Genomic DNA, 54,566 nt, shown 5'->3' on the forward strand with positions numbered 1-54,566 from the left:
GAGCGGTAGTTCAGCTGGTTAGAATGCTGGCCTGTCACGCCGGAGGTCGCGGGTTCGAGTCCCGTCCGCTCCGCCAGCAGAGTTTGAAGTGTCAACGAAGATGCCCGTCGGTCCTGGACCTGCGGGCATTTTGCTTTTTCGGGGTCGATCTACGCCGGGCGTGGCCCGGCGCTACCACTCGAGCGATGCGACGCGGTCGAGCACCGCTTCCGCGCCCAGATGCCGCTGCACCGACGCCTGCAGGGCCGCCAGCCCCGGGAACGCATCGGCCTGCAACGCGCGCGCGAACAGCGCCGGCAGCTGGTCCAGATCACGTAGCCACAACCCCGCGCCTGCGGCCTGCAGGCGAGCGGCGTGGTCGAACTGGTCGTAATCCAGCGGAAATACCAGCGACGGCACGCCCGCGCGCAGTGCGTGGTACATCACGCCGGCGCCACCGTGGTGCAGCACCCGGTCATAGCGGTGCAGGTGGCGCGCGTAATCGACGAAGGGCAGCCGGTGCAGGTTCGGCAGCGTCTGCAGCGCGCTGCGCGTTTCATCCGCGTGCCCATCACTGACGTGGATCTGCCACTGCGGATGCAGCGCTGCCAGCGTCGCCGCCGCCTCGGCCAGGCGCTGTTTGATCCAGTCCTGGTGGGTGCCGGCGGTGACCAGCAGATGCCGCGCACCCTGCACGAATGGCGGCGGCGCATGGGTGCCGGGTGGGGTGTGCAGCATCGGCCCGATGAACTGCAGCGCCCGTGGCCAGGTGCGGGGGAATTCCAGTTCCGGTACGCCCAGCGCGAGGATGCAGTCATCTGAATAGACCCGCTCGCTGCCATCGGCGCGATAGATCGAGGGCACCCCCAGCCGCTGCATGGCCGAGCGCTGCCACGCGTGCACGCCGCGCTTGAACACGCGGGTCAGCTGCCGGCCGCAGGCATGCTGCAGCGCCTGCCAGCCAGTGCGCGCGGGGCTGAGGCCGCCCAGGTACGGCGGCGGACCGTCACTGCAGTCCAGCACGCAGGGCGAGGGCAGGCTGGTCCACCAGCGGATGCCGAGCTCGGCTGCCAGCAGGCCTGCCGGTGGCAGGGTGAAATCAACAATGACCAGGTCCGGGCGCGCGTGCTGCCAGCGCTCCTGCAGCGCCTGCCGCATCTGTTCCATCAGGCGCAGCGCCTGGGTCAGCTGGGCGTGCAGCCGCAGCGGGTTGGCCTTGACCGGCGTGGGCGGGTTGGCGATCTGCCACAGCGCCGCTTCCTGGTCCGCCGACAGCAACACGCCACCGTTGAGTCCGCTGGCGGAGATCGCGGCCTGCGCGCCCGGCGTACTCAGCACCGTCACCTCATGCTGCGGCTGCAGTTGGCGGGCGATGGCGAGGATCGGGTGCAGGTGGCCGCTGTAGGGCGGGGCGAGCAGTTCGATCTTCATGCCGGTTCCTGCTGCAGGCGCGCAGCAAGTCCGCGGGCGATGGCGAGCACTGCGGGCTGCTGCAGGTAGTCCAGGTGGCCGCTGTCGATCCACTGCCGCGCGCCGCGCCAGCCCAGCCGCGAGACCCAGTCCTGCCGCCCGACCAGCACCTGCAGCTGCGCCACCTGCGGTGCACGGCGCGCCACCGGCCCGTAGGCCAGCACGCTGCAGCGCTGCGCCAGGGCCGGCGGCAGCTCCAGGTTGGCCAGCAGCTCCAGCCCGCAGCTGCCGGCCAGCAGCAGGGTGTGCGGTGCGGCCTGCAGCAGCTGGGCCAGCGCGGGGCCGTGGGTCGCTGCGAAGCCTGGGTGGCGCGAGCGCAGGTAATGGCGGGTGTTGTGCCAGCTGGCGGCCAGTAGTGCGGCCGGTTGGTGATCGGGCGTGGCGGCGTCGTAAGGAAAATTGCAGGGGTGCAGCACCCGCCCCGGCGCCAGCAGGGCCTGGCCGAAGGCGCGCTGCTGCGGGCTGAGCGCGCAGCGGGCCGGATCGCTCTGCCCGGTCAGGAAGGCCAGCTGCAGCGGCGTGCGGGCGCCCGGCATCGACTCAGCCCCCTTGGAAATCATCGTTGGCGCGCACCTGGTACAGCCGGGTGCGCCAGCGGATGCGACGTACGCAGGCGGCGTGCAGCAGGTGCAGGGGCTGCAGCAGTTCGGCCAGCAGCGAGGCCAGCGGGCGATGCCGGGCGCGCCCACCGGCGCGGCGCTGCAGTTGCAACAGGAGGCAGGTGCGCAGCAGCACGACCAGCGCGGCCACGAGGGCCGGCAGTCCGATCGGCGGCACTGCGGCCAGTACCAGCAGCGCCCACAGCAGCAGCGGCGGAAGACCATGCAGTACGCCGATCAGCAGGCGCAGGCGTGGTGATTCATCGCGCAGCAGCAGCACGGCGAACAGCATCCAGCGGTGCATCTGCTGGCGATAGCGCTGCAGGGTGGGCACATGCGTCTGCACCTCCACCGGCGCGGTGGACTGGAACAGGCGCGCACCCTGCCGGCGCAGGGCGCGGGCCAGCGCCAGATCGTCGGCCAGCATCCGCAGCAACAGGGTGAATCCGCCCAGCGCGCGCAGTCGCTCGCTGCGCAGCGCGTAGCACATGCCGTTGATCGACAGCGGTGCCAGCCACGGCAGCAGGCCGAGGTAGGTCAGCACGGCATTGTTGTTGACGAACTGCGCCATCAAGCGCGCACCGGCGGCGCCGTCGTCGCGGTAGCACGGCAGGGCGGTGACCAGATCGGCGTCGGCCGCGCCCAGCTCATCGACCAGCTGCGCCAGCGCCGCCGCTGACAGGCGCGCGTCGTCGTCCAGCACCAGCAGCACCGGCTCGCGCACCTGCGGCAGCACGGCATCCAGCTTGAAGGTCTTCGGGTTGGTGCCCTCCGGCGCGGCCGGGCAGCGCAGGCAGGTGATGTGGTGGCCGGGATGCGCCGCGCACAGCGCCGCGGCGGTGGCCAGCCCGATGCTGTCGGCGTCGTCCAGCAGCCAATGGAAATGTGCGCCGGGCAGGGCCCGCAGGTTGTGCTGCAACACCTGCGCCAGCAGCGGGTCGCCGCCGAGGATGGGCTGCAGGATGGCCACGCCGCTGCCGTCGTACCCGGCCGGTGCCTGCGGCCGGGGCGGGCGCTGGCCGAGGATGCGCAGCGCGCCGGCTGCCTTCAGGCCCATCAGCAGCAGGTACAGGGCCGCCAGTACCAGGCTGGCCAGCGGCACCCCGTTCAGGCTCAGGCCGCCCATTGCGCACGCTGCTCGTCGATGAAACGTTCGATACCCTCTTCCATCGACACCCGTGGCGGCCCGAGGTCGGCCAGCATGCGCTGCGGATTGAAGGTCTTTGAATAGGCGAAGGCGGCCACCCCGAAGCGGGTGATCGGCGGCTCGCTGCGCAGGCGCAGGGCGCGCCAACCGGCTTCGACCACGCTGGCGGCGCGCAGGGCCAGGGCGGTCGGTACGCGGCGGTGCGGCGGTGGCAGCTGCAGGGCGGCCAGCAATCGCTGCAGCAGGGCATGCAGGTCCACCGGCTGCGCGCTGGTCAGGTTGTAGGCCGGGCCCAGCTGCGGTGCCTGGGCGGCGCGCAGCAGGTACTCCACCAGGGTGTCGATGTGGATCAGGTCCATCTGCGGTGGACCGCCGGGGCTGACCAGCAGCGGCACGCCGCCGCGACGCGCAGCCGCCAGCAGGCGCGGCAGCAGCACCGTATCGCCCGGGCCGAAGACGGCGCGCGGGCGCAGGATGCACGACGGGCCCTCGTAGCCGGCCAGCAGGCGTTCGGCGGCTGCCTTGCTGCGCGCGTATTCATTCAGGAAGGCGGGGCCGATCGGGCTGTCTTCGTCCAGATCGTACTGGTGCGCCTCGCGGTAGAACACGGCCGTGCTGGACACCAGCAACAGGCGCGGATGGCCGGCGCGGCGGCAGAAGTCGATCACCTGCGCGGTGGTGTCCATGTTCTGCTGCCGGAACTGCGCGGGGCTGCCCCAGGGGGCGACCCGCGCGGCGGCATGGACCACCACGTCAGGCCGGAACGGCAGCTCGAACGGCTGCGACAGGTCCAGCGCGGCGTAGTGGGGCAGGGGCAGCGGCCGGCGGGCGACACCCAGCGCCTCCACCCCGGGCACGTCGGCGAGGCGGCGCAGCAGGGCGCCCCCCACGAAGCCGGAGGCGCCGGTGACCAGGATGCGCATGGACGTATTCCTCCTTGTGCCTGTGACGCGCCGCAGCCGGGGCGGGCCGCCCAGATGACCGCCCAGTATGCGCCGGCTGCTGCGCGTGCGGCCATCGCAGGCGCGGCGTGGACCGCGCGCATGGGGCGCAGATCCTTGCCCTGCCTGCCTCCGCGCCGTTTTTGGTGCGGGCCGCGAAGCGGGTTACACTGCCGGGCTCGCCAATCAGGCCATGTGATTCCTCACCATGCTGCAGAAACTCCGCGACAAGACCTCAGGCTGGATCGTCACCGTGATCCTGGGGCTGCTGATGATTCCGTTCCTGTTCGTGATCGACAACAGCTACCTCGGTGGTGTCGGCGCACAGAACGTGGCCAAGGTTTCGGCACCGCCGACCTGGTGGCGCTCGGCGCCGTCGTGGTGGCCGGTGCGCATGCTGTGGCAGCACCACGAGATCAGCGCGCAGGATTTCCGTACCCGCTTCGAGCAGGAGCGCATGCGTGAGCGCCAGCAGCAGGGCGAGAACTTCGACCCGCGCGCGTTCGAGAGCACCGAGAACAAGCTGGCCGTGCTTGACCAGCTTGTCGACGAGCAGGTCGTGCGCCTGGTGGGCGAACAGGCCGGCGTGGTTGTCGGCGACGGTGCCGTGCGCGATTACATCCTGACCATCCCGGCCTTCCTCGGCAGCGATGGCAAGTTCAATGAAAACAACTACCGGCTGGCGCTGGGCGGTGGCAATCCGCCGCGTACCCCGGCGCAGTTCCAGGAAGAAGTGCGTGCCAGCCTGCAGCAGTCGGTGATCCCGGCCGGCCTGCAGAACTCCGGCTTCGTCACCCAGGCCGAGACCGAGCGCCTGCTGAAGCTGCTGGGCGAAACCCGTGACGTCGAGCTGGTCGCGCTGCCGGAAGTGCCGGCCGATACCGCGCCGGTCACCGATGCGCAGATCAAGCAGTGGTATGACAGCCACGGCAAGGATTTCCGCCAGGCCGAGTCGGTCACGCTGGAATACGTCGAGCTCAACGGTGCCAACCTGCCGGCGCCGGTGCCGGCCGATGAGGCGACCCTGCGCAAGCGCTACGAGGAAGAGAAGGCGAAGTTCGCGACCCCGGAACAGCGCCAGGCCGCGCACATCCTGATCACCGGCGACGGTGCCGAAGCCAAGGCCGCCAAGCTGGCGACCGAAGCCAAGGCGGCCGGTGCCGACTTCGCCGCGCTGGCCAAGGCCAACTCGGAAGATCCGGGTTCCAAGGACCAGGGTGGTGACCTGGGCTGGGTCGAGCGTGGCGCGATGGTCAAGCCGTTCGAAGACGCGCTGTTCGCTGCCAAGGCGGGTGACGTGATCGGCCCGGTCAAGACCGACTTCGGCTACCACATCATCAAGGTCGCGGCCGTGCGCGGTGGCGAAGGCAAGTCGTTCGAGGAAGTGCGTGACACGCTGGCCGCCGAACAGCTGAAGGCCGACGGCGAGCGTGGCTTCAACGATCTGGCCGGCCGTCTGGTCGACGCCATCAACAAGAGCCCGAGCGACCTGGTTGCCGCGGCCAAGTCGGTGGACCTGCCGGTGCAGACCCTGGGCCCGATCACCCGTGCCACCGCCAGCGGCATCGCTGCTGACCCGGCGGTGCTGCGTTCGGCCTTCTCCGACGTGATGGTGCAGGACGGTACGTCCAGCGATCCGATCGCCCTGGGTGGCAGCACCAACCACAGTGTCGTGATCCGCGTGGCCGCGCACACCCCGGAACAGGCGCTGCCGCTGGACAAGGCCCGCGAGCAGGTCATCGCCGCGATCCGTGCCGACCGCCAGCGCCAGGCCAGCGACAAGGCCGCTGATGCCCTGCTGGCCAAGCTGAAGGGCGGTGCCAGCCTGCAGTCGCTGGTGGCCAGCGACAAGCTGCAGGTCAGCCCGATGCCGGGCCTGCCGCGCAGCCAGCCGGTGCCGACCCCGGAAATCAACCGCGCCATCTTCGGTGCGCCGGTGCCGGCCGAAGGCAAGCCGAGCTACGGCAAGGTTGACGTCAACGGCCACGCACTGGTCTTCGTGGTGAACAAGGTCACCCCGGGCAACATCAAGGAAGTGACGCCGGAACAGCAGAAGCAGCTGAAGGACCAGCTGAGCCAGATCGACGGCATGGCTGCGGCCAAGGCCTACATCGATGCGATGCGCAAGAAGTTCCTGGTGCAGACCACCGAAGCGAACCTGTAAGCCACACGGCGGGCAGGACGAAAAAGGCCCGGCAATGCCGGGCCTTTTTTGTTGGCGCGTCCGCTGTATGTAGAGTCGAGCTTGCTCGACTGTTTTTGTAGAGTCGTGCAGAAGAGCGGTCGAGCAAGCTCGACTCTACAAAGAGCGGAAGGGCAGAAGAGCGGTCGAGCAGGCTCGACCTCTACAGAGAGCGGAGTGCCGCGATCAGTCTTCGATGCGCAGCACGGCGCCCGGCTTCAGCACGGCGCTGCCGCTCAGGCCGTTCAGCGACAGCAGCGCCTTGACCGGCATGCCGTAGCGGCGGGCGATGGTCCACGCCGATTCGCCGTTGCGCACGGTGTGGCGGCGGTTGCGCGGGCGGTCAGCGGCGCTGGCCACGACCTTGGCGACCTGCGGGGCCGGCTGCAGGCTTGCACTGGGGGCGACGGCGCCCGCAGCGGAAGCCACCGAGGCCACATCGGCCACCGGCGCGGAGGCCGCGGCGACCGGGGCCAGTACGCGGGTGGTGCCCGACGGGCGCCCGTTGCCGGCCAGGGCCGGGTTCAGGCGGGCGATGCGTGCCGGGTCCAGCGCGCGCTGCGCGGCCCACTGCTGCACGCTGGTGCCGGCCGGCAGGGTGTGGTCCTTCAGCACCGGCACCGTGCGGTCCAGCGAGGCCATCACGCTGGGCTTGTCTTCCACGTCTTCCAGCACGCAGGCCAGGGCATGCAGCTTCTCGACGTAGGCATGGGTGACCGGCGACAGGCCGGGCAGGGCGGCCGGCTTGGCGTTCTGCGCGTTCATCCCCGCCTTGCGCATCGACTGCAGCACGCGGTACTCGCCGGCGTTGTAGGCCATGGTCGCCAGGCGCCAATCGCCGCCGAACATGCCGTGCAGGGTCTTCAGGTAGCGCACCGCGGCCTGGGTGGAATCGACCGCCGAGAGGCGGCCGTCGTAGCCGTTGGCCATCGGCACGCGGTGGTTGCGCGCGGTGGTGGCGATGAACTGCCACAGGCCGGTCGGGCCGCTGCCGTTGCGGGCGTTGGGGCGGTAGCCGCTCTCCACGAACGGGATGAGCGCGAATTCGGTGGGCAGGCTGGCCTTGCGCAGTTCTTCGACCACATAGCCGAACAGCACCAGCGCATCGTCATCCTGGTTGGCCAGGCGCGAGGGGGCGTGGGCAAACTGCTTCTGCCAGCGCGGGCTGGTTGCGTCAGCGTCACAGGTCGGTTCGGCCAGGCCCTCGCGGAAGCTGGCGAAGATCTCCTGGCCGTTGCGGACCGACGCGGCCGGCAGCAGGGCCGGGTCCATCGGCACGGCCGACGCGGCGGTCAGGTTCTGGCTGATGCCGGCGCCCAGCGACTGCGCGCCCGCGTTTCCGGCCAGCCCCAGGACAAGGCCCAGGGCCAGCGGCAGACTTCGGCGCATCATGCGCGGAAGCCGTCTTTCCAGTGCCGGAGACCGGCCATGACATCGACGTCGTCAACGACATCGCGCCCCAGGTGCGCCGACACCGCCGCGCGGATCGGCGCGGTATGCACACGCAGGAACGGATTGCAGTCCAGTTCGTTGGCCAGGGTTACCGGCAGGGTGGAACGGTCATCGCGGCGCATGGCCAAAGCCTCCTCTTGGCGCTGCCACAGGGCAGCGTTGGCGGGGTCGACATGCCGCGCGAAGACGGCATTTGACACGGTGTACTCATGGGCGCAACAAAGCAGCAGTTGCACAGGCAAGGTACCCAGCTTGCGCATCGACGCCAGCAGCTGGGACGGCGTACCTTCGAACAGGCGTCCACAGCCCAGGCTGAACAACGAATCTCCGCTGAAAAGATGTTCAGCGGTGTGAAACGCGATGTGGCTGCGGGTATGCCCGGGCACGGATAGTACGTGGAACATCCGGCCTAGTGCCTGAACGCGTTCACCTTCGCCCACCCGCTCGGTGGCCGTCGGAATCCGCTCCTCGACCGGAGCGATGACCCGCGCGCTGGGAAAACGCGCCTGCAGCGCGGGTACGCCGCCGATGTGGTCGTCGTGGTGGTGGGTCAGCAGGATGGTGTCCACGCGCAGGCCTTGGTCGGCCAGGGCAAGCACGGGCGCGGCATCGCCGGGGTCGACGACCACGGCGGCGCCATCGTCGGCGATCAGCATCCAGATGTAGTTATCCGCAAATGCGGGCAGGGCAGTCAGTCGCATAGAATTGGACCATGCCCCTGCTGCAGAGCCACCGTCAAGCGAGCCTGGTGCCGTGGTTCGACAGCGAGCCGGCGGCGGCCCTGCGCGTGCTCGAGCGCCAGCTGCTGCTGCCACGGCTGGCCACCCTGCCGTCCCAGCCTTGGCTGTGGATCGCCCCCACGGCATCCTGGCTGGAGGATGCGCAGCTGGGTGGTCGCGGCCTGCGCCTGTACCGCGACGGCGCCGGCTATGCCGGTGATACCCGCTGCGCGCTGCCGCTGCCGCTGGCCAACGAGAGCATCAACGCCATCGTGCTGCAGCACGTGACCGCCGCCGATGCCGATTACCTGCTGGATGAGTGCTCGCGCGTGCTGATGCCCGGCGGCCAGCTGTGGCTGAGCAGCCTCAACCCGTTCAGCCCGTACCGCACCCGCTGGCGCCAGCATGGGCTGGTGGTGCGCACGCCGCAGCGGCTGCGCCTGCTGCTGGCCCGCCATGGGCTGGAATGCGATGACACCCGCTACCTGGGCCCGCTGTGGCAGGGGGCTGGCAGCCGCCGTCGCGCGGGCTGGGCGCCGCTGCGCGCGGCCTGCCTGTTCCATGCCGAAAAACGTACGCTGGCCCTGCCCGGGCCGACCCCGCTGCCGGTGCGCTGGCACGGCACCGTTGCTACCTGATCTGGAGTTGTATTGAAAACCATTGAAATCCACACCGACGGTTCCTGCCTCGGCAATCCCGGCCCCGGTGGCTGGGCCGCTCTGCTGCGCTACAAGGGCCACGAGCGCGAGCTGAGCGGCGGCGAAGCGCACACCACCAACAACCGGATGGAGCTGATGGCAGCCATTTCCGGGCTGGAGACGCTGACCGAGCCGTGCGACATCGTGCTCTACACCGATTCGCAGTACGTGCGGCAGGGCCTGACCCAGTGGATGCCGGGCTGGATCCGCAAGAACTGGAAGACGGCCGGCGGCGACCCGGTGAAGAACCGCGAGCTGTGGGAGCGCCTGCATGCGGCCACGCTGCGGCACCAGATCGACTGGCGCTGGGTGAAGGGCCACTCCGGCGACCCGGACAATGAGCGGGTCGACACCCTGGCGCGCAATGCCGCGATCCAGATCCGCGACGGCAGCCCGGTAAACTGAGCCCATGCGTCAGATCATCCTCGATACCGAAACCACCGGCCTGGAATGGAAGAAGGGCAACCGCATCGTTGAAATCGGCTGCGTGGAGCTGTTCAAGCGCCGCCCGACCAACAACAACTACCACCAGTACATCAGGCCCGACGTCGACTTCGAGCAGGGCGCGCAGGAAGTCACCGGCCTGAGCCTGGATTTCCTGGCCGACAAGCCCGAGTTCGCGCAGATCGCCGATGAGTTCCTGGCGTTCATCGATGGCGCCGAGCTGATCATCCACAACGCGGCGTTCGACCTGGGCTTCCTGGATTACGAGCTGTCCCTGCTGGGGCCGCAGTACGGCAAGATCACCGACCGCTGCACCGTGATCGATACCCTGGCGATGGCGCGCGAGCGCTTCCCCGGCCAGCGCAATTCGCTGGACGCCCTGTGCCGGCGCCTGGGCGTGGACAACTCGCACCGTGCGCTGCACGGCGGCCTGCTCGATGCGCAGATCCTGGGCGATGTCTACATCGCGCTGACCTCGGGGCAGGAAGAGATCGGCTTCGGCCTGGAAGACGACAGCGGTGCCGACGGTGCCGCGCTGCTGGCCTTCGATACCAGCACGCTGCTGCCGCGCCCGCGCGTGGTGGCCACGGCATCGGAGCTGGAGGCGCACACCGCGCGCCTGGAGCGCCTGCGCAAGAAGGCCGGCCACGCGTTGTGGGATGGCCCGAAGGTGGAAGAGGCCGCAAGCGCGTAAGTAGTGGTAGTGCCGGCCGCTGGCCGGCTTCCACGGCGCGTCATCCACGCATGGCGTGGATCTACTGTAGAGCCGAGCCCATGCTCGGCTCCAGGATCAGTGGCAGCGCACCAGGATCACCGTGATGTTGTCCGATGACGCGCCAGCGCATTCGCGCTGACGCCCCACAATTTGCGCTGCAAATCGCGGGCCCCGTCTCATCACCACCCACACCCCCGCCGCTTCGCGTCCGCCCCCTGACTCAGGGGGCTCTCCTCCAGATGCCCTGTGCGAGCGTCAGGATCAGTGGCAGCGCACCAGGATCACCGTGATGTTGTCCGACCCGCCGCCGTCCAGGGCCGAGGCGACCAGGCTGTCCACGCATTCCTGGGCGCTGGCGTCGTCGTAGGCCAGGGTACGGGCGATGTCGCGGTCGTCGACGTCTTCGGTCAGGCCGTCGCTGCACAGCAGCAGCTGCATGCCCGGGCGCAGTTCGCCGCTGGTGGTGGCCACGTTCAGATGGTTCGGGTCGGTCACGCCCAGGGCCTGGGTGACCACGTTGCGGTGCGGGTGGGCGCGCGCCTGTTCGGCGGTCAGGTTGCCCTGCGCCACCAGTTCCTGCACCACGCTGTGGTCCTGGCTGAGCTGGGCCAGCTGGCCGTCGCGCCACAGGTAGGCGCGGCTGTCGCCCACCCAGGCCACTTCATAACGGTTGCCCTGCACGCGTGCGGCGACCACGGTGGTGCCCATCGGCAGGGTGTCGTTGCGCCGCCGCGACGCGCGGATGATCTCTTCATCGGCGGTGCGGATGGCGTGCGCCAGCGGCGCGCCGCGGCGGATCTCGCGGACGATGGTCTCGCGTGCCAGGGCGCTGGCCACCTCGCCGCAGGCGTGCCCGCCCATGCCGTCGGCCACCAGCCACAGGGCCAGCTCGCTGTCACCGTAATAGGTGTCCTCGTTGAGCTCGCGGCGCAGGCCAGGGTGGGTGAGGTGTCCGAATTCAATCATGGTGGTTGCTGGGCGGGGTCATGCCGGGGAGAACGGCATCATCACGGCCAAGCGGACATCCGGCAAGGCGTTCAGTCAGAAAATTTTCACATGATGGGCCGCAATGGCTTGTGGTCTGCCGCGCTTCCTCGTATGATGCGCGTCCCCGGTTCGCCGGGGAACACCTGGAGAGGTGGCAGAGCGGTTGAATGTACCTGACTCGAAATCAGGCAGGCGTTTATAGCGCCTCGGGGGTTCGAATCCCCCCCTCTCCGCCAGATTAAAGAAACGGGCTGCCTCAGGGCAGCCCGTTTTTTTTGATCTGGCGCGGGACAGCCCTCCGGCAGGTCAGTAGATCCACGCCGTGCGTGGATGCCGTTCGCACACTGCGGGTTACCATGTGCCATTACCTGCTGGAGCGCTGCCATGACCGCTGAAATCCTTGTGCCTGTTTCCTTCGGCGAGCTGCTGGACAAGATCTCGATCCTGCAGATCAAGTCCGAGCGCATCAGCGATGAAGGCAAGCTGGCCAACGTGCGCCGCGAACTGTCCGCGCTGGATACCACCTGGATGGGCCACCCGGCCGCGGTGAAGGACATCGCCAAGCTGCGTGCCGATCTGAAGGCGGTCAACGAGCAGCTGTGGGACATCGAGGACCAGGTCCGCCTGAAGGAAAAGGCGCAGGCCTTCGACCAGGCGTTTGTCGACCTGGCCCGCAGCGTCTACCTGCGCAACGACGAGCGCGCGCGCATCAAGAAGGCGATCAACCTCGCGCTGGGCTCGGCGTACGTGGAAGAGAAGTCCTACAAGTAATCCCACGCCCTGCGTGGAGGGTGCGGGCCACGGGCGGCCCGCACCGGTCGCTCAGCCGAGGTGATCGGACACGTAGCGCTCGAAGGCGGCGATGCCGTCCTCGACGGTGATCAGTTCCATCACATCGTCGAACTCGATCTTGGTGCCCCACTTGAGATCGGCGGCGGTCTTGCCCAGGTACTTGCGCGCGGCATCGTCGTAACGGTCCACGCAGTAGCGCCGGTCGGAATAGGGGCCGCTGCGGTGCGGGTTGCTGGCCGCATGCAGGCCCAGCACCTTGGCGCCCATCGCGTTGGCGATATGCATCGGGCCCGAATCAGGCGTCATCACCAGATTGGCGCGGGCCAGCAGGGCCGGCAGCTGCTTCAGCGTATCCCTGCCCACCAGGTCCAGCGCCGGCGTCGTCAGCTGGGTGAGGATGGCATCGGCCATGCTGCGCTCCAGTTCGCTGCGGCCGCCACACAGCACCACCTGCCAGCCACGCGCGCTGGCATGGTTGGCCACGGCGGCATAGCGGTCGGCGTACCAGTTGCGCATGACGTGGCTGGAGCACGGCGAGATCATCAGCACCGGGCGGCCATCATCGGCCCACTGCGCTGCCGCCCATTCGTAGGCCGACGGCGGAATGGCCAGATCCCAGCTCACTTCGGTCTGGCGCAGGCCCAGCGGTTCGCAGAAGCTGCCGATGGCATCGAGCACGTGGATGCCCGGGCGGTCGGGAATACGTTCGTTGATGAACAGTCCGTGCAGGTCCTTGGAACGGCTGCGGTCGTAGCCGATGCGGCGCTCGGCCGGAATGAAGGCCGACAGCAGGTTCGCGCGGAAGGCGACCTGCATCTGCAGCAGCGCTTCGAAGCGGCCCGGCGGCAGCTGCGTGCGCAGCTCCTTGACTCCGGCCATGCCGGTCTTCTTGTCGTACGCATGGAACACCACGCCGGGCAGGCCATCCAGCAGCTTGTGGCCGACCTTGTCGATGATCCAGTGGATCGGCGTGTCCGGGCGCGCGGCCTGCAGGGTGCGCACCAGGGGAACAACGTGGGTGACATCCCCCAGGGCAGACAGGCGCAGGAGGCACAAGGATGAGGACGCTGATGCCATGTGTTGTTAGACTCAATGGAATGGTCGTATTTGACGCCAATGAAGCGCTGACGCCATGCCGCGAGGGTCGCGGCATCGGGGCCATTCTGTTCGACCGCGAGCGGCTGCGGCAAGCCGACGTCGGCCTGTTCTCGCCCCAGCACTGGGGCAGCAAGGCCCGGCCGGTGGGTGAAGGCGGGCGGGGCAGTGCCTGGTTCGTCGATGCCTCCTTTGGTCCCGGGGTGCTGCGCCACTACCTGCGCGGCGGCCTGGCAGCCAAGCTCAGCCGGGACCAGTACATCTGGCGCGGCGCCGACCGTACCCGCAGTTTTGCCGAATTCCGGCTGATGCGCGCCCTGCGCGCGCAGAAGCTGCCGGTGCCCCGGCCAGTAGCGGCCTTCTACATGCGTGAAGGCATGCGCTACCGCGCGGCCATCCTGATGGAACGCATCGAGGGCGTGCGCTCGCTGGCCGACCGCGCGCTGGTGGCCGGCCGTGGCGCGCCATGGGAAGAGGCGGGCCGGCTGATCGCGCGCTTCCATCGCGCCGGCCTGGACCATGCCGACCTCAACGCCCACAACATCCTGTTCGATGGCAATGGCCACGGCTGGCTGATCGACTTCGACCGCGGGGTCATCCGCATCCCGGCCACGGCCTGGCGCGAGCGCAACCTCAAGCGCCTGCTGCGTTCGCTGGTCAAGCTGCGTGGCGAGCGCAGCGTGGAAGACGTGCAGAAGGACTACGCGCGGCTGCGTCGCGCCTATGACATGGCCTGGAACCGGGGCACCTGATGGACTGGTCGTTGCGTTTTCTCGGCGTCGGCAATGCGTCGGCGGTCGAGCTGGGTTCCCCCATGTCGGTCATCGAGCGTGATGGCCGCCCGTGGCTGACCATCGATTGCGGTGGCGAGGGCCTGACCGCCTTCAAGGCGCACTACGGGCACCTGCCGCAGGCGCTGTTCGTCACCCACGTGCACCTGGACCACGTGGCCGGCTTCGAGCGGCTGTTCGTGGATACCTTCTTCAACACGCACCGGCGCGGCAAAGTGCGCCTGTACGTGCCGGCCACCGTGGTGCCGCTGCTGCACAAGCGCGTGGGCGATTACCCCAACGTGCTGGCCGAAGGCGGCGCCAACTTCTGGGATGCCTTCCAGCTGGTCGTGGTGGGCGATGCGTTCTGGCATGAGGGCGTGCGCCTGGAAGTGTTCCCGGCACGCCACCACTGGCCGGAGACTGCCTATGGCTTGCGCCTGCAGGGCGCGTTGACCTGGAGCGGCGATACCCGGCCGATTCCGGAGATGCTGGCGCGCTTTGCCAACGACAACGAACTGATCGCCCACGACTGCGGACTGCATGGCAATCCTTCGCACACCGGCGTGGATGACCTGGAGCGCGAGTACAGCGCCGAGCTGCAGTCGCGGATGATGCTCTACCACTACGCCAGCGCGGCCGATGGCCAGGCGTTGGCCGCGCGTGGGCACCGCGTGGCGCAGCCGGGGCAGTGCGTGCCGCTGGCGACCCCGACGGCGCCGCACGTGCTGGCGCAGGATCCGCCGTGACGGCCATGGGCCAGTCCACCTGCCTGGAATGCATCAGAACGAGTGCCCGGTAGCGCCGGGCCATGCATGGCGAGGCGCGCCAACCAAGGTTGGCATCTACCAGAGTCTGAGCGATGAGCGTCGGTAGCGCCGGGCCATGCCCGGCGAAGCGCGGGCGGGCCGGGCATCGCCCAAAAAGGCGGTGGCCCCGCCGGCTGACCTCGGCGCCCGCGTCGATCGATACCGTTGCTGCCTTCCGGCCCTGGCGGGATTTTCGACCTAGCGTCGCGAGGGGCCGACGGGGCCACCATAGAGACGTTGGCCGCCCAAGGGCGGCCGGTTCACGGATCAGGGGAAGCAGCGCGTCGCGCGCCGGAGACCACAGCCGGACTGCACATCGGCTGGCCGATGGCAGGCGCGCATTCTAGCGCAGGCGGGCAGGTACGCGCCAGCGTCACGCGCGGTTTTCAATCCCCGCGTTGCCACAGCAGGTGCAGGTCGCCGTCCACGAAGCCCAGGCCGACGCCCTGGGCCATGCGCAGTGGCGCACCGGGCGTGCCTTCCTGCACCAGCGGCAACAGCAGCCCGCGCATGTTTTCCAGGCAGCTTTCCCAGTCCAGCCCGGTGAACGCGGTGGCGATTTCCAGTGGCGGATGGCTGGGGCGCCAGCACTCGTCGCATGGCCAGTCCGGGTCATTGGCATCGAAGCGCTCGCAGCCGACCAGTTCAAGGGTAAAGCTGGCTTCGCCGGCGGCCGCACCGTCCGCCAGGTTGAAGCAGTAGCCGCGCAGCGATGCCGGGCGTGGTTCGCGCAACGTTACGGCCAGCCACGTCGTCAGATCCTCTTCAACGCTCATGCAGCACCCCGGACGAAAGCGCCATCATGGCATGGCCGCTCCGCCTGAACCCTGTGTAATCACGGTGCGTGCAGCACGGCCCCGCGCATCCGGCGTTGCTAGAATGCGGCCGCAGGAGGAACGACCTCCCCCGCATCGGGAATCAATGACCAGGACGGCCTGGCCCTACCAAGAGGAGGGCCGTCATGGCCTGGATCTATCTGTTGTTTGCCGGCCTGCTTGAAATTGTCTGGGCCGTGGCGATGAAGCAGTCCGAGGGCTTCACCCGTCTTGCTCCCAGCGTGATCACCCTCGTCGGCATGATCGCCAGCTTCTGGCTGCTGGCCGTGGCCATGCGCACGCTGCCACTGGGTACCGCCTACACGATCTGGACGGGCATCGGCGCGGTCGGTGCCTTTGTGGTCGGCATCGTGTTCCTCGGCGAACAGGTCAGTGCGATGCGCATCGGCGCGGCCGTGCTGATTGTTTCCGGCCTGGTGCTGATGAAGCTCTCCAGTAGTTGAAGCTGCGGCGGTCAGGCGGAAATGCCTGCCAGTGCCGCATACATCACCACTACGTTGACCAGGAAGAAGTAGACGCCGCCGATGAGGGCGTAGCGCAGCAGGGTCAGCAGCTTGTTGCCGCCATAGACGCGCTGCTGCATCCACAGCAGGTAGACCGGCACCGACAGCCACAACAGCGCGAGCAGCCATGGGCTGAGCGTGGTGATCAGGGGCGAGGCCAGCGCGTTGCTCATGCTGGCGACCAGGAAGGTCGCCAGCACCACCATCATCAGCCAGCAGTGGCTGTACAGCGCCACCACCAGGTGTTCGAGGTAGCCCATCGGGCGCGGGATGTAGGCGATGCGCAGGACCAGCGCGAACACCGGCATCAGGAAGAACAGCGCACCGGGCAGTGCGGTGAGGATCGCCTGCATGTACAGATCGGTCTTGCCGCCCATGCGCTGGATGTTGGCGTTGCCGTTCTGCAGGCGCCGGTTGAGCCAGTTGTTGGCGAACTGCGGCAGGCCGGCCAGCACGATGGGGTTGCTGTCTGCATCCCAGGGCTTGCCGTTGATGCTGTAGTTGAAGAACGTGCCGGAGTCGTCGCCGGGGGCGGTGGCGTCAGCGGGCGTGCCGAGTTCGGCCTTGCGCTGCGCCGCGGCTGCATTCACCGCAGCCCTGGCAATGGCCAGGCCGGGGTTGCCGGCATTGGCCGTGCCGGCCTGCTGGTCGATCAGTGCCATCTGCTGCGCGCGCACCGCCTCGACCTGCTCGGCGGTGGTGGCTTTGCCGAACAGCGAATTGCCGCTGGCGCCCACGCTGAAATCGTCAACGTGCACGAACATCTTGCCGATGAAGAACGTAAACAGCGTGAGGATGACGAACAGCCGCAACGGCTGCACGTAGCCCACCCGACGGCCCTTGAGATAGTTCAGTGCAATGCGGCCGGGCACCCACAGGTCGCGCAGCGTGCGGAAGATGCGCCCGTCCAGGTGCCAGAACGATTCGAAAACTTCCTCGATGGCGTGGCCGACATGCTTGAGCGGGTTGTGCGCGGACTGCCCGCACTGGTGGCAGTAGTGGCCATGCAGGGCGGTGTCGCAGTTCCCGCAGGTGCCATGTGCCGGGGAACCGGCGTCGGGCAGGGCGGCGTGCACGCTGTCGGTCGAGTTCATCGGGCGAAGGGCCGGGTATTGGTTGAAGGCGCCTACGATAGCGATTTTTCAGGTTTCGTTCAGCTTTTGGATCAGGGGTGTTTGTGGGTGCGCCATCCACGCATGGCGTGGATCTACCGCAGGCGTGCTTCCATGTGGACTGCGTGGATTCCTGGGCCGTGGCCGTTCGTCACCCGCTGGGTAACGCGAAAGCCCAGTGCGGCGTAGAAGCCTTCGGTGTGCTGGCTGGTACTCAACGCAACGCGCTCCACGCGGGGATCAGTGGCGGCCTGCTGCAGGCGCATCCGTGCAAGGTGGCGGCCGAGTCCTTGTCTGTGCCGGGATTTCTGGACCATCCCCCAGCAGAACCCAGCGGTGCCGTTTGCGGGCGACGACAGGCCCCCGCAGGCGACGACGCTGCCGTCGAGCTCGATGACCTGATAGGTGTGTTCGTCCGCCAGGTCGCGCAGGAACGACTCGAAGTCCGGGCGTTCCTCCGGGGCGAAATAGGTCGGCAGATTGCTGTCAAAGATCGCCAGGCAGGCGGCCAGATCGTTGCGTTGGTAGGGGCGGATCCTCATGGGGTGACCATAGCGCGTAGGGCCGGGTGGGGAAGGGCTGCCGGGTGGCGCGCCATCCACGCATGGCGTGGATCTACTGCCTTCGGGGGAGAGGCAGGCAAAGGGAGGGGCCCATTCGTTGCGCAGCAACGCATGGGGCGAAGCGCGCGCAGCGCACTTCGCGTCCCGCGCCAGACAAACGCAAAAGGGCCACCCTATGGGCGGCCCTTTTGCGTTTGTCTGGCGGAGAGAGGGGGATTGTCGGGTGCATCCATGCACCCGATCCCGATGCGCGTTGCGCCTCGGGACCAGCCTGCGGCTGTCCGGTTCTGCTCCTGCAGAACCGTCGAACCCCGGCGGGGCTTCTCACCACCCATCCCATCCGCCAGACAAACGCAAAAGGGCCACCCTATGGGCGGCCCTTTTGCGTTTGTCTGGCGGAGAGAGGGGGATTCGAACCCCCGAAGCGCGGTTTAGACGCTTACACACTTTCCAGGCGTGCTCCTTCAACCACTCGGACACCTCTCCGGATCCCTGCCATCGGCAAACGCCTCAGCAGGGGCGCAGATTCTAGCGGGCGGCGCGGCCATACACAAGCACCCCCAGTCATCGATGTGCAGTGGGCGTGCCGGAGGCGAGGGGGCTGGACAGGCATGGCACAATGGAACATCCGATGGAAGACGGTGGCCTGATGTCCTATCTCGTGCTTGCCCGCAAGTGGCGTCCGAAGCGTTTTGCCGAGCTGGTGGGCCAGGAACACGTGGTCCGTGCGCTCAGCAATGCGCTGGACAGCGGCCGGGTCCACCACGCGTTCCTGTTCACCGGTACCCGCGGCGTGGGCAAGACCACCATCGCGCGCATCTTCGCCAAGTCGCTGAACTGCGAACAGGGCACCAGCGCCGATCCGTGCGGCCAGTGTGCGGCCTGCCTGGACATCGACGCTGGCCGCTACATCGACCTGCTGGAAATCGATGCCGCGTCCAACACCGGCGTGGATGACGTGCGCGAGGTGATCGAGAACGCCCAGTACATGCCCTCCCGCGGCAAGTACAAGGTCTACCTGATCGACGAAGTGCACATGCTTTCCAAGGCAGCGTTCAACGCGCTGCTGAAGACGCTGGAAGAGCCGCCGGAGCACGTGAAGTTCCTGCTGGCCACCACCGACCCGCAGAAGCTGCCGGTCACCGTGCTCAGCCGCTGCCTGCAGTTCAACCTCAAGCGCCTGGACGAGGACCAGATCCAGGGCCAGATGACCCGCATCCTTGCCGCCGAGGAGATCGAGGCCGACGGCAGCGCCATCGTGCAGTTGGCCAAGGCCGCCGATGGCAGCCTGCGCGACGGCCTGTCGCTGCTGGACCAGGCGATCGCCTACGCCGGCGGCGCGCTGCGCGAGGACGTGGTGCGCACCATGCTGGGCACGGTCGACCGTACCCAGGTGGCCGCCATGCTCGATGCACTGGCCGAGGGCGATGGCCCGCGCCTGCTGCAGGTGGTGGCCGCGCTGGCCGAATTCTCGCCGGACTGGAGTGGCGTGCTGGAAGCGCTGGCCGAAGGCCTGCACCGCATCCAGGTGCAGCAGCTGGTGCCCGGCGCCGGCGCCCCGGCCGAAGGCCTGGATGCCGCCGCCTTCGCCGAGCGCCTGCGCCCGGAAGTGGTGCAGCTCTGGTACCAGATGGCCCTGAACGGTCGTCGTGACCTGCCGCTGGCCCCCAGCCCGCGTGCCGGCTTCGAGATGGCGGTGCTGCGCATGCTGGCGTTCCGCCCGGCTGCTGCGGTGCCGCCGGTACCGAAGACGGTCGAAGGGGCTGTTGGTGGCGGCGCCAGCGGCGGCAATGCCGGCGGTGGCCATGCCGGTGCCGGCAGCCAGGGTGCCGCGCCTGTGGCTGCGGCCGCCGCGGCGGGTCCTGTGGCCGTGGCCGAGGTGACCGCGCCGGTGCAGGCCGCGCCGCGCGAGCCTGACCCCGAACCTGAGCCGGTTCCGCAACCTGAGCCTGAGCCGGACCCGACGCCGGAGCCTGAACCGGTCCCGGTGCAGGAACCCGAGTCGCCGCCGCCGGTAAAGGCCGAAGCGGCGCCGCAGGTGGCCGCCGACGATCTGCCGCCGTGGGCCACGGATGAGGCCGAGGCGCGCGATCAGGCGCTGGCGGAGGAGATCGACGTGCCGGTCGTGATGGCCACCCCGGAAGCGGCCATGGTCGCGCCGTGGCAGGAGCCGCCGGCCCCGGCACCGGTTGCTGTGGCGGCCGAGCCGGAACGCACGTTCCAGGCCGAAGGCATCGCGATCGCCCCGGCCGCACCGAAAGCCGCACCCGCCCCGCTGGCGCAGGAGGGCGTGTCCGATCTGGCCAGCGCCGAGGACTGGCTCGATCTGGTGGCCAACAGTGGCCTGAGCGGCCCCTCGCGGCAGCTGGCGGCCAATGCCGCCTTCATCAGCTGCCAGGGCGGTACCTTGAAACTGGGCCTTTCGCCCGGATTTGAATACCTGCGTTCCGAACGCGCGCTGTCCGCCCTGGGCGAAATGCTGGAAAAGGCTCTGGGCCAGGCGCCGAGGATCGTGGTCGAGACCGTGGAAACCGAACACGTACCGGCCGAGACCCTGCACCAGCGTGCCGACCGCCAGCGTGGCGAGCGGCAACAGGCCGCCGAGGCCATTTTCATGGACGATCCGGAAGTGCAGCTGCTGATCCAGCAGCATGGCGCCCGGGTTGTTTCCGATTCCATCCGTTCTTTTGACGAGTAAGACACTATGCGCGGCAACATCGCCCAACTGATGCAGCAGGCCCAGAAGATGCAGGAAAACCTGCAGAAGGCCCAAGAAGAAATCGCCAAGATCGAAGTGACCGGCAGCGCCGGTGGCGGCATGGTCAGCGTGACCCTGACCGGCGCCAAGGAATGCCGCAAGGTGCGCATCGACCCGTCGCTGGCCAGCGATCCGGAAATGCTGGAAGACCTGATCGCCGCCGCCTTCAACGATGCGTCCAACAAGATCGACGCCGAATCGAAGTCGAAGATGGGTTCGGCCACCGCCGGCATGCAGCTGCCGCCGGGCATGAAGCTGCCGTTCTGATGTTCAGCGTGGCACCCGTGCAAGCGGGTGCCATCGACCAAGCAAATCAGTCGAGCATGGCTCGACTCTACAAAGCCTGTCGCCGTGTCCGCACCCCTGCTTGAACAACTGATCGATGCACTGCGGGTGCTGCCTGGCGTCGGCCAGAAGACCGCGCAGCGCATGGCCTACCACCTGCTCGAGCGCGAACGCGAAGGCGGGCAGCGCCTGGCCGAAGCGCTGGCGCTGGCGGTCGAACGCATCGGCCATTGCGCGCAGTGCCGCGATTTCAGCGAAACCGAGCTGTGCCCGACCTGCGCCAACAACAGTCGCGAACGCAGCCAGTTGTGCGTGGTCGAATCCCCGGCCGATCGCCTGGCCATCGAGAATGCCACCGGCTTCCGTGGCGTCTACTTCGTGCTGCAGGGCCGGCTGTCGCCACTCGATGGCGTCGGCCCGCGCGAGCTGGGCCTGGAGCAGCTGGAACAGCGGCTGGTGCAGGGCGAAGTGCAGGAACTGATCATCGCCACCAGCGCCACCGTTGAAGGCGAAGCCACCGCGCATTACCTCGCCCAGCTGGCGCGTGCGCGCCAGGTGCAGCCGAGCCGCCTGGCGCAGGGCCTGCCATTGGGTGGCGAACTGGAATACGTTGATCGCGGCACGCTGTCGCATGCGTTCGGGACGCGCAGCGAATTCCGCGATTGACCGCGGCCGCGCGTGGCGTGGCCGGCCTACAATGCGGAAGACATCCCGCCGAGGCCGACCATGAGCACCGAAACCCTCTTCAGCAAGATCATCCGTCGCGAGATCCCGGCCACCATCGTCTACGAGGATGACGAGGTGCTGGGCTTCAAGGACATCGCGCCGCAGGCGCCGGTGCACGTGCTGTTCATTCCGAAGAACGAGATCATCCCGACCCTGGACGACCTGCAGCCCTCGCAGGCACACCTGATCGGCAAGCTGGCCCTGGCCGCCGCCGCGTATGCGCGCAGCGAAGGCTTCGCCGAAGAGGGCTACCGCATCGTGATGAACTGCCGCGAGGATGCCGGGCAGACCGTGTTCCATATCCACATGCACCTGCTGGCCGGTGCGCCGCTGGGCCATTTCGGTACGCCGGGGCGTTGAGGCAGCCTTCCGTGCCGACCCACGGTTGGCACCCACCGTGGATGGCGCCAACAAAAAAGGCCGCCCGAGGGCGGCCTTCTGCATCACGTCAGCCGTCGCGGGCTTACCACCAGCCCCAGCCACGGTAGCCGCCCCAGTACGGGCCCCACGGACCCGGGCCCCACGGGCTGTACGGGTAGGGCACCACATCGACCTGGCGCTGTTCCGGCCACAGGTAGATGACGTCGGCCGAGAGCTTGGGCAGGCGGTAGTCGTACTCGCCGATGCGGGTGTTGGCGTAACCATCGATCTTGCCGATGAAGGTCACGTCACGGCCTTCCTCGAAGACGGCCGGGTCGTAGAAGCCGGCGCGGCAGGCGATGAAGCGGCCGTCGCTGGCGTCGGACGAGGTGGTGTTCGGGCGGCCACTGCCATTGAGCGGGCGCGAGATGATCTGGAAGCAGGTCTCGCCCTGGCCGGGCTGGGTTTCAATGATGCGGCCACCCCAGCGAACGGGGGTGCCGACCTGCTGGGTGGCAACCGAGTCGCGCGGGGAAACCACGCTGAACTGGCCCTGCAGCGGCTTGGGGGCCGTGGCGCAGGCCGACAGGGCCAGGGCGGCCACGGCGGTGAGAAGGAACTTGGTGTTCATGAAGTAGCTCCGGAAGTCGGGCGATGCCTGCGCAGGTCCCGCAATAATGGGGCGAGCTCGGTTCGAGTGCCAGCGTAGCGCGCTTCGACGAAACGCTGGCTGAGTGCGATGAGGCCCGGATCGGGGCGCTGGGCGTGCACCCGCTGGGCCCAGGCCAGGGCCGGTTCGTGCGCCTCGCGGGCCAGCCCCAGCCGTGCGTAGCGACGGCCCAGCCGGTGCCAGGCGCGCAGCAAGGGGTCGCGCTCGCGTTCGCCACGGGCCAGCAGCCAGGCCATCCAGCCCAGCGCCAGCATGGCGGCCGCCACGAACCCGGCCAGCAGCTGGCCCGGGCCCAGGTCATCCAGGCCCAGCGGCTGCAGCAGCTGCTGCTGGCGGCGCGCGTCGAAGGACAGCACCAGGTCGTTCCAGCCCCGGCGCAGCCAGTCGCCGAGCTGGCCAGCCTGCAGCCAGCGCTGCTGCAGATTGAGGTCGCCGCCTTCGGGAAGGCGGTCTTCCAGCGTATCGAGGATGCGCTCGGGCGCCACCGCTGCGGTCGGGTCCACCCGCACCCAGCCACGCTGGGGCAGCCAGACCTCGGCCCAGGCATGGGCATCCATGCGCCGCACCACCCAGTAGTCACCCACCCGGTTGCGGGTGCCGCCGGCGAAGCCGGTCACCACGCGCGCGGGAACGCCGGCATTGCGCATCAGCACCACGAAGGCCGAACTGAAGTGCTGGCAGAAGCCGGCCTTGTAGCCGAACAGGAACTCATCCACCGGGTCGCGCCCGGGCGGCGGCGTCACCAGCGTGTAGGAGAAATCAGCCTTGATCCAGTCCAGCGCACGGCGGACCACGGCAGCATCGTCGGTGCCGGCTTCCTGCCGCCACTGCTGGGCCAGCGCCGCGGTGCGCGGGTTGAAGTTGGCCGGCAGCTGCAGCGCCGCCCGCCGCTGGTTGTCCGGCAGGTCGGCATCGAAGCGTGCTGCGGGTGCCGAGTGCAGGCGCCAGCGGCTCAGCGCCGACAGCGTGCGCTGGCTGGCCAGGCTCATCTCGGCATTGAGCATCGCGCCTTCCGGCGCTGCCGTGGGCAGGTCCAGCGCAACCAGCAGGCGGCGGTCCGTGGGCTCGTAGTCGATCTGGTAGTCCCAGCCCTGGCCTTCGTGCGCCACCTGCGGCATGGGCCGGTAATCGGCGTTGCGGTCGCGCGTCCAGACGTGGCCATCGAACCGGCTCAGCACCGGTCCGCGCCAGTAGCGCTGCTCCGGTTGGGGCGCGGCACCGAAGAACTGCACGCGCAGCGCCGGGGTGTCGTCGGCCATCAGGTCCAGCCACTGGTCCGGCTCCATCGATTCGGACAGGCCCGGCGTGCCGACCGCGCGCTCGGGCACGCCCCACAGCGGCGAGGTCAGCCGCGGGAACAGCCAGAAGCAGGCCAACGCCAGCGGCAGGCCGATCAGCAGCAGGCGGCCGACGCCGCGCACCTGGCCAGTGAGCGGCAGCGGCGCGCTGCGGCCTTCGTTGTGGGCCAGCCGCTGCAGGGCGAGCAGGGCGGTGACGCCGGCCAGCGCGGCCAGCAGGGTGGTCAGCGGCCCCTGGTCGAGCAGGAAGGCGGCAAACGGCGCGAACAGGGCGAAGCCGAGCAGGCTGCGTGCATCGCGTACGCTGCGCAGCTCGCTGGATTTGATCGCCAGCATCGCTGCCAGCAGCGCGCAGCCGGTGTCGCGCCCCGGGCGCACCGCGCCCATCTGCCAGACGATGGCACCCAGCATGGCCAGCACCAGCAGCAGGCGCACCGGTATGGGCAGTACCCCTCGCAGCGACAGCGCAGCGGTGGCCACGCCCGCCACCGCGATCAGTGCCGCCAGCGGCCCGGGCAGCTGCAGCAGCAGGGGCAGCAGTGCCAGCGCAGCGCTGGCCAGGGTCCAGCCGCGTGCATTGCGATCCAGCAGGAGGGCGGGCTCAGTCATGGGGCATCAGTGCCAGTGCGCGCAGGCACGCTTGATGGTGGCTCGCGCCTTGGCCGGGGCCGAGCGCGGGCTGGCCGGGCAGCAGCAGCGTGTAGCGGCGCCCCTCGCGTTCGGCGCTGTCGACCCAGCGCGCCAGGCGCGAAATGCGCACTTCCGTCGGCAGCGTGGCCAGTGCACGCCAGTCCAGCACCACTTCGATGCCGACCGGCTTTTCGTATTCGCGTACCAGCAGGGTGTCGCGCCGTGCCGAGTGTTTCCAGGCGATGCTGCGCGGCGGGTCGCCGGCGCGGTACGGGCGCAGCTGGTGCAGTTCTTCGCCGCTGGCATGGGCGCGGGTGTGCAGCGGGTCGCTGCCCTGTTCGGGCAGGGGCTGCGCCACCGCTTCGGCCACCGGGTGCACCAGCAGCGGTTGTTCCGGCCACACCCAGGACCATGCGCGCACCAGGCCCAGCGGCTGCGTGCTGGACAGGCGGATGCGTGGCAGGTCGAGCCAGCCACGGCGTTCGGTGGGTACGTCCAGTTCCACTTCGCCCCGGCCGTGTGCGGGAAGGTCGGTCCAGGCCTGGCTGTCGCCGACCTGCAGTTCCAGGCCGTGCCGCGGCCGCGGATCGCGCAGCGACAGGTCCACGCGCAGGCGCAGTGGCTGGCCGGCAGGCACCGGTTCGGCCGAGATCGCATCGACCTGCACGCCCGACAGCTGCAGGTGGGCGGCGATGGTGCTGGCGATGGCGGCTGCCGCCAACAGCAACGCCAGCAGCAGGGCCGGGTTGTTGTTGTAGTTCAGTGCGCCCAGCAGCATGGCCGACAGCAACACGGCCACGAACAGCCCGAAGCGCGTGGGCAGCACATAGATGCGCCGGCGGTGGAGCCGCTGCGGCAATGCTTCGGGCGTGCGCGGGCGCGCCAGGCGCATCAGGCGTGAGCCGCGTGCAGGCATCCTCAATCCACCGCGACGGTCTGCAGGATCGCGCGCGCCAGCGCCGGCCCCGTGTTCGATTCGGACTCGCCGACCAGGCGGTGGCCGGCCACGGCGACGAACAGGGTCTGCACGTCTTCAGGCACCACGTGGCCGCGGCCGAGCAGCAGCGCGTGCGCCTTGGCGGCGCGCAGCAGGGCCAGGCCGGCACGTGGCGACAGGCCCACGCGCACGCCGGCATGCTGGCGGCTGCGGGTCAGCAGGGCCTGCACGTAATCCACCAGGGCGTCGCTGACATGGATCTGGCTGACTGCAGCACGCAGTTCGCGCACCTGGTTGTCATCCAGCTGCGGCACGGCACGCGCGATCAGGTCGCGGCGGTCGGTGCCGCGCAGTAGTTCGCGCTCGGCCTGCGGGCTGGGGTAGCCCATGGCCAGCCGCAGCAGGAAGCGGTCCAGCTGCGAATCGGGCAGCGGGAACGTGCCGGAGAGATCGACCGGATTCTGCGTGGCGATCACGAAGAACGGATCGGGCAGCGGATGGGTCTGCCCGTCCAGGGTTACCTGCTGTTCGGCCATCGCCTCCAGCAATGCGCTCTGCGTGCGCGGCGGCGCGCGGTTGATCTCGTCGGCCAGCAGCACGTGCGAGAACACCGGGCCGGGGTGGAACTGGAACTGGCGCGTACCGGCGTCGTAGACCGATACGCCCAGCACATCGGCCGGCAGCAGGTCTGAAGTGAACTGCACGCGCTGGAAGCTCAAGCCCAGGCTGCTGGCCAGTGCATGGGCCAGCGTTGTCTTGCCCAGGCCGGGCAGATCTTCGATGAGCAGATGGCCACCGGACAGCAGGGCGACGAAAGCCAGCCTGACTTCCGGCACCTTGCCGAGCACCAGTGCATTGACCTGATCCTGTGCCTCCCGCAGGGCCTGGCGCAGTTGATCGGTTAGCATGCTGGGCATGGGGGACGGAGCTGGCATGGTCGTCTCACGTTCGGGAACCATTCGATTCTATCCATAGAGCAATGCAGGGCGAACAACGCGCACGCACGATTTTTCTCTGGTTGTGGACGCTGGTCACAGCGGCCAAGCTGCTTGTGGCCGCACGTCTGCCTTTGTTCGTGGACGAAGCGTTCTACTGGCAGGAAGGCCAGCACCTGGCCGCCGCGTACTCCGACCTGCCCGGGCTGACCGCGTGGCTGGCGCGCCTGGGCGTGGAGATCGGCGGCCATCACGTACTGGCACTGCGTCTTCCGTTCCTGGCCATCGGCGCCCTGTTGCCACTGCTGGTCATGCGCATCGCCACGCGCTGGTTCGGGAACGTGGCCGGCTGGCAGGCGGGCAGCCTGACCCTGCTGATGCCGTTGTCGGCCACGCTGGGCCTGCTGGCCGTGCCCGATGTGCCGATGGCACTGGCCGCGGTGCTGTGCCTGGATGCCGGCGCGCGCCTGCTGCGCAACGTCGATGCGTCCTCGGCCATCATGCTGGGCCTGGGCCTGCTGATCGGCGCGCTCAGCCATTACCGCTTCATCGGCGTGATCGGCGTCGGCTTCATCGCGCTGCTGGCACTGCCGCAGGGCCGGCGGATGCTGACCGACCCGCGCGTGTGGGTGGCGCTGGCGGTGGGCGTGCTGGCCTGGTTGCCGCTGCTGGCCTGGAATGCCGACAACCATGATGCCGGCCTGAAATTCCAGGTGGTCGAGCGCCATCCCTGGGCGTTCGAGTGGCGGGGTCTGTGGTTCCTGGTCATCCAGCCGATGCTGGTCACGCCCATCCTGTGCATCGCGATGTGGAAAGTGGCGCTGGCCGGTACGCGCAGTGGTGGTGGCGCGCGCGTGCAGTGGCGCTACTTCGGCCTGGTCGGTGGCGTGTCCACCCTGGGCATCTTCCTGCTGGGCTTCTTCACCGATGTCGAGCGCATCAGCTTCCACTGGCCGCTGCCCGGCTACCTGGCGCTGCTGGTGGCGGTGCCGGTGGTGCTCAACGGCTGGCCGCGCTGGCTGCGCCGTACCGGCTGGTGGCTGGCCGGCATCGGCATGGCGCTGTCCTTCGGCTATTACCTGATGGCATCCACGCCCTCGCTGCGCGAGCAGCTGGCCGGTGACAAGTACTACCCGCGCAACTTCGCCGGCTGGGAGCCGCTGGCGGCCGCCGTGCGCGACGAACTGGCACAGATGCCGGAAGGCACGCGCGTGCTGGCCGGCAACTTCAAGGTGGGTGCCGAGCTCGGCTTCCAGCTGGGCGACGCCGACATCCTGGTGCTGCCGCACCCGCTGAATGACAAGCACGGGCGCACCGCGCAGCTGGCGCAGTGGGGCCAGGTGCACGAAGGCGAGCGCAGTGGGCCGATGCTGCTGGTGCTGTCGCCCAGCGACCAGCGCTTCCGCGATCTGGTGCCGCGCTACCACGCGGTCTGCGCACAGGTCGGGCCGCTGCCGCCGCCGCGGGTGGTCAGCAACGATCACGGCTTTCAGCGCTTCCTGTTGTTCCGCCTGCCTGCGCAGCGTGCCGAGGGCGAGTGCGTGACGCCGGCGGTGGCCTATCTCGATTCGCCGGGCAATGGCGAAGCGGTGTCGGGCACGTTGGCGGTGAAGGGGTGGGCGTTCAAGGACGGCGTCGGCCTGGCGCGCGTGGAAGTGCTGGTGGACGGGCAGTCGGTGGGCGATGCCCAGTACGGCCGCGAGCTCGACATCCGGCCGATGTGGCCGATGTCCAACGACCCGCAGCACCCGAATGCCGGCTTCGATGCCAGCGTGGAGACGCTGGGGCTGTCACCCGGCCGGCATTGGCTGGGCCTGCGCCTGCATGGCCGCGATGGCAGCGTGGAGGACTGGCAGGAACAGCCGTTCGAGGTGGGTCGGTAGCTCTTGTAGAGTCGAGCTTGCTCGACTGCCTTGAACATCCAGTCGAGCAAGCTCGACTCTACGAAGAGGTAGCCGAGCATGGGCTCGGCTCTACGGCACTGCGAACCCGGCCCGGCGCAGCAGTGCACACAGGGCAATCAGCGGCAGGCCGATCAGGGCGGTGGGATCGCGGTTGTCGATCGCTTCGAACAGGCTGATGCCCAGGCCTTCGCACTTGAAGCTGCCGGCGCAGTCCAGCGGTTGTTCGGCGGCCACGTAGCGGGCAATTTCCCCGGCCTGCAGCGGGCGGAAGCGCACTTCGGTCAGGTCCATCGCCGCAAACGATTCTCCATCGCGCGTGAGACTGATGGCCGTATGGAAGCGCACCGTCTGCCCGGCCATCGCCGCCAGCTGCGCGCAGGCGGCCTCGACCGTGCCGGGCTTGCCCAGCGGCTGTCCATTCAGGTCCGCCACCTGGTCCGAGCCAATCACCCACGCGCCGGGGTGCCGTGCGGCGACCTCGGCGGCCTTCGCGGCCGCCAACCGTCCGGCCAGGGCCAGTGGCGCCTCGCCGGCCTGCGGGGTCTCGTCCACCTCCGGGCGTGCGCAGTCGAAGGGCAGGCCGAGGCGCTGCAGCAGCTCGCGGCGGTAGCGGGAGGTGGAGGCCAGGAGCAGGGCAGACATGCGACAATTCCGGGGCAGGGCGCGGCAGTCTGGCCCGGCATCGGCGCTGCCAGCAAGACCCTGTATGGCGGGCATTTGACAGCGGCGCTCCCGATCCTTAGTATTCAGCGGCTTATGTCCGCGAACGTGCCCGAAACGCTGGATGCTTGGCGGATGGTCGTAGCGCGAAGGCGCTTCGACGGCCAGGTCTCTTTGGCTGATTTGACTCGCCTGCAAGGGTTGGTCGCCGATACCGACGGTGAGTGCAATTACTCGCTTGAATTCGGTCGCGACGACATCTTGCGGGTATCCTATGTGGAACTGACCATCGATACCGCGTTGCCGCTGACCTGTCAGCGCAGCATGCAGCGATTCCTGTTGCCGGTGAAGATGACCCAGAGGCTTGGCCTGATCCGCGACGAGGACGAGGAATCGTCCCTGCCCGAGGAGTACGAGGCGTTGCTGGTGCCGGAAGATGGGCAGCTGCGTCCGCTGGACCTGGTCGAAGATGAATTGGTGCTGGCAGTACCGGTGGTACCGCTGTCGCCGGACGGTGAGGCAGTCAACAAGGACTGGGCACCGACCGAAGAAGAAACAAAGCAGGCCAACCCGTTTGCGGCGTTGGCGGCACTGAAGAAAGAGTAGAAGCATTAGCAGCCGGATTGTCGTCGGCGGCTGCGGCGAAAGCGAAAGTGTGCTGGGCGCTGGCGTCCTGCGCGACGATACGACGAAGCAAATCGAACCGAGTTTGGAGCAATCCCATGGCTGTCCAGAAATCCCGTGTCACCCCGTCCCGCCGCGGTATGCGCCGTGCGCATGACGCCCTGAGCGCCAAGCAGCTGTCGACCGACCCGACCACCGGCGAAGTGCACCTGCGTCACCACATCACTGCTGACGGTTTCTACCGCGGCAAGAAGGTCATCCAGACCAAGACCTCGGCCGTCGAAGAAGATTGATGTGCCGGAAGGCCGCTGCCCCAGGGCAGCGGCCTTTGCCTTCTTCCCCGGGCATGCCGGTGATCGGCAGCCTGCGCAACAGGAAACATGATGAGCAAGCGGATCTACTCGAGGATCGCGGGCACCGGTAGCTATTTGCCGGAAAAAGTCCTGACCAACGCCGACCTGGAAAAAATGGTCGAAACCTCGGATGAGTGGATCCAGTCGCGCACCGGTATTCGTGAACGGCACATCGCGGCCGAAGGCGAAACCACCAGCGACCTCGGCTACCACGCCGCGGTGCGTGCGCTTGAAGCGGCCGGTATCGACGCTTCCCAGCTCGACATGATCGTGGTCGGTACGACCACCCCTGACCTTATTTTCCCGTCCACCGCGTGCCTGATCCAGGCCAAGCTCGGTGCGTCGGGCTGCCCCGCCTTCGACGTCAACGCGGCCTGTTCGGGCTTCGTGTTCGCGCTCAGCGTGGCCGACAAGTTCATCCGTTCCGGTGACGCCCGCCATGTGCTGGTGATCGGCGCCGAAACGCTGACCCGCATCGTCGACTGGGAAGACCGCACCACCTGCGTGCTGTTCGGCGACGGTGCCGGCGCGGTCGTGCTCAAGGCCGACGAAGAAACCGGCATCCTCAGCACCCACCTGCATTCCGATGGCAGCAAGAAAGAGCTGCTGTGGAACCCGGTCGGCGTGTCGGTCGGTTTCAAGGATGGCAGCGGCAACGGCGGCGGCACCATCAACATGAAGGGCAACGACGTGTTCAAGTACGCCGTCAAGGCGCTGGACTCGGTCGTGGACGAAACCCTGGAGGCCAATGGCCTGGGCAAGTCTGATCTGGATTGGCTGATCCCGCACCAGGCCAACCTGCGCATCATCGAAGCCACCGCCAAGCGGCTGGACATGTCGATGGACCAGGTCGTGGTCACCGTCGACCGCCATGGCAACACCTCCTCCGGCTCGGTGCCGCTGGCGCTGGACGCCGCGGTGCGTTCGGGCAAGGTCGAGCGCGGCCAGCTGCTGCTGCTGGAAGCCTTCGGTGGCGGCTTCACGTGGGGTTCGGCCCTGCTGCGCTATTGATAGCGTAGTTACGACAACGTGAAGTCTGTCGTTACGGCCCCTCTGGGGCCGTAACGCGTTTCAGGAGATCCGTCATGGTTGAGCCCATCGTCATCGAAGGGCAGCGCGCCTGGCTGAAGCAGTACGGCAAGGGAAGCCGCGCATTCGCCTTGGGCCTGCTCAATTTCATCGCCCGCCGCTTCCACCTCGATGCCCTGCGTCCGCCGCCGCACCGCGGGGGAGATGCTGCGTGCAAAACCGAGGCGCGCCGCCTGGGCGAGCTGCACGCGCAGGGCGTCAACGTGCCTGAAGTGATCGGCAGCGGCCACGCCGCGCTGGTGATCGGCGACAACGGCGGGTCCTTCAATACCTGCCTGCGCGAAGCCGATGATGCCGGTCGTGACCGGCTGGTGGCGGCGGCCATGAAGGCGCTCGCCGAGGCCCATGGCCGTGGCGCGTATTTCGGCCAGCCGGTGCCGCGCAACCTCACCTGGGACGGGCAGAACGTGGGCTTCATCGATTTCGAGGAAGACCCGCTGGAAGTGATGGACCTGGCCGAGGCGCAGGCGCGCGACTGGCTGATGTTCGGCTATGGCGTGGCCAAGTACTACGCCGACCGGCCGCAGCACCTGCAGGCGATGATGGCCGAGGCCATGAATGGCGTGCAGGCGCCGGTGCGCGCGCACGTGCATTCGGTCAGTGGCCGGCTGCAGGGCCTGGCCCGGGTCTGCATGAAGCTGGGCCGCTCGGCGCGCGCGCTGGCGCAGTCGATCTTCATCACCCATGGCGCCACCACGCTGGGCCTGATCATGGTGGTGGGCCTGTGCGTGGACTGGTTCGCCGATGGCGAGCTGGACGTCCTGCAGCTGTTCTGCTGATTGCATCCGCCGGGCATGGCCCGGCGCTACCCCAAACCGTTCGCCGGGCATGGCCCGGCGGACTCCATACGCCCTGCATACGCGCACGTACAGACGACACGGGGGATTCGCCCTTATCATGGCCCGCTTCGATTGCAACAAGCGGATGACCGCGTGACCGTATCCACCCTCGCATTTGTCTTCCCCGGTCAGGGCTCGCAGTCCGTGGGCATGCTGGCCGAGCTGGCCGAGCTGCACCCGCAGGTGCGTGAAGCCTTCACCGAAGCATCCGATGGTGCCGGCGTCGACCTGTGGGCGCTGTCCCAGGGTGGCCCGGAGGAAATGCTCAACCGTACCGAATACACCCAGCCGGCCCTGCTGGCCGCAAGCATCGGCGCATGGCGCGCCTGGAACGCCGCAGGCGGTCCGCGCCCGTCGGTCCTGGCTGGCCACAGCCTGGGCGAATACACCGCGCTGGTCGCTGCCGGCGCACTCAGCCTGCATGACGGTGCGCACCTGGTGCGTCTGCGCGGCCAGCTGATGCAGGAAGCCGCGCCGGCCGGCGTCGGTGCCATGGCCGCTGTGCTCGGTGCCGAGGACCAGCTGGTGCTGGACGTCTGCGCCGAAGCGGCGGGCAGCCAGATCGTGGTGCCGGCCAACTTCAACTCGCCGGGCCAGATCGTCATCGGTGGCGACGCTGCCGCGGTCGACCGCGCGCTGGCGCTGCTGGCTGAAAAGGGCGTGCGCAAGGCGGTGAAGCTGGCCGTCAGCGTGCCCTCGCACACCCCGCTGATGCGCGAAGCCGCCAACCGCCTGGCCGAAGTGATGGCCGGCCTGTCCTGGCAGGCACCGCAGCTGCCGGTGGTGCAGAACGTCGATGCCAAGGTGCATGACGGCGTCGATGCCATCCGTACCGCGCTGGTGCAGCAGCTGTACCAGCCGGTGCAGTGGACTGGTTGCGTGCAGGCCCTGGCGGCCCGTGGCATCACCCAGATCGCCGAGTGTGGCCCGGGCAAGGTGCTCACCGGTCTGGTCAAGCGCATCGACAAGTCCATCGACGGCCGTTCCCTGGCGACCCCGGGCGACTTCGAAGGCGCCCGCGAGGCGTGGTCGGCCTGATCCCCCTGTTCCTGCCGACCGTGCCGGTGGCCGCTGCAAGCGGCACGGGCGCGGTCGCTGCCCACGTTTGAGGACAACATCATGAGCAAGCCCCTGCAGGGTGAAATCGCACTGGTCACTGGCGCCAGCCGTGGCATTGGTGCCGCCATCGCCGATCTGCTGGCCGCCCAGGGCGCCACCGTCATCGGCACCGCCACCACCGAATCCGGCGCTGCCGCGATCGGCGAGCGCCTGGCGGCCCACGGCGGCCACGGCCGCGCGCTGAACGTCACCGACGCTGCCGCGCTGGACAGCGTGCTGGACGGCATCGCCAAGGAATTCGGCGCCATCTCGATCCTGGTCAACAACGCGGGCATCACCCGCGACAACCTGCTGATGCGCATGAAGGAAGACGATTGGGCGTCGATCATCGACACCAACCTGACCAGCGTGTTCCGCACCAGCAAGGCGGTCATGCGCGGCATGATGAAGGCGCGCAAGGGCCGCATCATCAACATCGCATCGGTGGTGGGCGTGACCGGCAATGCCGGCCAGGCCAACTACGCTGCGGCCAAGGCCGGCATCATCGGTTTCAGCAAGTCGCTGGCCAAGGAAATCGGCTCGCGCGGCGTCACCGTCAATGTCGTCGCCCCCGGCTTCATCGACACCGACATGACCAAGGCGCTGCCGGAAGAAGCCCGCACCGCCCTGATCAACGACATCGCCCTCGAACGCCTCGGTTCGCCGGAAGACATCGCCCATGCGGTGGCCTTCCTGGCCAGCCCGGCGGCCGGCTACATCACCGGCGAAACCCTCCATGTGAACGGCGGCATGTACATGCCGTAAGCAAGGGGCGCACGGATTGCGCCGCAAGTGGTTGATCTGCTGGGTTTTTTGCACCTATGCAAGGCCCCGCCGGTTTCCACTACACTATCCCACGGCCATCGCCATCCGATGGCGACCACTTTTGAACCACTACTCCATCTGGAGCGATACCCCATGAGCACCATCGAAGAACGCGTCAAGAAAATCGTCGTCGAACAGCTTGGCGTCAAGGAAGAAGAAGTCACCAACAGCGCATCGTTCGTCGATGACCTGGGCGCTGACTCGCTGGACACCGTTGAGCTGGTGATGGCCCTGGAAGAAGAGTTCGAGTGCGAGATCCCGGACGAAGAAGCCGAGAAGATCAGCACCGTGCAGGCCGCCATCGACTACATCAAGGCCCACGTCAAGGCCTGATGTCAGACGGCAGTGCGCGCGCGGGTTCCGCTCGCCGCGCACCGCACCCCATGGGGCCGCAGTTGCGGCCCCGTGTGTTTGAGCATCACACCGCAGTAGAACCGAGTTGCCCGTTGACATCATCGGGTCAGGAGAATCAGCAATGAAGCGTCGCGTCGTCGTAACCGGCCTGGGTATCGTCTCGCCGTTGGGCAATGATCTGGCCAGCAGCTGGGAAGGCATCACCCAGGGTCGTTCGGGCATCGGTCCGCTGACCAACGTTTCTGATGCCTACCTGGATCGGTTCACCACCAAGATTGCAGGTGAGGTCAAAGGCTTTGACATCACCGCCGACAACGAACTGTTCGGCAAGTACCGGGTCAGCGGCAAGGATGCCAAGAAGATGGACCCGTTCATCCATTACGGCCTCGGTGCCTCCTTCATGGCCCTGCATGATGCGGGCCTGGAGATCACCGAAGCCAATGCCGAGCGCATCGGCGCCATCGTCGGCGCCGGCATCGGCGGCCTGCTGGGCATCGAAGAGCAGACCATCGATTTCCACGAGGGCAAGAAGATCTCGCCCTTCTACGTGCCCAAGACCATCATCAACATGCTGCCGGGCCAGCTGAGCATCATCACCGGCCTGAAGGGCCCGTCGTTCTCGGCGGTCTCGGCGTGCGCGACCTCGAACCATTCGATCGGTACCGCGATGCGCATGATCCAGTACGGCGATGCCGACGTGATGGTGGCCGGTGGCGCCGAGCGCGGTTCCTCGCCGACCGCCCTGGGCGGCTTCTGCGCGATGAAGGCCATGAGCACCCGCAACGATGCCCCGGAACAGGCCTCGCGCCCGTGGGACAAGGACCGCGACGGCTTCGTGCTGGGTGACGGCGCCGGCATCCTGGTGCTGGAAGAGTACGAGCACGCCAAGGCCCGTGGCGCGAAGATCTACTGCGAACTGGCCGGCTTCGGTGCCAGCTCGGACGCGTACCACATGACCGCCCCGAGCGAGAACGGCGAAGGCGCTGCCCGCTGCATGGCCATGGCCATGCGCGACGCCGGCGTGACCCCGGAACAGGTCGGTTACCTCAACGCACACGGCACCTCCACGCCGCTGGGCGACCTGGGCGAAACCATGGCCATGAAGGCCGCCTTCGGCGACCACGCCTACAAGATGATGGTCAGCTCCACCAAGTCGATGACCGGCCACCTGCTGGGTGCTGCTGGCGGCGTGGAAGCGATCTTCTCGGTGATGGCGCTGCAGGACAACGTCATCCCGCCGACCATCAATCTGGAACAGCCGGGCGAAGGCTGCGATCTGGACTACGTGCCCAACGAAGCACGCCAGGCCAAGGTCGACGTGGTGATGTCCAATGGCTTCGGCTTCGGCGGCACCAACGGCACGCTGATCTTCAAGCGCGTCTGACCAAGGTGTGGCGCCGGGCCATTGCCCGGCACCGCCTTGGTAGAGTCGACTGTCAGTCGACTGCCTTTCGATCCGCCGCGCTGATCGTTGATGGGAAAGCAGTCGACTGACAGTCGACTCTACCTATCGGCAATCCGGCAAACGGATCAACGCCGTGCACCACGGAGCCGCCGCAAGGCGGCTTCCGTGCATCTGAACCCCGAACTGGCCGCCATGACCCACGCCCCGCTGATCCACCCGCTGCCGCACCCGATCGACCTGCTGGCCCTGCAGCAGCACGACCCGGCGCGCTTCCCGCTGCTGATGGAATCCACCGCCTCGGGCACCGCCCAGGGCCGCTGGAGCCTGCTGCTGGCCGCGCAGGGCGACAGCCTGCGGCTGGACGCTGACGGCCAGGTGCGCGACCAGCACGACGCCATACACGCCGGCACCTTCCTGCAGGTGCTGGACCGTGCCTGGCAGGCCGCGCGCCTGCCGCACGACGGCAGCCACAGCCTGCCGTTCCGCGGCGGCTGGGCGCTGATGCTCGATTACGAAGTGGCCAGCCAGATTGAAACCGTGCTGCCGGCGCGTGCGCGCGACGACGGCCGCCCGACCGCACTGGCCCTGCGCTGCCCGGCGGCCGTGCTGCACGACCACGAGAACGATGCCAGCTTCGTCATCGCCGAAGCGGGCGAACAGGCGCTGCTGGACGCGCTGCTGGCACAGGCCTCGGCCGCGCTACCCGATGCCGGGCAGGGCTGGCAGCCGCCGCAGTCGGTGGGCGAGGACGCGCCGCAGCGCTTCACCGACGGCGTGCGCCGGGTGATCGAGTACCTGCGCGCGGGCGATGTGTTCCAGGTGAACCTGTCGCGGCGCTGGAGCGCGCAGTTCGCCGTGCCGGTCAGCCCGCAGGCGCTGTACGCGCAGTTGCGCCGCGCCAATCCCGCACCGTTCGCCGGCCTGTTCACCGCGCACGGCCGCCACGTGGTCAGCTCCTCGCCGGAGCGGCTGGTATCGGTGCATGCCGGCCACGCGCAGACCCGGCCGATTGCCGGCACCCGCCCGCGCTTTGAAGGCGACGACGATGCCGCGCGCATCCAGGAGCTGGTCGGCCACCCCAAGGAGCGCGCCGAGCACGTGATGCTGATCGACCTGGAGCGCAACGACCTGGGCCGCATCTGCCTGCCCGGCACCGTGGTGGTCGATGAACTGATGACCGTGGAAAGCTATGCCCACGTGCATCACATCGTCAGTAATGTCAGCGGCCACCTGCGCCCCGAGGTTACCCCGGGCGAGGTGATCGCCGCGACCTTCCCGGGCGGCACCATCACCGGCTGTCCCAAGGTGCGCTGCATGCAGATCATCAGCGAACTGGAGCAGGTGCCGCGCGGTGCCTATACCGGCGCCTTCGGCTGGCTGAACCGCGATGGCGACCTGGACCTGAACATCCTCATCCGCACCGCCGAAGTGGATGGGCACGAAGTCAGCTTCCGCACCGGTGCCGGCATCGTGGTCGACTCGGACCCGGACAGGGAACTGGACGAGACCCGCGCCAAGGCCCGCGGCCTGCTGCGGGCGCTGGGCCAGCAGGGGTAACCGGACTCCCGGGTAGTGCCGGCCGCTGGCCGGCAAGGATGCCTCCATGGCCGGTCATCCACGCATGGCGTGGCTCTACTGGTAGGTGCCGACCGTTGGTCGGCACGCAGACGCCACCCCGGTCATGACCCCACGCCACCCGGCACGGTATCCTGCACGGCGGAATCGCATTCAGAGGTAGTCCATGGCGGGAGCCAAGCGCGGGTGTCTGTTCGTGGTCATGCTGGTGGTGGTGCTGGGCGCCGTCCTCGCCGGCGTGGGCGCGTGGTTCTTCTACCAGCAGGGCCAGTTCGCCGACCGCCACATCACCCCGTCCGCCGAGAGCGTGGTCATCGCCAGCGGCGATGGCATGAACACCGTGCTGCGCAAGCTGCGCGATGCCGGTGTGGATGAAGGCCAGGATACCCAGTGGCAGCTGCTGGCCCGCCAGCTCGATGCCGCCGGCAAGCTGAAGGTGGGCGAGTACGCGCTGGACAGCAGCCTGACCCCGCGCGAGCTGCTGCTGCGCATGCGCGCCGGCAAGGTGCTGCAGCACCGCGTCACCATTGTCGAAGGCTGGAACATCCGCCAGGTGCGCGCTGCGCTGAAGCGTGCCGAGCCGCTGCTGCACACCACCGATACCCTGGATGACGCTGCGCTGATGCAGCGCCTGGGCTTCGGCGGCCAGCATCCGGAAGGCCGCTTCCTGCCGGAAACCTACGTCTACCAGCGCGGCGACAGTGACATGGACGTGCTCAAGCGCGCCCATGCCGCGATGGAAAAAGCGCTGGACGAGGCCTGGGAAAGCCGTGCCGCCGACCTGCCGATCAACAGCCCGTACGAACTGCTGACGATCGCCTCGATCATCGAAAAGGAAACCGCGCTGGCCAGCGAGCGCCCGCAGATTGCCGGGGTATTCATGCGCCGCCTGAAGATCGGCATGCGCCTGCAGACCGATCCCACCGTCATCTACGGCATCGGTACGGCCTACGACGGCAACATCCGCCGCCGCGACCTGACCACCGATACGCCCTACAACACCTACACCCGTGCCGGCCTGACCCCGACCCCGATCGCCATGCCCAGCCGCGATGCGCTGATGGCCGCCGCACAGCCGGCCGCCGGCGATGCGCTGTACTTCGTCGCCGTGGGCGATGGCAGTGGCGCGCACGTGTTCTCGCCCAGCCTGGACCAGCACAACGCCGCCGTAGCCCGCTACCTGCAGCAGCTGCGCCAGCAACGTACCAAGGAGACCCCGGCGCAATGAGTTCCGCGCTGCTTCGCCACCCGCGTTTCGTCAGCCTGGAAGGCGGCGAGGGCGCGGGCAAGACCACCGCCATCAACGCCATCCGCGATTGCCTGCGCAGCCACGGCCACGAGGTCGTGCTGACCCGCGAGCCGGGTGGTACGCCGCTGGCCGAGCGCATCCGCGGCCTGGTGCTGAAGCCCGATGCGGAGATCGCCGCCGAACCGTTGAGTGCCGAAGCCGAGCTGCTGCTGGTGTTTGCCGCGCGCGCCCAGCACGTGCGCCAGGTCATCCAGCCGGCACTGCAACGCGGTGCCTACGTACTGAGCGACCGCTTCACCGATTCCAGCTACGCCTACCAAGGCGGTGGCCGTGGCCTCGACCCGCAGTGGATTGCCGACCTGGAACGCCGCGCCGTCGGCCTGCTGCCAGGCCTGACCCTGCTGCTGGATGTGGACGTGGCCGTGGGCCGCGCCCGCGCCAATGGCCGCGACCTGTGGCCGGACCGCATTGAAAGCGAGCAGGACGATTTCTTCCAGCGCGTGCGCGAGGTGTTCCGCAGCCGCGCACAGCAGGATCCGAAGCGCTTTGCGCTGATCGATGCTGGCCAGGTGCAGGAACGCGTGGCCGCCGATGTGGTGGCCAGCGTCGAGCGCTGGCTGCAGGCCGGGGAGGGCGCATGAGCTTCTCGCCCTGGCAGCAGCGCGCCTTCGACCAGACCGTGTCCGCGCTGGATGCCGACCGGCTGGGCCATGGCCTGTTGATCTGCGGCCCGGCCGGGCTGGGCAAGCGTGAGGTGGCGCTGGCCCTGGCCGACCATGTGCTGGCCCGTGGCGATGCCGCGCACGCCACGCGCACGCGCCAGCTGATCGCTGCAGGGACGCATCCGGACCTGCAGCTGGTCAGCTTCATCCCGAACAAGAGCGGCGACAAGCTGCGCACCGAGATCGTCATCGAGCAGGTGCGCGAGATCACCAACAAGCTGGCGCTGACCCCGCAGTACGGCGTGGCGCAGGTGGTGATCGTCGATCCGGCCGATGCCATCAACCGCTCCGCCGCCAACGCCCTGCTGAAGACCCTGGAAGAACCGCAGCCCGGCCGCTACCTGTGGCTGATCAGCAGCGACCCGGCGCGCCTGCCGCAGACCGTGCGCAGCCGCTGCCAGCGCCTGGAATTCAAGCTGCCACCGCGCGATGAAGCCATGGCGTGGCTGCAGCAGCAGGGCCACAGCGAAGCCTCCGCGCGCGAAGCGCTGGATGCGGCGCGCGGCCACCCCGGCCAGGCCGACAACTGGCTGCGCGAAGACGGCCTGAGCCTGCGCCGCGACGTGGGCCGCGAGCTGGAACAACTGGCCGCCGGCAAGACCGGTGCGGTGGAGCTGGCGCAGAAGTGGTGCGGCGATGAAAACGCGGCGCTGCGCCTGCGCTTTGCCGCCGATCTGGCGCTGGCCCAGGCCAGCACCGACGCCTTGACCGCGCCGGACCGATTGCACAAGCTTGCAGCGTGGTTCGATGCTGCCAACCGTACCCGCGACCTGCTGCGCACCACCGTGCGTGCAGACCTTGCGGTGGTCGAGTTGCTGCTGGCCTGGAACAAGGTGAACGAGCGGCCTGCCGCAAGGGGAAATCGATGAGTGCCAGCAACGCCCGCCAGGGCATCCTGTCCCTGGCTGTAAAGGACAAAGCCGCGCTGTACAGCGCGTACATGCCGTTCGTGAAGAATGGCGGCATCTTCGTGCCCACGCCCAAGCGTTACTTCCTGGGCGACGAGGTGTTCCTGCTGCTGACCCTGCCCGATTCCAGCGAGCGCCTGCCGGTGGCCGGCAAGGTGATCTGGGTGACCCCGGCCGGCGCACAGGGCAACCGCGTGGCCGGCATCGGCGTGCAGCTGGCCGACGGCCAGGAAGGCGAGAACGTGCGCCACAAGATCGAGACCCTGCTGGCTGGCCTGACCAGCTCGGACAAGCCGACGCACACGATGTGACGGGGCGCGATCGCCGCCCCTGGTAGCGCCGGGCCATGCCCGGCGGCGCCCTTCGAAACACCGGTGAACACAAATGTGAAAAACTGTTGACGGCCTCTGAAAAGCCCCTATAATGAGCGGCTCAGCAACACACCGGGCGGTTAGCTCAGCGGTAGAGCATTGCCTTCACACGGCAAGGGTCACAGGTTCGATCCCTGTACCGCCCACCATGTTGCAGAACGAAAGAAGCCTCCAGCAATGGAGGCTTTTTTGTTGGCTGTGATGTGGCGCAGCCGCATTGCCTCAATCAAGATCCCCCAGCAACTCGCGAGCGATCATCGCCGTGCCATCCAGCAGGTCGTGGCCGCTGCCGGCCTGCACCACCACCGCCAGCAGCTGGCGACCCACCTCGGCATTGCCGCCGCGCAGTTCCATCTCTCCCTCGAAGCACAGATCGCCCAGCCATTCGTGCGCCTGCGGCAGACCGCGCTTGCGGGCGCGGCGGAATTCCGCCAGCAGCTTCGCCTGGCCCGCCGCGTGTTCGCCATCGGCAAGCAGGCCGATGGCACCGCCGTGCGCGGCGCGCCAGATGGCCGGCAGCGGCCGGCCTTTTTCATCCAGCACGTCCAGTGCGAACTGCGCGCAGTACATCTCGTAGCGCTTGCCCGCCGTGCTGGCGGGCACGATGCCTGCCTCGGCCAGCAGGCGTTCGGCTTCATCCAGCTGATTGAACTTCAACCGCAGCAGGGCAGGGCGGCTCAACTGCTGTGACAGCGCCTGCTCGTTGGCGGCAAACCACACGTTCCAGCCGATGGTTGCGCGGCCTTCCAGCGCGGCCTTGAAGTACTCCAGGTGTTCGGCGTCCATTGCGGTTTCCTGCGATTCCCTGCGCGATTGTAGCCAAGGCGCTCAGGGCATTCCGCTTTCCAGGCAATGGGTGGCCTCGCACACCAGCTGCCGCGCGGCCACGATCAGGCCATCGGTGTGGAAGCTGCCCATCTGTTCGTCCGGGCCGCCTTCGACACGCGCGCGCTCGGCGGCCTGCAGAATGTCGAGCAGCGCGGAGAGCCCGGCCAGCGAACGGCTGATGGACGCATGCTCACTGGCCGCCAGCCTGCGGGGGCTGCAGGGCTGTCCGTTTGCGCCGTCGGCTCGCCGGATGGCTTCAAGGCAGGCGAAGAACGTGGGGGCTTGAAGGGGCAAGTTCTGTTCGTCCAACGCGCACTCGATCTCGCGTGCGATGTCGTCGGGAACCTGGTTGGCGATGTCGGCAATCAACGCGTACAGGCGGGGAAGCGATGCGGCTCGGTTGGTCATGGCAAAACCCTCACTGGCGTAAGGCCACCTTCGAAGTGAAGGTGGCGGACGGTGCGGGTTGGCGTACCAAGGCAAACAAACTTCAAGGGAGAAGAAGGCCTGGTGGATCTGTCGATCCCCACGCACCGCCCGCCATTGAAGGCAGTAGGTCCATTCTCTCAGCTGCGAATGATTTCGCAGCCCTTGAAGCTTGTTCGTTTATTCGAGACGCCAATCCCGACCAAGGCGTGCTGCCTTGGCAGGGCGATCATCGATCCGCGCAAACACGGAAGTCAGTGAGGAAAGTTGCAACAACGCCCGCCATGAAGGTGTTCCACCATCCATGGCCCGATCCCCCGCCTCATCTGAACCGAGCAGTGCCGCTACACAACCCCAGTAGGTGCCAATCACGTCACCCGGCGCAGCCCGCGCGAGCGTGCCATGGATGAAAGCAGACGTTCCATCCATGCGCTGTGCGGCCGACCGCAGCGGGCGTAGTCTCGGCCCACGGTTGTCCCCTCTGGCTCTGGAGCCCCACCATGCCGCTGGCCCGTATCGATCTTCGCAAAGGTAAATCCGCCGATTATCTGCAGCGCGTGGGGGAGGCCATCTACCAGGCCCTGCGTGCGGTGGGCGTGCCGGAAAACGATCGCTTCCAGGTCTTCCAGGAACACGAGGCGGGTACGCTCGTCTTCGACCCCGGCTATCTGGGCGTGGCCCGCACCGATGACTTCATCTGCGTGCAGATCACCTGGAGCGAGGGGCGTACGCAGGAGCAGAAAAAGGCGTTGTACCTCGGTATTGCCAATGGCCTGCATGAGGCGGTGGGTATGCGCCGCGAGGACGTATTCATCAACCTGGTGGAAGTGAAGCCGGAGAATTGGTCGTTCGGGAATGGGGTGGCGCAGTACGTGAGTTGATGGCCCAGGAGCAAGAGCATCCACGCATGGCGTGGATCTATTGCGAGAGGGCGGATTCATCGGCGTGGCTACGGTCTTGCCCCTGCGTCACCGTGTCGCAGGGGCAAAACCCTGAACGTGGTCCAGGGTTGGCTGCCGCGCCGTAGAATGGGCGGGTGCGTCGCCCCCGATTCCACCGCCGGTTCCAGACCCTGGCATGGCTTGCCATGCTGCTGGTGCTGCTTGCCCCGCTGGTGAGCCGCTGGATGGCCCATGGGCCGGCGCCAGCCGCCGCGCCGGTGATGGCGGGCATGGATCATGGCGCGATGGACCACAGCGCGATGGGCCACGGCGCGCACGCGGAACACGCGCAGCACGCGATGGAAGGGCACCACGACCACCACGCGATGGCGATGGCGCACAACGAGGCCGCCACCAAACCGGCGGTCGATCCACACGCCGAGCATGAAATGGGTGTGGACTGCGAGTACTGCCTGATCGCAGCGCGCCTGATCACCTTGTTGGTGGCGGCGTTCCTGCTGCTGGTGCCCTTGGCGCCGGTGTGCCAGGCATTGGCGGGATCTGTCAGAGCGCTGCCCTCGCGGCTGCGCGGAACACTGGGTGCGCGTGGGCCGCCGGTGGCGTTCGCTGGCTGAGCCGCGCACGCGAAAGGCCGCCGGGCATGGCCCGGCGCTACCGATTTTCTTGAAGCTGCTGGGCATCGCCCTGCGTTAGCGCGTGCGCTTTCCTTTTCTGCTGCCCTGTCTGATGGGGCGGCATTGCATGCCGTGGAAACATGAAAACCAACCCGAACGTCGTTGCCCTGCGCTGGGCGACGCTGCCGGCGCTGTGCGCCTGCGCCCTGTACACCGCACCGGCCCGCGCCGATGCAGCAACCCCCACCACCCTGGACACCGTGCGCGTGGTCGATACCCGCCATGGCGAACTGTCGGCCGTGCCCAGCGCGGGCTCGGCGCTCGGCCTGAGCGTGCTGCAGACGCCGGCCGCGCTCACCGTCATCGACCGCGACCAGCTGGAACAGCGCGGTGATACCAACCTCAACGATGCGATCAGCCGTGCCGGTGCGATCAGTGCGATGCCGCACCCGGGCAATGGCCTCAGCGCGCTGTCCAGCCGCGGCTTCACCGATGGCGCGTCGGTGATGCGCCTGTACGACGGCCTGCGCCAGTACGGCGGCGTGGGCGTCACTTTCCCGTTCGATACCTGGTCCATCGAGCGCATCGAAGTGCTGCGCGGCCCGGCCTCGGTCATCCATGGCGACGGTGCCATTGGCGGGGTCATCAACATCGTGCCGAAGAAGCCGACGCGCGGTGCCATCGAGAACGAGATCAGCGTGACCGTGGGCAGCGAGGACACCGCGCGCCTGGGCTTCGGCAGCGGTGGCGCGCTGGCGCCGGAGCTGGCCTACCGTGTGGATGTGAGCGGCAACTACAGCGGTGGCTGGGTGGACCGTGGCCGCAACAACGATGCGACGTTCTCCGGCGCGCTGCTGTGGCAGCCGCGTACCGACCTGCAGCTGACCCTGACCCATGCGCAGGGCTACCAGCAGCCGATGCGCTACTTCGGCACGCCGCTGGTGGATGGCCGCCAGCTGGATGCGCTGCGCCACCGCAACTACAACGTGGCCGACAGCGAGATCCGCTTCCGCGACCGCTGGACGCAGCTGGATGCGCTGTGGACGCCGACTGCTAACGTGGAATGGCGCACGCGCGTCTACCAGATCGACAGCCAGCGCGACTGGCGCAATGCCGAGGCCTATGTCTACAACGATGCCACGGGCCTGATCGATCGCTCGGACAACACGCAGATCACCCACAACCAGGACCAGACCGGGCTGACCTCGACGCTGCGGGTGCAGGGGCAGGTGGGCGGGCTGGACAACAACTTCGCGGTGGGCTTGGATGCCAACCGCGCGCATTTCAAGCACACCAACAACACCTACGCCGGCAGCTCCGGGCCGGTCGATCCGTTCCATCCCGTGCCGGGGCAGTTCGCCAGCGATGCACCGAACCTGCCGCGCTACCGCAACGGTGCCGAGCAGTACGCCTTGTTTGCCGAAGACCACCTGACGCTGACCGAGCGCTGGTCGGTGCTGGGTGGGCTGCGCCATGACCGCGCCACCATCGACCGCACGGATCTGATCAGTGGCGCAGCAGCATTCTCCAAAACCTACAGCAGCACCGGTTGGCGCGCGGGCACGGTGTTCGCGCTGCGGCCGATGTTGAGCCTGTACGCGCAGTACTCGCAGGCGGCGGACCCGGTCAGTGGCTTGCTGATGATCAGCCCGGCCAATGGTGCGTTCGATCTGGCCAAGGGGCGGCAGTTCGAAGTGGGCATGAAGCAGGCGTTCGATGGCGGCGAGTGGACGCTGGCGGCGTACCGCATCCGCAAGACCGGCCTGCTCAGCCGTGATCCGCTGCAGCCCGATCGCCGCGTGCAGGTGGGCGCGCAGACCTCGCGCGGCATCGAGGCCTCGTTGAACTGGGCGTTCGCACCGCAGTGGTCGCTGGATGCGAATGCCACGGTGCTGAAGGCCGAATTCGAGGACTTCCTGGAAACCACGGGCTCGCCGGCGGTGGTGGTCGCGCGCGATGGCAACGTGCCGCCGAACGTGGCCGAGCGGATGGCGAACGTGTGGCTGAGCTGGCAGTTCCTGCCGGACTGGACCGTGGCCGGCGGCGCGCGCTATGTGGGCAAGCGTTACGCGGACAACGCCAACACACTGGAGCTTCCCGGCTACAGCACCACCGATCTGGCGCTGACCTGGCAGGCGGCGCCGCGCACGCGGGTGACGGCACGCCTGTTCAACGTGTTCGACAAGGCGTACTACGCAACGGCGTACTACACCAGCACGCAGTGGCTGCTGGGCGCGGACCGCCGCGTCGAGTTCACCCTCGACCATCGCTTCTGAGGGCGCGGGCCATGTCGCTGCGTTCCACCGCCAAGCGTTGGACCTACCTGCTGCATCGCTGGCTGGGTATTGGGGGCTGCCTGCTGATGCTGCTCTGGTTCGTCAGCGGCATGGTGATGCTGTTCATCGGTTACCCGAAGTTGACCCCGGGTGAGCGGCTGGCCGCATTGCCGGTGCTTGATGGAACGCGCGCGCTGCAGGGGCTGTCGATGCTGCCCGACGCTGTGCAGGCCGAACCGGAACGCGTGGCGCTGACCACACTGCGCGGGGAGCCGGCCTATGTGGTGCGCAGCGGTGCCAACGTGGGTGCGTGGTCGGCCGGCAGCGGCCACGTGCTGCTGCCGGTGTCGGCACAGCGTGCCGAACTTGCGGCGGCGGCGTTTGCCGGTGGCCCGGCCTTCCTGGGCGCCGTGCGCGTGGACGAGGATCGCTGGACGCATTCGCGCGGATTGGATGCGCACCGGCCGCTGTACAAGGTGGAGGTGGGCGGCCGACAGCCGGGCAGCGTGTACGTTTCCTCGCATACCGGCGAAGTGGTGCTGGATGCGCCGTACCACCAGCAGCGCTGGAACTACGTGGGCGCGTGGCTGCACTGGTTGTACTTCCTGCGCATGCAGTCGGTGGACCCGGTGTGGACGTGGGTGGTGATCGTGTTGTCCGGGCTGTGCACGCTGGCGGCCATCAGCGGCATCGTGGTGGGCGTGTGGCGTTGGCGCTTCCGTGGCCGGTATCGCTCCGGTGCGAAAACGCCCTACGTGGAGCCGTGGATGCGCTGGCACCACCTGGTGGGCCTGGTGGCCTCGGCTTTCGTGTTCACCTGGATCTTCAGCGGGCTGATGTCGATGAACCCGCTGCAGGTGTTCAGCAGCCCGGCGGATGCGACGAATGCCGAGCGTTATCGAGGCGCGGCGGTGGCGTTGGATGATGCACTGGCCCAGCCGCAGGCGTTGCTGGCCGCCGCGGCACGGGCGGGGTTTGCGCCGGTGGAGATCCAATGGCGGCGCATCGATGGCCAGCTGTTTGCGGTGCTGCTGGACGGGCAGGGCGGTACGCGCATCGTCTCGCGCGTGGATGGGCAGCTGCAGCTTGCAGAGCAGTTGCCGGTGGCGTGGCTGCAGCAGCGCGCACAGGCGTTGGGCACGGCACCGCTGCGTGCATTCACGATCCTGCACACGCCCGATGCCTGGTTCTATCCCCGCGCGCCGGAGGCGATGAACGGTGCGGCGGTGCGGCGCTTCCCGGTGGCGGTGGCCGACTTCGGCGATGAACACGCCACGCGGGTGTACATCGATCTGGCCACCGGCGATCCGCTGCTGACCCTGGGCCATCGCGAACGCGTCGGCCGCTGGCTGTTCTACTTCCTGCACAGCTGGGACCTGCCGGGCATGCTGCGGCAGGAGAACACACGGCTGGGCGTGCTGTTGCTGCTGAGCGTGGCGGGTACCGGCCTGTGTGCGACCGCTGTCGTGATCGGCACGCGGCGGCTGCGGATGAAATTCGGCCGGCCGCGCCAGCGAAGGGGATGACGGCGGCCGGTCTCGCGTGGTGATACGCCCGTGCGTGATGATCGTTGCCACAGTCATTGTCATCCGCCTTCGCTATGATGGGTCGATCTGAAGTGGGTACGCATATGGAAGTACGACTCACGCGCGAGCAGGTGCTCGCGCTTGCGCCGGATGCGGCGTCGGCCAAGGCCGGCGGCGGCCTGGCCATCGATGGCAAATGGGGCCTGCTGGGTGCCGATGACGAGGCGCTGTGGGGCGAATGCCAGGGCAGTGGTTCCAAGCCCTACCAGACCCAGGTGGACCTGGCGGCGCTGGTCAGCCGGTGTTCCTGCCCCAGCCGCAAATTTCCCTGCAAGCACGGGCTGGCCCTGCTGCTGTTGTATGCCGCCTGCAACCCGCGCTGCGTGCCACAGGCGCGACCGGCGTGGGTGGATGAATGGCTGAACGGACGCCGCGACCGCGCTGCGCGCAAGGAGGCTGCCGTGGAGGCGGCCGCTGTTGCGCCGCCACCGGACCCGCAGGCGCAGGCCGCGGCTACCGCCAAGCGCGAGCAGGTGCGCTGGGGCCGCATCGAAGCCGGTGCAGCCGAACTGCAGCGCTGGATTGCCGATCAGTTCCGCCAGGGCCTGGCCAACCTGCCCGCCGATTTCCACGCGCAGGGCCAGACCATGGTCGCGCGCATGGTTGATGCGCAGGCGCCGGGGCTGGCCAGCCAGCTGGAGGCTGCGCTGGGCGAGGGCACACCGGGCCTGGCCGGCCTGGGCGAACTGGGCGCGCGGCTGGGGCTGCTGCAGCTGCTGACCCAGGCCGTGGCCCGCCGTGCGCAGTACGAGCCGGCGCGACTGGCCGACCTGCGCGCCGCGCTGGGCTGGCCGGTAGACCGCGAGGCGGTGCAGCGCGATGGCGAGGCGGTGCACGACCGCTGGCACGTGCAGGGGCAATGGCTGGTGGAACAGCCGGGCAACCTGGTCGAGCGCCGCGTCTGGCTGCATGGGCTGGACAGCGGGCGCAGTGCGCTGGTGCAGGATTTCAGCCACGGCGGCCGCGGCTGGCAGGAACAATGGCGCACCGGCAGCGTGCATGCGGCGCGGCTGCATTTCCATGCCGGCAGTGTGCCGCTGCGCGCGGTGGTGACCGAATTCGAAGCGCCCCGCGCTGAAGCCACCACGCCCCGCACCGATACCTTCGACGCGGCCTCGCAGGCCTACGCGCGCAACCCCTGGTTGCCGCAGGTGCCGATGCGCCTGCAGGACGTCCACATCGCCCATGACGGTACGCAGTGCTGGCTGCAGCATGCCGAAGGCGCGCTGCCGCTGCAGCTGCCGGGTCTGCAGGCGTGGGCGTTGATGGCGTTTGCCGGTGGCCATCCGGTGTGCGTGATGGGGGAGTGGGACGGCCAGGTGCTGTTGCCACTGTCGGCATGGAATGCGCGCGACGAGCGCTGGGAAAGGAGTGCCGCATGAACCAGGCCTGGTTGAAGCCGGCGTTGCTGGGCATTGACCGCCCGCAGGTGATTGCCGTGGGTGGCGCGCTGGATGCGCTGCTGCAGGCGGTGGCCGATGCGGACGAACCGGCATTGGCCTACTGCCGCCAGGTGGGCGTGCTGGCCGCCTGCGAGCGCGCCGCCGTGCGCACGGCCGCAGCGGTGAGCGTGCCGCCGCCAGTGGCGGATGACCCGCTGCAGCTGGCGGCCGACCACCCGTGGGTTGCGTTGCTGGCCACAGTGTTCCAGCCCGGCCAGTTCTCGCCCTGGGGCAAGCGGCTGCGGCTGCAGGCCTGCGCGCAGCTGGCCGCACACGGCCGGCACCTGCCGGTGGCGGTGCTGCCGCAGGCGCTGGAGGCAGGCGCGCGCCTGGCCGTGCTGCGCGAGGCGCTGCGTGCGGTGCTTGGGGTGCGCGGTTACTGGCTGGCCGCCTGCAATCCGGAGTGGCGTTATGCATCTGCACCGCTGGAGGCGCAGGCCAGCGCGGAGGAGGTCGAGCAGGTCTGGAACGAGGGCAGCAGCGAGGCACGCCTGGCGGTGTTCCAGCAGCAGCGCCTGGAAGATGCTGCCGCGGCGCGTACACGGTTGCAGGACAGCCTGAAGGAACTGCCCGCACGCGAGCGTGCTGCGTTCGTGGCTGCGCTGCAGCTGGGCCTGGGCGCGGACGATGCGCCGCTGCTGCAGGCCTTGTTGAAGGACCGCAGCCGCGAGGTGCGCGCGCTGGCCGGGCCCATGCTGGCGCGCCTGCCGGACTCGGCGCACGCCGCTTACCTGCAGGCGCAGATGGCGTCGCTGCTGCAGCAATCGCGCAGCGGCTTGCTGCGTCGCCTGGCGTGGACGCTGGAAGCGCCGGCCACGCTCGACCCGGGCTGGGCCGACGCGGCGATCGACGGCAAGCGGCCCAACGGCGAAGTGCTGGGCGAGCGGGCCTGGTGGCTGTACCAGCTGGCGCGCCAGCTGCCGCTGGCCTGGTGGTGCCGCACGCTGGAAAAGCCGGCCGCCGAGGTGGTGGCCTGGGCGCGCGAGGGCGACTGGTACCAGGCGTTGCTGCGCGCGTGGCTGGAACGCGTGGACGCCAGCGAACCGGAGTGGGTGGAAGCGCTGGTCGCGCTGAAGGAGACCCATGCGCGCAAGAGCGAGCTGCTGGCGTTGCTGCCTGCGGCGCAGCGCGAGCGGTACTGGCCGGCCAAGCTGCAGGACCTGATCGCACAGGGCCTGCTCGATGATGTGCTGGACAGCACCGGCGCGGCGCAGTCGTTGAGCGCGGCCTATTCGCAGGCGCTGGCCCCCAGCGTGGGCGCACTGTTCGGCGATGAACGCCTGCGCTACGACTACCTGCTGCGCGACCGCCTGCTGGAACTGCTGGCGGTGCTGCATCCGTCCACGCTGGCCGGCGTGCAGATCGCCGAACCGCCGGCCACGGCCACCGACGCGATGCTGCACTGCGCGCAACAAGCGCGTGCGCTGCTGGCCCTGCGCCAGGCCCTGTATTCCCCCCTCTGATCGAACCCCTTACACACGGAGCCCCCATGACCACTGCCGTCCTGCGCCAGCACGCCGAACACCAATACGCCGAGGAACTGGAGGAACTGCGCCGCCAGGACAACCGCCAGCGCCCGGCCAACTGGACGATGTCGCCGTGGGCGGTCGTCACTTATCTGGTGGGTGGCACGCTGGACAACGGCTTCGTGGTCAGCCCCAAGTACATCGGTGACCGCCGGCTGATGGAAATCGCCGTGGCCACCATCGCCACCGACCGCGCGCTGCTGCTGTTCGGCGTGCCGGGCACGGCCAAATCCTGGGTGTCCGAGCACATGACCGCGGCCATCAGCGGTGATTCGACCCTGCTGGTGCAGGGCACAGCCGGCACCAGCGAAGAGCAGATCCGCTACGGCTGGAACTATGCGCAGCTGCTGGCCAACGGCCCCAGCGAAACGGCCCTGGTGCCCAGTCCGATGATGAACGCGATGCGCCTGGGCAAGATCGCCCGCATCGAAGAACTCACCCGCATTCCTGCCGACGTGCAGGATGCGCTGATCACCGTGCTTTCGGAAAAGACCCTGCCGGTGCCCGAGCTGGGCAGCGAAGTGCAGGCCGTGCGCGGCTTCAGCGTGATCGCCACGGCCAACAACCGCGACAAGGGCGTCAACGAGCTGTCGAGCGCACTCAAGCGCCGCTTCAACACGGTCATCCTGCCGGTGCCGTCCAGCGAGGAAGACGAAGTGGCCATCGTGCTCAAGCGCGTGGGCGAACTGGGTACGGCGCTGGACCTGCCGGCCGAGCCGCCGGCGCTGCAGGAAGTGGCGCGCGTGGTGCGTATCTTCCGCGAGCTGCGCAACGGCGTCACCGAGGATGGCAAGTCGAAGCTGAAGAGCCCGACCGCTACGCTGTCCACCGCCGAGGCCATCTCGGTCATCAACAACGGCATGGCGCTGGCCGGCCACTTCGGCGATGGCGTGCTGCGCCCGGCGGACATGGCCGCCGGCATGATCGGCGCCATCGTCAAGGACCCGGTGCAGGACGCGCTGGTGTGGAAGGAATACCTGGAGACGGTGGTGAAGGAACGCAGTGAGTGGAAGGATCTGTACCGCGCCTTCCGCGAACACGCCTGAGCGGGCCTGCGCCGATGAGTGAAGGGATTTCCCTGTTCGGCATCCGCCACCACGGCCCGGGCTGCGCGCGCAGCCTGCTGGCCGCGCTGGACGCGTTGCAGCCGGACTGCGTGCTGATCGAGGGCCCGGCCGGTACCGAGAACCTGTTGCCGCACGTGCTGGATGCGGCCATGCAGCCCCCGGTGGCCCTGCTGTCCTACAGCGTGGACGACCCGCAGCTGGCAGTGTTCCATCCGTACGCGCTGTACTCGCCGGAATGGCAGGCCCTGCAATGGGCCGCGCGCAATGCGGTCGAGGTGCGCTTCATGGACGTGCCACCGGCGTTGTCGCTGGAGTGGCTGGAGCAGGCGCGGCAGGCGCCGCCGCAGGACGAGGATGCCGAGGATGCCGAGGCAGACGATGCTGCTGAGGCCGCCGCTGAGGAGGCCGCCGAGGAGCGCCCGGCCGATCCGCTGGACTGGCTGGCACGGGTCGCCGGCCACGCCGATGGCGAAGCCTGGTGGAACCACATGGTGGAGGAACGCGGCGATGGCCAGGGGCTGTTCGAGGCGATTGCCGAAGCGATGACCGCGCTGCGCGAACACACCCCGGATTATCCCGGCCGCCGCGGCGAGCAGGAAGCGATGCGCGAGGCGCACATGCGCGCGGCACTGCGCGCGGCAGGCAAGACGTTCAGCCGCGTGGCCGTGGTCTGCGGCGCGTGGCACGTGCCGGCGCTGCAGCCGGCGGCGCTGCGCGCCAACAGTGCGGCCGCCGACAACCGCCTGCTGAAGGGCCAGAGCCGGCGCAGAACGCAGAGCACGTGGGTGCCGTGGACCTACCGCCACCTGAGCGCAGGCAGCGGCTACGGCGCCGGTGTCGATGCACCGGGCTGGTACGACCACCTGTGGCGCAATGCCGGGGTGCATGGCCAGCGTGCGGTGGGCTGGTACGCAAGGGTGGGCCGCCTGCTGCGCGAGCACGGCCTGGACTGCTCGTCCGCGCACCTGATCGAAGCGACGCGCCTGGCCGATACCCTGGCGGCCCTGCGCGGGCGCCCGGCGCCTGGCCTTGAGGAGATCGGCGAGGCCAGCCGCAGCATCATCTGCAATGGCGACGACGTGCCGATGCAGTTGATCCGCGAGCAGCTGCTGATCGGCAATGCGCTGGGCCAGGTGCCTGACGGCGTGCCGGTGGTGCCGCTGCAGCGTGACCTGGAAGCGCAGCAGAAGCGCCTGCGGCTGAAGCCCGAGGCACTGGAAAAGACCCTCGACCTGGACCTGCGCAAGGACAACGATCTGGCGCGCAGCCACCTGCTGCACCGCCTGCGCCTGCTGGGCATCGAATGGGGCCGGTTGGCGCGTACCGGACACGCTGCACGCGGCACCTTCCACGAGCTCTGGCAGCTGGCCTGGCAGCCGCATTTCCTGGTGGCGCTGGTGGAAGCCAGCCGCCATGGCCAGACGCTGGTGGATGCGGCGTCGAACCTGGCGGTCAGCCAGGCACGCGCGGCGGCTGACCTGCCGGCGTTGTCCGAACTGGTCGACCAGGTGCTGCTGGCCGATCTGCCACAGGCCGTACAGGCCATTGCGGCCGAACTGGAAGCGCGCGCGGCCACCGATGCCGATCCGCTGGCCCTGCTTGGCGCGCTGCCGCCGCTGGCCAACATCCATCGCTATGGCAACGTGCGGCAGACCGAGGGCGTGCAGGTCGCGCACCTGTTTGACAGCATGCTGGAACGCGCGGTGATCGGCCTGTCGCTGGCGCTGACCGGCCTGGATGAAGCACGCGCGGAAGCGGCGCGCGAGGTCGTGCTGGCTGCCGAGCGGGCGATCAGCCTGCGCGACGATGCCGACGGCCGCGATGCGTGGCGGCAGGCGCTGCGCCGCGTCGCGCTGTCGCAGGCCAGCACGGCACTGCTGCGTGGTGTCAGCCTGCGCCTGCTGTTCGATACCGGCGCGCTGGACGCCGGCACCGTGCATACCCAGTTGCAGCAGCAGCTCTCGCCGGGCGCCGAGCCGCTGCAGGCCGCGCAGTGGCTGGATGGCTTCCTCAACCGCAACGCCACCGTGCTGCTGCATGACGATGCGGTGTGGCGGATGATCGATGACTGGGTGGTGAGCCTGGATGAAGCCCAGCTGGTGCGCGTGTTGCCGCTGGTGCGGCGCACCTTTGCTGCGTTCGAGGCGGCCGACCGCCGCGACCTGGGCACCCGGGTCGCGCGGGCTACTGTGACGAAGGCGGTGGCCAGCGAGGCCCCGGACTGGAACCTGGCACGCGCCGAGCGCGCGCTGCCGATGCTGCGCGAACTGTTGGGGATTGCCGGATGAGCACGCCAGACGACCTGTCCAATGACACAGCGGGCCAGCTGCCCACCACGCGCGAACAGCGCTGGCGGCTGATCCTGGGCCAGCAGGCCGATGGCAGCTGCGGCGCACTGCCCAAGCCCTTGCAGGGCATCGACCAGGCGCTGTCCGCGCTGTACGAACCGGAGGGCCAGGGCGGCCTCAACCGGCGTGGCGGGCGCGGTGGATCGGCGCCGAACGTGGCGCGCTGGCTGGGCGACATCCGCCGCTACTTCCCCTCCTCGGTGGTGCAGGTGATGCAGCGCGATGCCCTGCAGCGGCTCAACCTGACCCAGATGCTGCTGGAGAAGGAAATGCTCGAGCAGGTGCAGCCGGACGTGCACCTGGTGGCCAACCTGATCGGCCTGAGCCAGGTCATCCCGGCGGAGACCAAGGACACCGCGCGCATGGTCGTGCGCGCAGTGGTGGATGACCTGCTGCGGCGGCTGGAAGAGCCGATGCGTTCGGCGGTGACCGGTGCACTGGACCGTGCCCGCCGCAACCGCCGGCCGCGCCTGGCCGAGATCGATTGGCACCGCACCATCCGCAGCAACCTGCGGCACTGGCAGCCGGAACTGCGCACGGTGGTGCCACAGGAACTGGTGGGCTATGGGCGCAAGGCGCGCAAGCCGCAGCGCGAGGTGCTGCTGTGCATCGACCAGAGCGGCTCGATGGCGGCCTCGGTGGTGTATTCGAGCATCTTCGGTGCGGTGATGGCCTCGCTGCCGGCAGTGTCCACCCGGCTGGTGGTGTTCGACACCGAAGTAGTGGACATGAGCGAGCAGCTGGATGACCCGGTCGATCTGCTGTTTGGCGTGCAGCTCGGCGGCGGTACCGACATCCATCGCGCGGTGAGCTATTGCCAGGGGCTGATCCGCGAACCACATGGCGCGATCCTCGTGCTGATTTCCGATCTTTACGAAGGCGGGGTGGAGGACAAGCTGCTGGCGCGTGCGCACGAGCTGGTGGAGTCGGGCGTGCAGTTCATCGTGCTGCTGGCGCTGAGCGATGAAGGTACGCCGTCCTACGACCAGCAGCTGGCAGGCAAGCTGGCCGCGTTGGGCGTACCCTCGTTCGCCTGCACGCCCGATGCGTTCCCCGGCCTGATGGCCGCGGCCATCCGACGCGATGACATCAACCAGTGGGCCGGCGCAAACGGCCTGCTGGCGACCCGCGGCCGCTGACGCGGCGCAATGACCGAACCCGAT

53 protein-coding genes, 3 tRNA genes and 1 other RNA gene are annotated in these 54,566 nt (G+C 68.4%); 37 read left to right on the forward strand and 20 right to left on the reverse strand.

The genetic code is table 11. The features are described 5' to 3' along the window. Positions 1-171: 171 nt before the first annotated feature. The 4 genes from AC3WL7_RS10335 to AC3WL7_RS10350 are packed head-to-tail and all read right to left on the reverse strand — an operon-like array spanning position 172 to position 4,118. Positions 172-1,410 carry a glycosyltransferase gene (locus AC3WL7_RS10335; protein ID WP_492750195.1) on the reverse strand — a complete coding sequence of 413 codons (1,239 nt, stop codon included), beginning with the start codon at positions 1,408-1,410 and terminating at the stop codon, positions 172-174. Further along, entirely contained in the window at positions 1,407-2,009 is a 603-nt protein-coding gene (locus AC3WL7_RS10340) for a hypothetical protein (RefSeq protein WP_492750196.1), read from the reverse strand. The genes AC3WL7_RS10335 and AC3WL7_RS10340 overlap by 4 nt, the downstream gene beginning before the upstream one ends. After that, positions 1,990-3,174, reverse strand: coding sequence for a glycosyltransferase family 21 protein (locus AC3WL7_RS10345; RefSeq protein ID WP_492750197.1), 1,185 nt, complete (start codon positions 3,172-3,174; stop codon positions 1,990-1,992). Before AC3WL7_RS10345 ends, AC3WL7_RS10340 begins: the two co-directional genes overlap by 20 nt. Next, positions 3,162-4,118 (reverse strand): NAD-dependent epimerase/dehydratase family protein, encoded by a 957-nt coding sequence (locus AC3WL7_RS10350; protein WP_492750198.1) that lies wholly within the window; start codon positions 4,116-4,118, stop codon positions 3,162-3,164. Before AC3WL7_RS10350 ends, AC3WL7_RS10345 begins: the two co-directional genes overlap by 13 nt. A 226-nt stretch (positions 4,119-4,344) precedes the next feature. Between AC3WL7_RS10350 and AC3WL7_RS10355 the strand changes: the two genes are divergently transcribed. Next, the gene (locus tag AC3WL7_RS10355; RefSeq protein ID WP_492750199.1) at positions 4,345-6,300 is read left to right on the forward strand and encodes a peptidyl-prolyl cis-trans isomerase; all 1,956 of its coding nucleotides are present in this window, start codon (positions 4,345-4,347) and stop codon (positions 6,298-6,300) included. A 204-nt stretch (positions 6,301-6,504) separates the two neighbouring features. Here the strand turns inward: AC3WL7_RS10355 and AC3WL7_RS10360 are convergent, their stop codons facing one another. Continuing rightward, on the reverse strand, positions 6,505-7,710 hold the full coding sequence (locus AC3WL7_RS10360) for a lytic transglycosylase domain-containing protein (protein WP_492750200.1): 1,206 nt from the start codon (positions 7,708-7,710) through the stop codon (positions 6,505-6,507). Next, positions 7,707-8,471, reverse strand: coding sequence for a hydroxyacylglutathione hydrolase (gene gloB, locus AC3WL7_RS10365; protein ID WP_283220660.1), 765 nt, complete (start codon positions 8,469-8,471; stop codon positions 7,707-7,709). The genes AC3WL7_RS10360 and gloB overlap by 4 nt, the downstream gene beginning before the upstream one ends. Before the next feature lie 11 nt (positions 8,472-8,482). Between gloB and AC3WL7_RS10370 the strand changes: the two genes are divergently transcribed. Genes AC3WL7_RS10370 through dnaQ form a run of 3 tightly spaced genes read left to right on the forward strand, consistent with a single transcriptional unit; the run spans position 8,483 to position 10,325 of the window. Then, complete coding sequence (locus AC3WL7_RS10370; RefSeq protein WP_492750201.1) at positions 8,483-9,127, forward strand: hypothetical protein; 645 nt, start codon at positions 8,483-8,485, stop codon at positions 9,125-9,127. Positions 9,128-9,139: 12 nt separating this feature from the next. Then, the gene (rnhA, locus tag AC3WL7_RS10375; protein WP_079220822.1) at positions 9,140-9,592 is read left to right on the forward strand and encodes a ribonuclease HI; all 453 of its coding nucleotides are present in this window, start codon (positions 9,140-9,142) and stop codon (positions 9,590-9,592) included. Between the two features lie 4 nt (positions 9,593-9,596). Further along, positions 9,597-10,325 carry a DNA polymerase III subunit epsilon gene (dnaQ, locus tag AC3WL7_RS10380; RefSeq protein ID WP_079220823.1) on the forward strand — a complete coding sequence of 243 codons (729 nt, stop codon included), beginning with the start codon at positions 9,597-9,599 and terminating at the stop codon, positions 10,323-10,325. A 282-nt stretch (positions 10,326-10,607) separates the two neighbouring features. On the opposite strand, the gene AC3WL7_RS10385 is transcribed toward dnaQ, so the two are convergent. Next, positions 10,608-11,312 carry a PP2C family protein-serine/threonine phosphatase gene (locus AC3WL7_RS10385; protein ID WP_079220824.1) on the reverse strand — a complete coding sequence of 235 codons (705 nt, stop codon included), beginning with the start codon at positions 11,310-11,312 and terminating at the stop codon, positions 10,608-10,610. 166 nt (positions 11,313-11,478) lie between these two features. Here AC3WL7_RS10385 and AC3WL7_RS10390 point away from each other — a divergent pair. Beyond that, positions 11,479-11,569: transfer RNA gene (locus AC3WL7_RS10390), tRNA-Ser, on the forward strand. 148 nt (positions 11,570-11,717) lie between these two features. Then, positions 11,718-12,104, forward strand: a complete 387-nt coding sequence (locus AC3WL7_RS10395; protein WP_492750202.1) for a DUF6165 family protein — start codon at positions 11,718-11,720, stop codon at positions 12,102-12,104. 51 nt (positions 12,105-12,155) lie between these two features. On the opposite strand, the gene AC3WL7_RS10400 is transcribed toward AC3WL7_RS10395, so the two are convergent. Beyond that, positions 12,156-13,202 (reverse strand): glycosyltransferase family 9 protein, encoded by a 1,047-nt coding sequence (locus tag AC3WL7_RS10400; RefSeq protein WP_492750203.1) that lies wholly within the window; start codon positions 13,200-13,202, stop codon positions 12,156-12,158. A gap of 20 nt (positions 13,203-13,222) precedes the next feature. Between AC3WL7_RS10400 and AC3WL7_RS10405 the strand changes: the two genes are divergently transcribed. Together AC3WL7_RS10405 and AC3WL7_RS10410 are read left to right on the forward strand one after the other, a co-directional pair. Beyond that, positions 13,223-13,972 (forward strand): 3-deoxy-D-manno-octulosonic acid kinase, encoded by a 750-nt coding sequence (locus tag AC3WL7_RS10405; RefSeq protein ID WP_200732967.1) that lies wholly within the window; start codon positions 13,223-13,225, stop codon positions 13,970-13,972. After that, positions 13,972-14,739 (forward strand): MBL fold metallo-hydrolase, encoded by a 768-nt coding sequence (locus AC3WL7_RS10410; RefSeq protein ID WP_079220827.1) that lies wholly within the window; start codon positions 13,972-13,974, stop codon positions 14,737-14,739. Before AC3WL7_RS10405 ends, AC3WL7_RS10410 begins: the two co-directional genes overlap by 1 nt. 184 nt (positions 14,740-14,923) lie before the next feature. Here the strand turns inward: AC3WL7_RS10410 and ffs are convergent. Together ffs and AC3WL7_RS10420 are read right to left on the reverse strand one after the other, a co-directional pair. Next, an RNA gene (ffs, locus tag AC3WL7_RS10415) (signal recognition particle sRNA small type) lies at positions 14,924-15,020 on the reverse strand. Between the two features lie 165 nt (positions 15,021-15,185). After that, positions 15,186-15,575, reverse strand: coding sequence for a hypothetical protein (locus AC3WL7_RS10420; protein ID WP_492750204.1), 390 nt, complete (start codon positions 15,573-15,575; stop codon positions 15,186-15,188). A 185-nt stretch (positions 15,576-15,760) separates the two neighbouring features. On the opposite strand from AC3WL7_RS10420, the gene AC3WL7_RS10425 reads away from it, so the two are divergent. Continuing rightward, a complete protein-coding gene (locus AC3WL7_RS10425; RefSeq protein ID WP_079220830.1) occupies positions 15,761-16,078 on the forward strand; it encodes a DMT family transporter in 318 nt (105 codons plus the stop codon). An 11-nt stretch (positions 16,079-16,089) separates the two neighbouring features. Here the strand turns inward: AC3WL7_RS10425 and AC3WL7_RS10430 are convergent, their stop codons facing one another. The 3 genes from AC3WL7_RS10430 to AC3WL7_RS10440 form a co-directional block, all read right to left on the reverse strand. Further along, positions 16,090-17,232 carry a DUF3667 domain-containing protein gene (locus AC3WL7_RS10430; protein WP_492750205.1) on the reverse strand — a complete coding sequence of 381 codons (1,143 nt, stop codon included), beginning with the start codon at positions 17,230-17,232 and terminating at the stop codon, positions 16,090-16,092. A 113-nt stretch (positions 17,233-17,345) separates the two neighbouring features. Further along, entirely contained in the window at positions 17,346-17,792 is a 447-nt protein-coding gene (locus AC3WL7_RS10435; protein ID WP_492750206.1) for a GNAT family N-acetyltransferase, read from the reverse strand. Positions 17,793-18,206: 414 nt separating this feature from the next. After that, a tRNA-Ser gene (locus AC3WL7_RS10440) sits at positions 18,207-18,299 on the reverse strand. A gap of 163 nt (positions 18,300-18,462) precedes the next feature. On the opposite strand from AC3WL7_RS10440, the gene dnaX reads away from it, so the two are divergent. From dnaX to AC3WL7_RS10460, 4 genes are all read left to right on the forward strand, one after another. Further along, on the forward strand, positions 18,463-20,511 hold the full coding sequence (gene dnaX / locus AC3WL7_RS10445; protein WP_492750238.1) for a DNA polymerase III subunit gamma/tau: 2,049 nt from the start codon (positions 18,463-18,465) through the stop codon (positions 20,509-20,511). Positions 20,512-20,517: 6 nt separating this feature from the next. Further along, positions 20,518-20,838, forward strand: a complete 321-nt coding sequence (locus AC3WL7_RS10450; protein ID WP_004154630.1) for a YbaB/EbfC family nucleoid-associated protein — start codon at positions 20,518-20,520, stop codon at positions 20,836-20,838. An 84-nt stretch (positions 20,839-20,922) separates the two neighbouring features. After that, the gene (gene recR / locus AC3WL7_RS10455) at positions 20,923-21,522 is read left to right on the forward strand and encodes a recombination mediator RecR (protein WP_492750207.1); all 600 of its coding nucleotides are present in this window, start codon (positions 20,923-20,925) and stop codon (positions 21,520-21,522) included. A 60-nt stretch (positions 21,523-21,582) separates the two neighbouring features. Further along, positions 21,583-21,942, forward strand: a complete 360-nt coding sequence (locus AC3WL7_RS10460) for a histidine triad nucleotide-binding protein (protein WP_108747771.1) — start codon at positions 21,583-21,585, stop codon at positions 21,940-21,942. A 103-nt stretch (positions 21,943-22,045) separates the two neighbouring features. Here AC3WL7_RS10460 and AC3WL7_RS10465 read toward each other — a convergent pair whose 3' ends face one another. The 4 genes from AC3WL7_RS10465 to AC3WL7_RS10480 are packed head-to-tail and all read right to left on the reverse strand — an operon-like array spanning position 22,046 to position 26,412. Beyond that, positions 22,046-22,573, reverse strand: coding sequence for a Slp family lipoprotein (locus AC3WL7_RS10465; protein WP_079220835.1), 528 nt, complete (start codon positions 22,571-22,573; stop codon positions 22,046-22,048). After that, positions 22,570-24,519: a transglutaminase TgpA family protein gene (locus AC3WL7_RS10470; protein ID WP_492750208.1), complete on the reverse strand. Its 1,950-nt coding sequence runs from the start codon at positions 24,517-24,519 to the stop codon at positions 22,570-22,572. Before AC3WL7_RS10470 ends, AC3WL7_RS10465 begins: the two co-directional genes overlap by 4 nt. Then, the gene (locus AC3WL7_RS10475; protein ID WP_492750209.1) at positions 24,512-25,462 is read right to left on the reverse strand and encodes a DUF58 domain-containing protein; all 951 of its coding nucleotides are present in this window, start codon (positions 25,460-25,462) and stop codon (positions 24,512-24,514) included. The genes AC3WL7_RS10470 and AC3WL7_RS10475 overlap by 8 nt, the downstream gene beginning before the upstream one ends. After that, the gene (locus AC3WL7_RS10480) at positions 25,459-26,412 is read right to left on the reverse strand and encodes an AAA family ATPase (protein ID WP_079225108.1); all 954 of its coding nucleotides are present in this window, start codon (positions 26,410-26,412) and stop codon (positions 25,459-25,461) included. The genes AC3WL7_RS10475 and AC3WL7_RS10480 overlap by 4 nt, the downstream gene beginning before the upstream one ends. A gap of 44 nt (positions 26,413-26,456) precedes the next feature. Between AC3WL7_RS10480 and AC3WL7_RS10485 the strand changes: the two genes are divergently transcribed. Then, positions 26,457-28,295, forward strand: a complete 1,839-nt coding sequence (locus tag AC3WL7_RS10485; protein ID WP_492750210.1) for a glycosyltransferase family 39 protein — start codon at positions 26,457-26,459, stop codon at positions 28,293-28,295. A gap of 90 nt (positions 28,296-28,385) precedes the next feature. Here the strand turns inward: AC3WL7_RS10485 and AC3WL7_RS10490 are convergent, their stop codons facing one another. Next, positions 28,386-28,958 carry a Maf family protein gene (locus AC3WL7_RS10490; protein WP_492750211.1) on the reverse strand — a complete coding sequence of 191 codons (573 nt, stop codon included), beginning with the start codon at positions 28,956-28,958 and terminating at the stop codon, positions 28,386-28,388. Positions 28,959-29,072: 114 nt separating this feature from the next. Here AC3WL7_RS10490 and AC3WL7_RS10495 point away from each other — a divergent pair, with 114 nt between their 5' ends. The 14 genes from AC3WL7_RS10495 to AC3WL7_RS10560 all read left to right on the forward strand — a co-directional run bounded on the left by AC3WL7_RS10495 (position 29,073) and on the right by AC3WL7_RS10560 (position 40,537). Then, a complete protein-coding gene (locus tag AC3WL7_RS10495) occupies positions 29,073-29,582 on the forward strand; it encodes a YceD family protein (RefSeq protein WP_079220840.1) in 510 nt (169 codons plus the stop codon). Positions 29,583-29,698: 116 nt separating this feature from the next. Further along, entirely contained in the window at positions 29,699-29,893 is a 195-nt protein-coding gene (rpmF, locus tag AC3WL7_RS10500; RefSeq protein ID WP_004154640.1) for a 50S ribosomal protein L32, read from the forward strand. Positions 29,894-29,983: 90 nt separating this feature from the next. Beyond that, the gene (locus tag AC3WL7_RS10505; protein WP_079220841.1) at positions 29,984-30,964 is read left to right on the forward strand and encodes a beta-ketoacyl-ACP synthase III; all 981 of its coding nucleotides are present in this window, start codon (positions 29,984-29,986) and stop codon (positions 30,962-30,964) included. Between the two features lie 74 nt (positions 30,965-31,038). After that, entirely contained in the window at positions 31,039-31,821 is a 783-nt protein-coding gene (locus AC3WL7_RS10510; RefSeq protein ID WP_079220842.1) for a BUD32 family EKC/KEOPS complex subunit, read from the forward strand. Positions 31,822-31,974: 153 nt separating this feature from the next. Then, a complete protein-coding gene (gene fabD, locus AC3WL7_RS10515; protein ID WP_312736926.1) occupies positions 31,975-32,919 on the forward strand; it encodes an ACP S-malonyltransferase in 945 nt (314 codons plus the stop codon). A gap of 81 nt (positions 32,920-33,000) precedes the next feature. After that, positions 33,001-33,744: a 3-oxoacyl-ACP reductase FabG gene (fabG, locus tag AC3WL7_RS10520; RefSeq protein WP_079220844.1), complete on the forward strand. Its 744-nt coding sequence runs from the start codon at positions 33,001-33,003 to the stop codon at positions 33,742-33,744. Positions 33,745-33,897: 153 nt separating this feature from the next. Then, positions 33,898-34,137 carry an acyl carrier protein gene (acpP, locus tag AC3WL7_RS10525; RefSeq protein ID WP_005415509.1) on the forward strand — a complete coding sequence of 80 codons (240 nt, stop codon included), beginning with the start codon at positions 33,898-33,900 and terminating at the stop codon, positions 34,135-34,137. A gap of 142 nt (positions 34,138-34,279) precedes the next feature. Next, positions 34,280-35,542, forward strand: coding sequence for a beta-ketoacyl-ACP synthase II (gene fabF / locus AC3WL7_RS10530; RefSeq protein ID WP_200732941.1), 1,263 nt, complete (start codon positions 34,280-34,282; stop codon positions 35,540-35,542). A gap of 213 nt (positions 35,543-35,755) precedes the next feature. Then, positions 35,756-37,120: an aminodeoxychorismate synthase component I gene (locus AC3WL7_RS10535; protein ID WP_492750239.1), complete on the forward strand. Its 1,365-nt coding sequence runs from the start codon at positions 35,756-35,758 to the stop codon at positions 37,118-37,120. A 184-nt stretch (positions 37,121-37,304) separates the two neighbouring features. Then, a complete protein-coding gene (mltG, locus tag AC3WL7_RS10540) occupies positions 37,305-38,366 on the forward strand; it encodes an endolytic transglycosylase MltG (protein ID WP_079220846.1) in 1,062 nt (353 codons plus the stop codon). After that, on the forward strand, positions 38,363-39,028 hold the full coding sequence (gene tmk, locus AC3WL7_RS10545) for a dTMP kinase (protein WP_079220847.1): 666 nt from the start codon (positions 38,363-38,365) through the stop codon (positions 39,026-39,028). The genes mltG and tmk overlap by 4 nt, the downstream gene beginning before the upstream one ends. Continuing rightward, the gene (locus AC3WL7_RS10550; protein WP_313420272.1) at positions 39,025-39,978 is read left to right on the forward strand and encodes a DNA polymerase III subunit delta'; all 954 of its coding nucleotides are present in this window, start codon (positions 39,025-39,027) and stop codon (positions 39,976-39,978) included. Before tmk ends, AC3WL7_RS10550 begins: the two co-directional genes overlap by 4 nt. Further along, on the forward strand, positions 39,975-40,328 hold the full coding sequence (locus AC3WL7_RS10555) for a PilZ domain-containing protein (protein WP_079220849.1): 354 nt from the start codon (positions 39,975-39,977) through the stop codon (positions 40,326-40,328). The genes AC3WL7_RS10550 and AC3WL7_RS10555 overlap by 4 nt, the downstream gene beginning before the upstream one ends. A gap of 134 nt (positions 40,329-40,462) precedes the next feature. Then, a tRNA-Val gene (locus tag AC3WL7_RS10560) sits at positions 40,463-40,537 on the forward strand. Between the two features lie 73 nt (positions 40,538-40,610). On the opposite strand, the gene AC3WL7_RS10565 is transcribed toward AC3WL7_RS10560, so the two are convergent. Beyond that, positions 40,611-41,174, reverse strand: coding sequence for a hypothetical protein (locus tag AC3WL7_RS10565; protein ID WP_492750212.1), 564 nt, complete (start codon positions 41,172-41,174; stop codon positions 40,611-40,613). Positions 41,175-41,216: 42 nt separating this feature from the next. Beyond that, positions 41,217-41,624, reverse strand: a complete 408-nt coding sequence (locus tag AC3WL7_RS10570; RefSeq protein ID WP_492750213.1) for a hypothetical protein — start codon at positions 41,622-41,624, stop codon at positions 41,217-41,219. A gap of 518 nt (positions 41,625-42,142) precedes the next feature. On the opposite strand from AC3WL7_RS10570, the gene AC3WL7_RS10575 reads away from it, so the two are divergent. The 9 genes from AC3WL7_RS10575 to AC3WL7_RS10615 all read left to right on the forward strand — a co-directional run bounded on the left by AC3WL7_RS10575 (position 42,143) and on the right by AC3WL7_RS10615 (position 54,542). After that, complete coding sequence (locus AC3WL7_RS10575; RefSeq protein ID WP_492750214.1) at positions 42,143-42,523, forward strand: tautomerase family protein; 381 nt, start codon at positions 42,143-42,145, stop codon at positions 42,521-42,523. Positions 42,524-42,729: 206 nt separating this feature from the next. Beyond that, positions 42,730-43,158 carry a DUF2946 family protein gene (locus AC3WL7_RS10580; RefSeq protein WP_492750240.1) on the forward strand — a complete coding sequence of 143 codons (429 nt, stop codon included), beginning with the start codon at positions 42,730-42,732 and terminating at the stop codon, positions 43,156-43,158. Between the two features lie 140 nt (positions 43,159-43,298). After that, on the forward strand, positions 43,299-45,434 hold the full coding sequence (locus AC3WL7_RS10585; RefSeq protein ID WP_492750215.1) for a TonB-dependent receptor: 2,136 nt from the start codon (positions 43,299-43,301) through the stop codon (positions 45,432-45,434). A gap of 11 nt (positions 45,435-45,445) precedes the next feature. Further along, positions 45,446-46,960: a PepSY domain-containing protein gene (locus tag AC3WL7_RS10590; RefSeq protein WP_492750216.1), complete on the forward strand. Its 1,515-nt coding sequence runs from the start codon at positions 45,446-45,448 to the stop codon at positions 46,958-46,960. 104 nt (positions 46,961-47,064) lie between these two features. Next, entirely contained in the window at positions 47,065-48,402 is a 1,338-nt protein-coding gene (locus AC3WL7_RS10595) for an SWIM zinc finger family protein (protein ID WP_492750217.1), read from the forward strand. Further along, positions 48,399-49,925, forward strand: a complete 1,527-nt coding sequence (locus AC3WL7_RS10600) for a DUF5691 domain-containing protein (protein WP_492750218.1) — start codon at positions 48,399-48,401, stop codon at positions 49,923-49,925. Before AC3WL7_RS10595 ends, AC3WL7_RS10600 begins: the two co-directional genes overlap by 4 nt. 26 nt (positions 49,926-49,951) lie before the next feature. Continuing rightward, positions 49,952-51,034, forward strand: coding sequence for an ATP-binding protein (locus AC3WL7_RS10605; RefSeq protein WP_492750219.1), 1,083 nt, complete (start codon positions 49,952-49,954; stop codon positions 51,032-51,034). Between the two features lie 14 nt (positions 51,035-51,048). After that, positions 51,049-53,343, forward strand: coding sequence for a DUF5682 family protein (locus AC3WL7_RS10610; RefSeq protein ID WP_492750220.1), 2,295 nt, complete (start codon positions 51,049-51,051; stop codon positions 53,341-53,343). Continuing rightward, on the forward strand, positions 53,340-54,542 hold the full coding sequence (locus tag AC3WL7_RS10615; RefSeq protein ID WP_150454201.1) for a vWA domain-containing protein: 1,203 nt from the start codon (positions 53,340-53,342) through the stop codon (positions 54,540-54,542). The genes AC3WL7_RS10610 and AC3WL7_RS10615 overlap by 4 nt, the downstream gene beginning before the upstream one ends. Positions 54,543-54,566 lie beyond the last annotated feature (24 nt).

The sequence above is a fragment of the Stenotrophomonas sp. FW305-3-2-15-E-LB1 genome (genome assembly GCF_058787375.1).

Coding starts and splice junctions, on each gene's coding strand:
- AC3WL7_RS10335 (WP_492750195.1), bottom strand. CDS start 1,410: ATGAAGATCGAACTGCTCGCCCCGCCCTACAGCGGCCACCTGCACCCG.
- AC3WL7_RS10340 (WP_492750196.1), bottom strand. CDS start 2,009: ATGATTTCCAAGGGGGCTGAGTCGATGCCGGGCGCCCGCACGCCGCTG.
- AC3WL7_RS10345 (WP_492750197.1), bottom strand. CDS start 3,174: ATGGGCGGCCTGAGCCTGAACGGGGTGCCGCTGGCCAGCCTGGTACTG.
- AC3WL7_RS10350 (WP_492750198.1), bottom strand. CDS start 4,118: ATGCGCATCCTGGTCACCGGCGCCTCCGGCTTCGTGGGGGGCGCCCTG.
- AC3WL7_RS10355 (WP_492750199.1), top strand. CDS start 4,345: ATGCTGCAGAAACTCCGCGACAAGACCTCAGGCTGGATCGTCACCGTG.
- AC3WL7_RS10360 (WP_492750200.1), bottom strand. CDS start 7,710: ATGATGCGCCGAAGTCTGCCGCTGGCCCTGGGCCTTGTCCTGGGGCTG.
- gloB (WP_283220660.1), bottom strand. CDS start 8,471: ATGCGACTGACTGCCCTGCCCGCATTTGCGGATAACTACATCTGGATG.
- AC3WL7_RS10370 (WP_492750201.1), top strand. CDS start 8,483: ATGCCCCTGCTGCAGAGCCACCGTCAAGCGAGCCTGGTGCCGTGGTTC.
- dnaQ (WP_079220823.1), top strand. CDS start 9,597: ATGCGTCAGATCATCCTCGATACCGAAACCACCGGCCTGGAATGGAAG.
- AC3WL7_RS10385 (WP_079220824.1), bottom strand. CDS start 11,312: ATGATTGAATTCGGACACCTCACCCACCCTGGCCTGCGCCGCGAGCTC.
- AC3WL7_RS10395 (WP_492750202.1), top strand. CDS start 11,718: ATGACCGCTGAAATCCTTGTGCCTGTTTCCTTCGGCGAGCTGCTGGAC.
- AC3WL7_RS10400 (WP_492750203.1), bottom strand. CDS start 13,202: ATGGCATCAGCGTCCTCATCCTTGTGCCTCCTGCGCCTGTCTGCCCTG.
- AC3WL7_RS10405 (WP_200732967.1), top strand. CDS start 13,223: ATGGTCGTATTTGACGCCAATGAAGCGCTGACGCCATGCCGCGAGGGT.
- AC3WL7_RS10410 (WP_079220827.1), top strand. CDS start 13,972: ATGGACTGGTCGTTGCGTTTTCTCGGCGTCGGCAATGCGTCGGCGGTC.
- AC3WL7_RS10420 (WP_492750204.1), bottom strand. CDS start 15,575: ATGAGCGTTGAAGAGGATCTGACGACGTGGCTGGCCGTAACGTTGCGC.
- AC3WL7_RS10425 (WP_079220830.1), top strand. CDS start 15,761: ATGGCCTGGATCTATCTGTTGTTTGCCGGCCTGCTTGAAATTGTCTGG.
- AC3WL7_RS10430 (WP_492750205.1), bottom strand. CDS start 17,232: ATGAACTCGACCGACAGCGTGCACGCCGCCCTGCCCGACGCCGGTTCC.
- AC3WL7_RS10435 (WP_492750206.1), bottom strand. CDS start 17,792: ATGAGGATCCGCCCCTACCAACGCAACGATCTGGCCGCCTGCCTGGCG.
- dnaX (WP_492750238.1), top strand. CDS start 18,463: ATGTCCTATCTCGTGCTTGCCCGCAAGTGGCGTCCGAAGCGTTTTGCC.
- AC3WL7_RS10450 (WP_004154630.1), top strand. CDS start 20,518: ATGCGCGGCAACATCGCCCAACTGATGCAGCAGGCCCAGAAGATGCAG.
- AC3WL7_RS10460 (WP_108747771.1), top strand. CDS start 21,583: ATGAGCACCGAAACCCTCTTCAGCAAGATCATCCGTCGCGAGATCCCG.
- AC3WL7_RS10465 (WP_079220835.1), bottom strand. CDS start 22,573: ATGAACACCAAGTTCCTTCTCACCGCCGTGGCCGCCCTGGCCCTGTCG.
- AC3WL7_RS10470 (WP_492750208.1), bottom strand. CDS start 24,519: ATGACTGAGCCCGCCCTCCTGCTGGATCGCAATGCACGCGGCTGGACC.
- AC3WL7_RS10480 (WP_079225108.1), bottom strand. CDS start 26,412: ATGCCAGCTCCGTCCCCCATGCCCAGCATGCTAACCGATCAACTGCGC.
- AC3WL7_RS10485 (WP_492750210.1), top strand. CDS start 26,457: ATGCAGGGCGAACAACGCGCACGCACGATTTTTCTCTGGTTGTGGACG.
- AC3WL7_RS10490 (WP_492750211.1), bottom strand. CDS start 28,958: ATGTCTGCCCTGCTCCTGGCCTCCACCTCCCGCTACCGCCGCGAGCTG.
- AC3WL7_RS10495 (WP_079220840.1), top strand. CDS start 29,073: ATGTCCGCGAACGTGCCCGAAACGCTGGATGCTTGGCGGATGGTCGTA.
- rpmF (WP_004154640.1), top strand. CDS start 29,699: ATGGCTGTCCAGAAATCCCGTGTCACCCCGTCCCGCCGCGGTATGCGC.
- AC3WL7_RS10505 (WP_079220841.1), top strand. CDS start 29,984: ATGAGCAAGCGGATCTACTCGAGGATCGCGGGCACCGGTAGCTATTTG.
- AC3WL7_RS10510 (WP_079220842.1), top strand. CDS start 31,039: ATGGTTGAGCCCATCGTCATCGAAGGGCAGCGCGCCTGGCTGAAGCAG.
- fabG (WP_079220844.1), top strand. CDS start 33,001: ATGAGCAAGCCCCTGCAGGGTGAAATCGCACTGGTCACTGGCGCCAGC.
- acpP (WP_005415509.1), top strand. CDS start 33,898: ATGAGCACCATCGAAGAACGCGTCAAGAAAATCGTCGTCGAACAGCTT.
- fabF (WP_200732941.1), top strand. CDS start 34,280: ATGAAGCGTCGCGTCGTCGTAACCGGCCTGGGTATCGTCTCGCCGTTG.
- AC3WL7_RS10535 (WP_492750239.1), top strand. CDS start 35,756: ATGACCCACGCCCCGCTGATCCACCCGCTGCCGCACCCGATCGACCTG.
- mltG (WP_079220846.1), top strand. CDS start 37,305: ATGGCGGGAGCCAAGCGCGGGTGTCTGTTCGTGGTCATGCTGGTGGTG.
- tmk (WP_079220847.1), top strand. CDS start 38,363: ATGAGTTCCGCGCTGCTTCGCCACCCGCGTTTCGTCAGCCTGGAAGGC.
- AC3WL7_RS10550 (WP_313420272.1), top strand. CDS start 39,025: ATGAGCTTCTCGCCCTGGCAGCAGCGCGCCTTCGACCAGACCGTGTCC.
- AC3WL7_RS10555 (WP_079220849.1), top strand. CDS start 39,975: ATGAGTGCCAGCAACGCCCGCCAGGGCATCCTGTCCCTGGCTGTAAAG.
- AC3WL7_RS10565 (WP_492750212.1), bottom strand. CDS start 41,174: ATGGACGCCGAACACCTGGAGTACTTCAAGGCCGCGCTGGAAGGCCGC.
- AC3WL7_RS10570 (WP_492750213.1), bottom strand. CDS start 41,624: ATGACCAACCGAGCCGCATCGCTTCCCCGCCTGTACGCGTTGATTGCC.
- AC3WL7_RS10575 (WP_492750214.1), top strand. CDS start 42,143: ATGCCGCTGGCCCGTATCGATCTTCGCAAAGGTAAATCCGCCGATTAT.
- AC3WL7_RS10580 (WP_492750240.1), top strand. CDS start 42,730: ATGCTGCTGGTGCTGCTTGCCCCGCTGGTGAGCCGCTGGATGGCCCAT.
- AC3WL7_RS10585 (WP_492750215.1), top strand. CDS start 43,299: ATGAAAACCAACCCGAACGTCGTTGCCCTGCGCTGGGCGACGCTGCCG.
- AC3WL7_RS10590 (WP_492750216.1), top strand. CDS start 45,446: ATGTCGCTGCGTTCCACCGCCAAGCGTTGGACCTACCTGCTGCATCGC.
- AC3WL7_RS10595 (WP_492750217.1), top strand. CDS start 47,065: ATGGAAGTACGACTCACGCGCGAGCAGGTGCTCGCGCTTGCGCCGGAT.
- AC3WL7_RS10600 (WP_492750218.1), top strand. CDS start 48,399: ATGAACCAGGCCTGGTTGAAGCCGGCGTTGCTGGGCATTGACCGCCCG.
- AC3WL7_RS10605 (WP_492750219.1), top strand. CDS start 49,952: ATGACCACTGCCGTCCTGCGCCAGCACGCCGAACACCAATACGCCGAG.
- AC3WL7_RS10610 (WP_492750220.1), top strand. CDS start 51,049: ATGAGTGAAGGGATTTCCCTGTTCGGCATCCGCCACCACGGCCCGGGC.
- AC3WL7_RS10615 (WP_150454201.1), top strand. CDS start 53,340: ATGAGCACGCCAGACGACCTGTCCAATGACACAGCGGGCCAGCTGCCC.